Source organism: Streptomyces sp. (assembly GCF_019510245.1).
GTDB lineage: Bacteria > Actinomycetota > Actinomycetes > Streptomycetales > Streptomycetaceae > Streptomyces.
The window spans coordinates 1-42,946 of record NZ_JAEKKT010000171.1 but is presented as its reverse complement, the minus strand read 5'-3'; the positions used below and the strand labels follow the sequence as shown (position 1 = coordinate 42,946).

Annotated in this window: 40 protein-coding genes and 4 pseudogenes; 15 read left to right on the top strand and 29 right to left on the bottom strand. The window is 70.9% G+C overall.

Translation table 11 applies throughout. The features are described from left to right. Positions 1-100: 100 nt before the first annotated feature. Positions 101-454, bottom strand: coding sequence for a hypothetical protein (locus JF597_RS33600; RefSeq protein WP_294003997.1), 354 nt, complete (start codon positions 452-454; stop codon positions 101-103). Positions 455-552: 98 nt separating this feature from the next. On the opposite strand from JF597_RS33600, the pseudogene JF597_RS33595 reads away from it, so the two are divergent. Beyond that, a pseudogene (locus JF597_RS33595) lies at positions 553-903 on the top strand (TetR family transcriptional regulator); the annotation flags it as partial. Positions 904-938: 35 nt separating this feature from the next. Here the strand turns inward: JF597_RS33595 and JF597_RS33590 are convergent. The 3 genes from JF597_RS33590 to JF597_RS33580 all read right to left on the bottom strand — a co-directional run bounded on the left by JF597_RS33590 (position 939) and on the right by JF597_RS33580 (position 5,225). Then, positions 939-2,132, bottom strand: a complete 1,194-nt coding sequence (locus JF597_RS33590) for a cytochrome P450 (RefSeq protein WP_294003988.1) — start codon at positions 2,130-2,132, stop codon at positions 939-941. 26 nt (positions 2,133-2,158) lie between these two features. Next, complete coding sequence (locus tag JF597_RS33585; RefSeq protein WP_294003985.1) at positions 2,159-3,142, bottom strand: DUF1259 domain-containing protein; 984 nt, start codon at positions 3,140-3,142, stop codon at positions 2,159-2,161. Positions 3,143-3,320: 178 nt separating this feature from the next. Next, complete coding sequence (locus JF597_RS33580) at positions 3,321-5,225, bottom strand: long-chain fatty acid--CoA ligase (protein WP_294003994.1); 1,905 nt, start codon at positions 5,223-5,225, stop codon at positions 3,321-3,323. Between the two features lie 487 nt (positions 5,226-5,712). Between JF597_RS33580 and JF597_RS33575 the strand changes: the two genes are divergently transcribed. Next, a complete protein-coding gene (locus JF597_RS33575; RefSeq protein WP_294003982.1) occupies positions 5,713-6,552 on the top strand; it encodes a MaoC/PaaZ C-terminal domain-containing protein in 840 nt (279 codons plus the stop codon). Between the two features lie 9 nt (positions 6,553-6,561). Further along, positions 6,562-7,830 (top strand): DUF6716 putative glycosyltransferase, encoded by a 1,269-nt coding sequence (locus JF597_RS33570; protein ID WP_366916483.1) that lies wholly within the window; start codon positions 6,562-6,564, stop codon positions 7,828-7,830. 13 nt (positions 7,831-7,843) lie between these two features. Here JF597_RS33570 and JF597_RS33565 read toward each other — a convergent pair whose 3' ends face one another. From JF597_RS33565 to JF597_RS33525, 9 genes are all read right to left on the bottom strand, one after another. Then, a complete protein-coding gene (locus JF597_RS33565) occupies positions 7,844-8,482 on the bottom strand; it encodes a TetR/AcrR family transcriptional regulator (protein ID WP_294003976.1) in 639 nt (212 codons plus the stop codon). A 39-nt stretch (positions 8,483-8,521) separates the two neighbouring features. Next, the gene (locus tag JF597_RS33560; protein WP_294003973.1) at positions 8,522-8,821 is read right to left on the bottom strand and encodes a DUF4229 domain-containing protein; all 300 of its coding nucleotides are present in this window, start codon (positions 8,819-8,821) and stop codon (positions 8,522-8,524) included. Between the two features lie 90 nt (positions 8,822-8,911). Next, complete coding sequence (locus JF597_RS33555) at positions 8,912-9,436, bottom strand: GNAT family N-acetyltransferase (protein WP_294003970.1); 525 nt, start codon at positions 9,434-9,436, stop codon at positions 8,912-8,914. Between the two features lie 16 nt (positions 9,437-9,452). Further along, the gene (locus tag JF597_RS33550; RefSeq protein ID WP_294003967.1) at positions 9,453-10,109 is read right to left on the bottom strand and encodes a UdgX family uracil-DNA binding protein; all 657 of its coding nucleotides are present in this window, start codon (positions 10,107-10,109) and stop codon (positions 9,453-9,455) included. Between the two features lie 160 nt (positions 10,110-10,269). Next, complete coding sequence (mqnE, locus tag JF597_RS33545) at positions 10,270-11,433, bottom strand: aminofutalosine synthase MqnE (protein ID WP_294003964.1); 1,164 nt, start codon at positions 11,431-11,433, stop codon at positions 10,270-10,272. 38 nt (positions 11,434-11,471) lie between these two features. Continuing rightward, positions 11,472-11,927, bottom strand: coding sequence for an Lrp/AsnC family transcriptional regulator (locus JF597_RS33540; RefSeq protein ID WP_093499807.1), 456 nt, complete (start codon positions 11,925-11,927; stop codon positions 11,472-11,474). Between the two features lie 83 nt (positions 11,928-12,010). Then, positions 12,011-12,655: a UbiX family flavin prenyltransferase gene (locus JF597_RS33535; RefSeq protein WP_294003991.1), complete on the bottom strand. Its 645-nt coding sequence runs from the start codon at positions 12,653-12,655 to the stop codon at positions 12,011-12,013. Between the two features lie 85 nt (positions 12,656-12,740). After that, the gene (gene mqnP, locus JF597_RS33530; protein WP_294003957.1) at positions 12,741-13,643 is read right to left on the bottom strand and encodes a menaquinone biosynthesis prenyltransferase MqnP; all 903 of its coding nucleotides are present in this window, start codon (positions 13,641-13,643) and stop codon (positions 12,741-12,743) included. Then, the gene (locus JF597_RS33525) at positions 13,640-15,097 is read right to left on the bottom strand and encodes a menaquinone biosynthesis decarboxylase (RefSeq protein WP_294003954.1); all 1,458 of its coding nucleotides are present in this window, start codon (positions 15,095-15,097) and stop codon (positions 13,640-13,642) included. The genes mqnP and JF597_RS33525 overlap by 4 nt, the downstream gene beginning before the upstream one ends. 63 nt (positions 15,098-15,160) lie before the next feature. Between JF597_RS33525 and JF597_RS33520 the strand changes: the two genes are divergently transcribed. After that, a complete protein-coding gene (locus JF597_RS33520) occupies positions 15,161-15,709 on the top strand; it encodes a TlpA disulfide reductase family protein (RefSeq protein WP_294003951.1) in 549 nt (182 codons plus the stop codon). A gap of 9 nt (positions 15,710-15,718) precedes the next feature. On the opposite strand, the gene JF597_RS33515 is transcribed toward JF597_RS33520, so the two are convergent. Further along, positions 15,719-16,183 carry a DUF3515 family protein gene (locus tag JF597_RS33515; protein ID WP_294003947.1) on the bottom strand — a complete coding sequence of 155 codons (465 nt, stop codon included), beginning with the start codon at positions 16,181-16,183 and terminating at the stop codon, positions 15,719-15,721. A 52-nt stretch (positions 16,184-16,235) separates the two neighbouring features. On the opposite strand from JF597_RS33515, the pseudogene JF597_RS33510 reads away from it, so the two are divergent. The 3 genes and pseudogenes from JF597_RS33510 to JF597_RS33500 all read left to right on the top strand — a co-directional run. Continuing rightward, positions 16,236-16,784, top strand: a pseudogene (locus JF597_RS33510) (hypothetical protein); the annotation flags it as partial. Between the two features lie 73 nt (positions 16,785-16,857). Continuing rightward, positions 16,858-17,124, top strand: coding sequence for a PLD nuclease N-terminal domain-containing protein (locus tag JF597_RS33505; protein ID WP_294003944.1), 267 nt, complete (start codon positions 16,858-16,860; stop codon positions 17,122-17,124). Positions 17,125-17,558: 434 nt separating this feature from the next. Further along, positions 17,559-18,242, top strand: coding sequence for a DUF6082 family protein (locus JF597_RS33500; RefSeq protein ID WP_294003941.1), 684 nt, complete (start codon positions 17,559-17,561; stop codon positions 18,240-18,242). Positions 18,243-18,625: 383 nt separating this feature from the next. Here the strand turns inward: JF597_RS33500 and JF597_RS33495 are convergent, their stop codons facing one another. Both JF597_RS33495 and JF597_RS33490 read right to left on the bottom strand, forming a co-directional pair. Next, positions 18,626-20,338: a protein kinase gene (locus JF597_RS33495; protein ID WP_294003939.1), complete on the bottom strand. Its 1,713-nt coding sequence runs from the start codon at positions 20,336-20,338 to the stop codon at positions 18,626-18,628. Positions 20,339-20,504: 166 nt separating this feature from the next. After that, a complete protein-coding gene (locus JF597_RS33490) occupies positions 20,505-20,855 on the bottom strand; it encodes a helix-turn-helix domain-containing protein (RefSeq protein WP_294003936.1) in 351 nt (116 codons plus the stop codon). Positions 20,856-20,983: 128 nt separating this feature from the next. On the opposite strand from JF597_RS33490, the gene JF597_RS33485 reads away from it, so the two are divergent. From JF597_RS33485 to JF597_RS33475, 3 genes and pseudogenes are all read left to right on the top strand, one after another. Continuing rightward, positions 20,984-21,634 (top strand): NAD(P)H-dependent oxidoreductase, encoded by a 651-nt coding sequence (locus tag JF597_RS33485; protein ID WP_294003933.1) that lies wholly within the window; start codon positions 20,984-20,986, stop codon positions 21,632-21,634. A gap of 126 nt (positions 21,635-21,760) precedes the next feature. Continuing rightward, complete coding sequence (locus JF597_RS33480; protein ID WP_294003930.1) at positions 21,761-22,003, top strand: chaplin; 243 nt, start codon at positions 21,761-21,763, stop codon at positions 22,001-22,003. Positions 22,004-22,156: 153 nt separating this feature from the next. Then, positions 22,157-23,544, top strand: a pseudogene (locus JF597_RS33475) (cytosine permease). A 136-nt stretch (positions 23,545-23,680) separates the two neighbouring features. Here the strand turns inward: JF597_RS33475 and JF597_RS33470 are convergent. Together JF597_RS33470 and JF597_RS33465 are read right to left on the bottom strand one after the other, a co-directional pair. Beyond that, positions 23,681-24,658, bottom strand: a complete 978-nt coding sequence (locus JF597_RS33470) for a CorA family divalent cation transporter (RefSeq protein ID WP_294003927.1) — start codon at positions 24,656-24,658, stop codon at positions 23,681-23,683. Positions 24,659-24,811: 153 nt separating this feature from the next. Continuing rightward, on the bottom strand, positions 24,812-26,152 hold the full coding sequence (locus JF597_RS33465; protein ID WP_294003924.1) for a PucR family transcriptional regulator: 1,341 nt from the start codon (positions 26,150-26,152) through the stop codon (positions 24,812-24,814). A 111-nt stretch (positions 26,153-26,263) separates the two neighbouring features. Between JF597_RS33465 and JF597_RS33460 the strand changes: the two genes are divergently transcribed. The 4 genes from JF597_RS33460 to JF597_RS33445 all read left to right on the top strand — a co-directional run bounded on the left by JF597_RS33460 (position 26,264) and on the right by JF597_RS33445 (position 31,418). Next, positions 26,264-26,713: a nucleoside deaminase gene (locus JF597_RS33460; RefSeq protein WP_294003921.1), complete on the top strand. Its 450-nt coding sequence runs from the start codon at positions 26,264-26,266 to the stop codon at positions 26,711-26,713. Beyond that, positions 26,706-27,677: a 2-oxoglutarate and iron-dependent oxygenase domain-containing protein gene (locus JF597_RS33455; protein ID WP_294003918.1), complete on the top strand. Its 972-nt coding sequence runs from the start codon at positions 26,706-26,708 to the stop codon at positions 27,675-27,677. Before JF597_RS33460 ends, JF597_RS33455 begins: the two co-directional genes overlap by 8 nt. A gap of 94 nt (positions 27,678-27,771) precedes the next feature. Further along, on the top strand, positions 27,772-29,871 hold the full coding sequence (locus JF597_RS33450) for a hypothetical protein (RefSeq protein WP_294003916.1): 2,100 nt from the start codon (positions 27,772-27,774) through the stop codon (positions 29,869-29,871). Further along, on the top strand, positions 29,871-31,418 hold the full coding sequence (locus tag JF597_RS33445) for a hypothetical protein (protein ID WP_294003914.1): 1,548 nt from the start codon (positions 29,871-29,873) through the stop codon (positions 31,416-31,418). Before JF597_RS33450 ends, JF597_RS33445 begins: the two co-directional genes overlap by 1 nt. 99 nt (positions 31,419-31,517) lie before the next feature. Here the strand turns inward: JF597_RS33445 and JF597_RS33440 are convergent, their stop codons facing one another. The 9 genes from JF597_RS33440 to hemL all read right to left on the bottom strand — a co-directional run bounded on the left by JF597_RS33440 (position 31,518) and on the right by hemL (position 40,281). Beyond that, on the bottom strand, positions 31,518-31,916 hold the full coding sequence (locus tag JF597_RS33440) for an SRPBCC family protein (RefSeq protein ID WP_294003911.1): 399 nt from the start codon (positions 31,914-31,916) through the stop codon (positions 31,518-31,520). A gap of 25 nt (positions 31,917-31,941) precedes the next feature. After that, positions 31,942-33,051 (bottom strand): c-type cytochrome biogenesis protein CcsB, encoded by a 1,110-nt coding sequence (ccsB, locus tag JF597_RS33435; protein WP_294003909.1) that lies wholly within the window; start codon positions 33,049-33,051, stop codon positions 31,942-31,944. Beyond that, entirely contained in the window at positions 33,048-34,760 is a 1,713-nt protein-coding gene (locus JF597_RS33430; RefSeq protein WP_294003906.1) for a cytochrome c biogenesis protein ResB, read from the bottom strand. Before JF597_RS33430 ends, ccsB begins: the two co-directional genes overlap by 4 nt. 3 nt (positions 34,761-34,763) lie before the next feature. Continuing rightward, on the bottom strand, positions 34,764-35,534 hold the full coding sequence (locus tag JF597_RS33425; protein ID WP_294003903.1) for a cytochrome c biogenesis protein CcdA: 771 nt from the start codon (positions 35,532-35,534) through the stop codon (positions 34,764-34,766). Position 35,535: 1 nt separating this feature from the next. Beyond that, positions 35,536-36,168 carry a TlpA disulfide reductase family protein gene (locus tag JF597_RS33420; protein WP_294003900.1) on the bottom strand — a complete coding sequence of 211 codons (633 nt, stop codon included), beginning with the start codon at positions 36,166-36,168 and terminating at the stop codon, positions 35,536-35,538. Between the two features lie 163 nt (positions 36,169-36,331). Then, positions 36,332-36,766 carry a hypothetical protein gene (locus JF597_RS33415; protein WP_294003897.1) on the bottom strand — a complete coding sequence of 145 codons (435 nt, stop codon included), beginning with the start codon at positions 36,764-36,766 and terminating at the stop codon, positions 36,332-36,334. A 122-nt stretch (positions 36,767-36,888) separates the two neighbouring features. Continuing rightward, positions 36,889-38,121: a hypothetical protein gene (locus tag JF597_RS33410; protein WP_294003894.1), complete on the bottom strand. Its 1,233-nt coding sequence runs from the start codon at positions 38,119-38,121 to the stop codon at positions 36,889-36,891. A 142-nt stretch (positions 38,122-38,263) separates the two neighbouring features. Beyond that, positions 38,264-38,956, bottom strand: a complete 693-nt coding sequence (locus tag JF597_RS33405) for a histidine phosphatase family protein (RefSeq protein ID WP_294003891.1) — start codon at positions 38,954-38,956, stop codon at positions 38,264-38,266. Continuing rightward, positions 38,953-40,281 (bottom strand): glutamate-1-semialdehyde 2,1-aminomutase, encoded by a 1,329-nt coding sequence (gene hemL / locus JF597_RS33400; RefSeq protein WP_294003888.1) that lies wholly within the window; start codon positions 40,279-40,281, stop codon positions 38,953-38,955. Before hemL ends, JF597_RS33405 begins: the two co-directional genes overlap by 4 nt. Positions 40,282-40,583: 302 nt before the next feature. Between hemL and JF597_RS33395 the strand changes: the two genes are divergently transcribed. Then, positions 40,584-41,267 (top strand): hypothetical protein, encoded by a 684-nt coding sequence (locus JF597_RS33395; protein WP_294003885.1) that lies wholly within the window; start codon positions 40,584-40,586, stop codon positions 41,265-41,267. Between the two features lie 66 nt (positions 41,268-41,333). On the opposite strand, the pseudogene JF597_RS33390 reads toward JF597_RS33395, so the two are convergent. Together JF597_RS33390 and JF597_RS33385 are read right to left on the bottom strand one after the other, a co-directional pair. Further along, positions 41,334-42,436: pseudogene (locus JF597_RS33390) on the bottom strand (site-specific integrase). A 1-nt stretch (position 42,437) separates the two neighbouring features. Then, complete coding sequence (locus JF597_RS33385; RefSeq protein ID WP_294003882.1) at positions 42,438-42,755, bottom strand: helix-turn-helix transcriptional regulator; 318 nt, start codon at positions 42,753-42,755, stop codon at positions 42,438-42,440. Positions 42,756-42,946 lie beyond the last annotated feature (191 nt).

Here is a 42,946-nt window from a genome sequence, read left to right as displayed (position 1 = left end):
CCCACCAACCCCCCCCCACCCCCACACCGGGCACAACAAGACCCCACCCCGTACCCCTCCATACCCCCACCCCACCCCACAACCCCTAAACCAGACACCTTCACCAGCCCCCACGGCTGGGGCCCACCAAACCAACACCCCCAGCCGGCCGCGCACATACCGCACCCCGAACACACCCAACGAACCGGTGTTCCTCGTCAGCCAGGATCACCGCCGCCGCCTCCGCCAGGTCGGCGTGCGCCGTCCGGCAGACCGGGCCGTCGACGGGCAGGGCCACCTCGCCGGTGGCCAGGCCCAGAGCGAGGAAGTCGAGCCCGCTGGACGCGTGGAAGCCGTTGCGCAGGGAAGTCCAGGGGACGTCGGAGGCGGCGAGGGCCTCCTCAGTGGCCGCGTGGTCGCGGCAGGCATGGAAGCGGGAGGTGGGGTTCGCGCCCATTTGCGCGGTGTAGACGATCCGCCGGGCGCCAGCCGCGACGGCCGCAGCTATCGCGGTGCGGTGACCCCGCGCTGTACTCGCTGATGTACGGCGACGTCGCGCGCAGCGACTCGCCGGCCTTCCGGACCGGGCTGGAGATCCTCCGGGGCAGGGTGCGGCGACTGGCCGTCGGCGGCCGGCTGCGGGTCGGCGAGGCCCTCGCGGCCAACGTCATCCACGCCACCGCCCGCGGCGCCGTCCTCACCTGGCTGTCCATGCCGGAGACCGACCGCGACCCGGCCCTGCTGACCACCCTGCGCGAGGCGATGGTCACGGCCATCACCACGGAGGAGCCCGCCGTACGCACTGCCGGCCCGGCCGGCGCAGCCCGGGCCCTGCGCGCCGGACTTCCCGACCAGACGGTCCTCAGCCGGGCCGAACAGCACCTCCTGGGCGAGTGGCTGGACCGCCTGGCCGCGGACGCCTGAGACACCGCCGGACGCCCGGCGCCCGGCGGGTCCGGCTACCAGGTCACCGGCAGCTCCAGCGGGAACCGGCGGATGGTCTCGGTGTCCCAGCGGACCTCCTCCGGCCGCACCGCCAGGCGCAGGTCGGGGAAGCGGTCCAGGAGGCGGCCGACGGCGACCTCCAGTTCGGCCATCGCAAGGGGAACCGCGATGCACCGGTGGCCGCCCCAGCCGAAGGTCATGTGGGGAGCGACCGGACGGTCGGGCACGATCTCGTGCGGATCGGGGTAGCGGTCGGGGTCGCGGTTGGCCGTCAGGTACGAGACGTGGACGAAGTCGCCGCGCCGGATGAGAACCCCGTCGAGCTCGACGTCCTCCAGCGCCACCCGGGGAATCCCCACACCCTTCCGGAAGGGGATGTAGCGAAGTAGTTCGTGGAGGAACTCCGTCAGGTCCTTCTGGTGCGCGTAGGCGTACTCCGCCAGCTCCGGGCGGGTCAGCAGCAGGTACATGATGTTGCTGATCTGGCAGGTCGCCGTGTCCTGGCCGCTGAGCGTGAGCGTCAGCAGCAGGACGGCCAGTTCCCTGTCGTCGAGCTGGTCGTCGCCGTCCCGTGCCTCCACGAGCAGGCTGACGAGGTCCGTGCCGAGGGCTTTCCGCCGTTCGGCGACGAGCTGGCCGAAGTAGGCCGTCAGGTCCTGCTTCGCCGCGCGGGCGACGTCGCGGTTGCCCGAGCCCAGCACCAGCAGCCGGTGGACCTGCTCCTGCATCCGGGGCCACTCGGCGCGTTCGATGCCCAGCAGATCCATGATCGTGTGCTGAGGAAGGGGGTCGGACAGGTGCCGGACCAGGTCGGCCGGCGTGCCCTCGGACTCCATCTCGTCCAGCAGCCGGTCCGTGAGGAGGACGATCCGGTCCCGCATGCGGTCCACATGCTGCTGGGTGAAGACCTGGGTGGCCAGATGCCGGATCCGGCTGCTGTGCGGCGGGTCCATCACGTTGATCGACTCCGGGGAGACGATCGGCTCGGCCGTCATGCGCGGATAGTCGTACTCGATGATCGCTGCCCGGCTGAACCGGGGGTCCGTGGTCACCTGCTGCACCGACTCGAATCTGGTGACCAGCCAGGCGTCCGAGTCACCGTACGGCAGCCGGATGGTGCCGAGGGACTCGCGCTCCATGAAGCCGGCCAGGGCCGGATCGAACTCGAGGGCCTCGCTGAAACCGAAGGGACAGTTGATCGCCTGCACGTTCTTCTCCTTCGTCGGTCGGTCGCTCAGTGGAACGGCACGACATTGGTTGCGTGGACGGCGGCGCGCAGGTCCTTCGCGAGCCGCACGGCGTCACCGATCGCCCAGTAGTGGAGGAAGAACAGGCGCGGCTCGTCCGTCAGGTTGTGGTGGTGGAGCTCGACGATGCCGACCCCGCCCTTGCGCAGCAGCTTCAGGACCGGCTGGATCTCGCCCGCGGTCATCACGAAGTCACCGTTGACCGCGGCCCTTCCCCGGCCGACCGGCTGGAAGTTGATGGTGGTCACCGAGCCGAGGCCGGCCGGCAGGATCATGTCGCCGTCCACGATCTGCTCCGCGCGCGCCCAGACGCTCTTGTAGACGCCCTCGTCCTGGGAGCCCTTGCTGCCGAAGGCGTCGTCGATGCCCTTGGTGTCCAGGTCGAGCGTCGGGGTGGCGGGCGTCCGGTCGGGCGGGGTGCCGGTGCGGTCGAAGGCCGCGCGCAGACCCCTGGCGATGGGTACCGGGTCATGACTGTGGGCGTGCAGGTGCAGCCACCACAGGGCGGGCTGGTGGGAGAGCAGATGCTTGTGTACGGCGTTGATGGCGATGCCGTGATCGAGGAGCGCGTCGGTGAAGCCGTCCAGTTCGTGCTCGGTGACCACGGCGTCGCCCATCAGCAGGTGGCTGCCGTCCTTGTACCGGACGAAGGCGGTGTGAGTGCCGAGGGCCAGCGCGGTCTCGATCCGCACGCCCCGGGAGACCACCTTGAGGTCCCGGCGGGGCAGCCCGGTGTGGTACATGTACCGCTTCATGTCGCCCGGCCGCCCCAGGGCCTTGGTCACGTCCGCCCAGTCGGCGAGCTGGGTCAGCTCGGGTTCGACCAGGACGCGTGGGCGTCCGTGGGAGAGGGCTCGTGCGGGCGGGGCCGCCGTGCCCGCGAGGACGGGGGCCACGGCACCCGCAGCGAGGACGCGGCGACGGGTGGTGGCCGGTCTGGGGAGCGTTTCCTGCTGCCGGTCGTCAACCATGGTTGCACCTCCTGGCGCGATGGAATCACGGGTCCCGGGCGGGTCCCGTGATTCGGTCGCGCCGGTGGGGCCAGGTGGACTAACACAAGTCACCGGGCACGGAGGCGGACCACTCCGCGTGGCGGCCGCGGATCACCTTCCGCGACGGCCGCGGGTCACCTTCCGCGACGGCCGCGGATCACTTCGCGTACAGGCCCTCGATCTCCGTCGCGAAGTCCTTCATGACCGCCTCGCGGCGCAGCTTCATCGACGGGGTCAGGTGCCCGGCCTCCTCGGTGAAGTCGACGGGGAGCATGGCGAAGCGCCGGATGGACTCGGGGCGGGAGACGAGTTTGTTGGCCTCGTCGACGGCGCGCTGCAGGACGGCGAGCAGCTCGGTGTCGTCCATGAGGAGCTCGGGCGGCACCGGGTGCTTGCCGTTCATCTGACGCCAGTGGGTGAGGCCGTCCCGGTCGAGGGTGATGAGGGCGCTGACGTACGGCAGCCCGTCGCCGACCAGCATCACCTGGGAGATGAGGGGGTGCGAGCGCAGCCAGTTCTCCAGCGGGGCCGGGGCGACCGACTTGCCGCCGGCCGTGATCAGCATCTCCTTCTTGCGGCCGGTGATGGTGAGGTAGCCCTCGTCGTCGAGTTCGCCGAGGTCGCCGGTGGCCAGCCAGCCGTCCCGGGTCGCCGGGACGACGCCGCCGGCCGCCGGGTCCCAGTAGCCGCGCAGGACGTGGTCGCCGGCGACCAGGATCTCGCCGTCGGCGGCGATCCGGACCTTGGTGCCGGGCATGGGCCAGCCGACGGTGCCGAGCCGGGGCTTGAGGGGCGGGGTGCAGGTGGTGGCCGCCGTGGTCTCGGTCAGGCCGTAGCCCTCGTAGATCTCGATGCCGGCCCCGGCGTAGAACGCGGCGAGACGGCGGCCCAGCGGGGAGCCGCCGCAGATGATGTGCCGGACGCGGCCGCCCATGGCGGTGCGGATACGGCGGTAGACGAGCGGGTCGTAGAAGGTGCGGGCGGTCTTCAGGGCACGGCCGGGCCCGCTGCCGGTGCCGGTCTGTTTCGCCTCCAGCGCCTCGCCGTAGCGCTGCGCGACCCCCGTGGCCCGGTCGAAGACCGCGACCCGCCCGCCCGCCTCCGCCTTCGCCCGCGCGGTGTTGAAGACCTTCTCCAGCATGTACGGGATGGTGAGCAGGCAGGTCGGCCGGAAGCCGGCGAGGTCCGGGAGCAGGTCCTCGGCCTTGAGGCTGGGGGCGTGGCCGAGGCGGACGCCGGCGCGGACGCAGGCGACCGCCACCATGCGGCCGAAGACGTGGGACATGGGCAGGAAGAGGAGGATGGAGACCTCCTCGTCGTTGCGCGCCTTGAAGATCGGGTAGAGGAGTTCGATCGCGTTGTCGACCTCGGCGAAGAAGTTGCCGTGCGAGAGGGCGCAGCCCTTGGGGCGGCCGGTGGTGCCCGAGGTGTAGATCAGGGTGGCGAGGGTGTCGGGGCCGAGCATGCCCCGCCGTACGCCCACCTCGGCGTCCGGCACCTGCGCACCGGCCTCCGCGAGCCGGTCCACGTGCCCCTTCTCCATCACCCACAGGTGCCTGAGGTCGGGCAGCCGGTCGAGTTCGGGGCCGAGCGCGGCGGCCTGCGCGGAGCTCTCCGTGACCAGGGCGACGGCGCCCGAGTCGTGCATGATCCAGCGGGTCTGGAAGACGGAAGAGGTCGGGTAGATCGGCACGGTCACCAGCCCGGCCGCCCAGGCGCCGAAGTCGAGGAGCGTCCACTCGTACGTGGTGCGGGCCATGATCGCGATCCGGTCGCCCGGCAGCAGCCCCTCCGCGATCAGGCCCTTCGCCACCGCCAGCACCTGCGCGGCGAACTGAACGGCCGTCACGTGCTCCCAGCGGCCCTCCCCCGCGGCCGGCTTGCGGCTGAGCACCACGGCGCCCGGCTCCGTCTCCGCGTTCTCGAACGGCAGGTCGGCGAGCGAGCCGTGCCGCACCGGCGGCGCGAACGGCGGTACGTACGCCTCCCGCACCACCCCGTCCAGCCGCTGCACGAGGGGCTCGACCAGGATCGGGTTCCCGTCGTAGTCCGTGGCCTGGATCGACGCGCCCGGGGAGACGGGGGCGGCGTTCGGATAAGAGGACGTGGACACGGGGCGGCTCCTCGGGCGTGCAGCGGTGAACTGCTTGCTGCATGACGTACGTGCCTCGCGCACCGAGGCGTTCACCGGCGCCAGCCCTCGGACAGGGGTTACCGGCGGTTCAGGCTGGAGATCGTACGGGCCCGCTGTGGCGGGCTTGTGGGGTTTCGGGGGTTGTCCGGGGACGGGCCTGTGCAATCCCGGAGGTTACGTGAGGGTCCTTCACGTTCGGCCCGTTTCCCGGTACTTGACAGCTGTGACATAGGCTTACCTACGGTAACCTTACTCTAAAGTCAGGAGTTGGGCGAGATGGGGGGCATGAGCAACGTTTCGAGCTGCGGGTGCGTCGTGGCTCGTCGCGCAGTTCCTCACCCAGCCTTCGGCCGGGGGTACCCCCAGCGCCCCCAAAAGCAGGGCACTTCCGTCACCGGCACTGAAAGGCAACCCTGTGATCGTCCTTGACCGGGCTCCCTCTCTCGGCCCCCTGCTCGCCCTCGGTGCGCTGCGGTCACCCTTCAAGAAGCCGGGTGCCGGTGTCCCGCTCCCCCGCACCCGCCTCGTACTCCCCGGCATCCGCCCCGACCTCGAAAGGCTCGCCGCCTACGAACGCGTCTGCGGGTTCGCCACCGGTGACGACGGGCTGCCGGTCACCTACCCGCACGTGCTCGGGTTTCCGCTGGCGATGCGGCTCATGAGCGCGCGGGAGTTTCCGTTGCCGCTGCTCGGGCTGGTGCACACCTCCATCGAGATCGAGCGGTACGCCGAACTCCCCGGGGACGGGACGTACGACCTGGCCGTCCACGTCGAGGAGTTGCGTCCGCACCGGCGGGGCACCGAGGCCGTCGTCGTGACCGGGGTGCGGGTCGGCGAGGACGTCGTATGGGAGTCGCGGAGCACGTACCTGGCACGGCACCGGACGCGGCACACGGGCGAGACGGTCCGCAACGAGCCCGGCCGTCCGCTGCCCGTCGTCGAGGAGTGGCGGATCGCCGGGGACGTCGGCCGGCGGTACGGGGCCGCCTCCGGGGACCGCAACCCGATCCACCTGCACCCGCTCACCGCCCGCCTCTTCGGCTTCCCCCGGGCCATCGCGCACGGCATGTGGACCGTGGCCCGGTGCCTGGCCGCGCACGGGGTGCCGGCGGCGGCCGACGTGCGGGCGGAGTTCCGGGCGCCGGTGCTGCTGCCGGGCACGGTCGAATACGCCGCCGAGGGCGGCCGCTTCCAATTGCGGAGCGGCGACCGGGTGCACGTGGAGGGCAGCGTGCGCCCACGCGTTGCCCTTTGATCCCCCAAAATCGCCGACTCTGACACCCGTTGGAAATGGGGGGCGTCGGTGGCCCGGCAGCTCGCCCCCGACTGCGCGCTCGACGCGTACTTCCTGCGGGGCCGGTCCACTCCCACCGAACGGCAGCTCGCCGAGGTCGGCATCGAGCCCGACAGCTCGCGCGTGGTGCCCGCCGCCGCACTGGTCGACGACGAGGAGCTGGCGAGGGCCGACATCGTGGTGCTGGCGCTCGTCGGCGGCACGGTCCTGGCGCTCGTGCACAGTCTGGGGCGCGCCTGGGAGGGCCGGCTGCACCGGCCGGTCACGGTCAGCGGGTACGTCGGCGTCGTCTACGAGAAGATGGTCGACGGCCTCATGACCCGGGCCGGCACCGACCTCGTGCTCGCCAACTCCGGCCACGACAGCCGCCGTTTCCGCTCGGTCTTCGCGAGCGTCGGCGTCGACCCCGGCTCGGTGGTCGAGTGCGCGCTGCCCTTCCTGGGCGGCGCACCGTACCTGCCCTCCGCCGACCGGCCGTTCACCGTCACCTTCGCGGCCCAGCCCTCCGTGCCCAGGGACCGCGCGTCCCGGCTCCGGCTCCTGGAGCGCGCCGCCGCCCACGCGCGCCTGTACCCGGAGCGGCTCGTCCTGGTCAAGCTGCGCAGCCTGCCCGGTGAGCAGACCACCCACGTGGAGTCCGACCCGTACCAGGAGCTGGTCGAGACCCTCGCCGAACCCGCGCCCGCGAACCTCCAGCTCGTCTACGGCAACATGGCCGACGTGCTGGACCGCACCGACCTGCTGGTCACGGTGAGTTCGACGGCCGCCCTGGAATCGATGCACCGGCGGATACCCACCGCGATCCTCACCGACTTCGGCGTCCGCGAGGCCCACGGCAACCACTACTTCGTGCACTCCGGCTGCCTCGCGTCCTGGGACGACATCGACGCGGGCGCGCTCCCGCGGCCCGACCCGGAGTGGGCGGCGGCCCACGGTCTCGGCAAGAGCGACCCGTACGCCGCGGCCCGGGCCCGTATCACCGCGCTGCGCGCCGCCGGCCCGTTGCAGCCGCTGCGCCCGTACTACACGCCGCAGACGGCCGGCATCTACCTCGGCGGCATCCTCCGGAACAACGGCTTCGACGAGCAGGGCCGCCCGCTGCCCGCGCCGCCGGGCGCAGGCGGCCGGGGGCGGGTGAAGAAGGCCGTGCGGCGGGTCGCCGGGCGGGGCGCCAAGAAGCTCTACCGCGTGGGCCACCAGCGGCTCGCGCCCGCGCTGCGCCGCTGGGGTGCCGTGTGACGGACCGGGCCGGTCACGGCGGGGACCACGGCCGGCCCTCCATCAGGTTGCCCAGCCCCGCCCAGGCGAAGTTCATCAGGGTGGCGGCCGCCTGACGTGCCGTCACTCCCGGGGTGGCGTTGGCCCAGGTCGCCAAGGACTCGGCGGCGCCCACCAGGGCCTCGGCGAGGCCCGCGACCTCGCCCTCCCCGAGGTCGGGGTCCCGGTGGGCCGCGCGGGCGGCGGCGACGATGAGCTGGGTCACGAACGCGACGATCTCCTCGCGCATCGCCGCGGCCTCGGAGGCGAACCGCTCGCCGTGCGTACGGGCCTGGAGGTGCAGCACCGACCAGCCGTCGGGGTGTTCGGCGGTGTGCGTGAAGAACGCCCGCAGCCCGTCCCACAGCTGCCGGTCGGCGGGCAGTTCGCGGTCCACGCCGGTGCGGACGGCCTCGGTCAGGGCGCCGGCCTCACGGCGGATGCAGGCCGTGAACAGGTCGTCCTTGGAGTTGAGGTACAGGTACACCAACGGCTTGGAGACACCGGCGAGTTCGGCGATCTCGTCCATCGACGCGGCCATGTAGCCGCGCTGTCCGAAGGTCCGCACGGCGGCGTCCAGCATCTGCTGCTCACGTACCGCGCGCGGCATCCGCTTGGTCTTGACGGTCCCCATGGGACAGAGCCTAGTTGGGGCCGGCGACTCGGGAGTCGCTCAGGAGGAGGTCTGGGCCTGGTCGGCCGCGTCGACCGCCGCGTCCTCCTGGCTGCGGTTGGCCTCGATGTTGGCCTTCATCCGCTCGACCCGCTGCGAGACCTTGACCGAGGCACGGTCCCGCTCCTTGCGCAGCACGACGAAGCTGATCGGCGCCGACAGGACGAGGGAGAGCAGCAGGACCCACAGAAGGTTGGAGTCGCCGAAGCCACGCGGGAACGCGCCGGCGTAGACGAGGCCCCAGACGACGAGGAGGCAGCCCGCGAAGATACCGAGGCGCATCAGCGTGTAGCGGAGCATCTCAATCCAGTCTTCCGATGACGAAAAGGGGCACCGTCCAGTGAAGCACGCCGTGGGGCCGATCTTTCACCGGGGTCGGCTCGGTCCGGGTCAGGTCAGCGGGAGCAGCATGGTGATGTCGTCGCGGTCGTCGCCGGGGGCGACGCGGACCGCGGCGGGGACCCGGCCGACCTCCTTGTAGCCGCAGGAGCCGTAGAAGTCCTCCAGTCCGAGGCCGCCGCGGCAGCTGAGCCGTATCGCGTCGATGCCGTCGAAGCCGCGGGCGGCGTCGGCGGCGGCCGCGAGGAGGTCGCGGCCGTGGCCCTGTCCCTGGTGCCTCGGGTGCACCATCACCGTGTACAGCCACACCCAGTGCGTCATCAGCCGGTGCGTGTTGAAGGAGAAGAACGCGGTGGCGGCGACCTCACCGGCCTCGTCGTGCCCGACGAGTAGCCGGTGCCGGCCCTCGGCCATGGCGACGAGGTGCCGGACCAGCTCCGGCCGGATCTCCTCCGCCGTGACCGGCGCGACGAAGCCGACGGCTCCACCGGCGTTGGACACGTCCGTCCACAGGTCGAGAACGCCGTCACGGAGGGCGGGGGTGATGGCGGGGTCCAGGGTGAAGGTAAGGGGCATGCGCGCATCGTATCCATTACGACAGCGCTTGTGCGGCCACTTTCAGATCGGCGACGAGGCCCTGGTACGCCTGCTCCCGGTCGTCCGACCGCAGTACGGAGGAGGGGTGCACGGTGGGCACGAGCCGCTCCGGCCGCCCGTGGATCTCCTCCTCCAGCACGGTCCCGCGCACCTCGCCCACCCGGAACGACGAGCCGAGCAGCGCCTTTCCCGCGGTGGCGCCGAGCACGACGATCAGCTCCGGCTTCACGGCGCTCAGCTCGGCGGCGAGCCAGGGGCCGCAGGCCGACATCTCACGCAGGGTGGGTGGCTTGTGGATGCGGCGCTTGCGGGTTTCGGCCCAGGTGAACTTGAAGTGCTTGACGGCGTTGGTCACGTAGGCGTCGGCCGGGTCGAGGCCGGCGTCCTCGAGGGCCTTGCCGAGCAGCTTCCCGGCCGGACCGACGAAGGGCTCGCCCTGCCGGTCCTCCTGGTCGCCGGGCTGCTCGCCGACGAGCATGAGACGGGCGTGCGCCTTGCCCTTCCCGAAGACGGTCTGGGTGGCGTCGCGGTGCAGGGGGCAGCCGCGGCAGCTGGCGGCGGCCCGGCGCAGCGCGGTGAGGCTCGGCGCCCGGCTGTCGGGGAGGAAGGGGGTTGCGGTGTACGCCTCCTCCGGAGCGCTGAGGGTGGACATGGGGGCCGGGTACCCGCCGTGGGGGATCGGACGCGTGCCGCCCGCGGCCCGGTGGGGGCCGTTCGCGCAGTTCCCCGCGCCCCTGAAGGGGCGCGCACGGCGGCGCCCCTGCTTTCAGGGCGCTGGGGGTACCCCCGGCGACAACGCACCGTCGGCGCCCTCACATCCGCATCGGCTGCGGGGACTCCCGGCGCGCCGGGTCCGGGCCGTCGTACTCGCGGATGATCTCGTAGCGCGTGTTCCGCTCCACCGGGCGGAAGCCCGCGTCGCGGATGAGGTCCAGCAGGTCCTCGCGGGTCAGCTTGTTCGGCGTGCCGTAGTTGTCCGCGTCGTGGGTGATCTTGTACTCGACGACCGAGCCGTCCATGTCGTCGGCCCCGTGCTGCAGCGCCAGCTGCGCCGTCTGCACGCCGTGCATGACCCAGAAGACCTTGACGTGCGGGACGTTGTCGAACAAGAGCCGGGAGACCGCGAAGGTCTTCAGGGCCTCCGCGCCGGTCGCCATCTGGGTCCGGGCCTGGAGCCGGTTCCTGACCTTGCCGTCCTTCATGTCCACGAAGTCGTGCTGGTACCGGAGCGGGATGAAGACCTGGAAGCCGTTCGTCTCGTCCTGCAGCTCGCGCAGGCGCAGCACGTGGTCGACGCGGTGGCGGGGCTCCTCGATGTGGCCGTAGAGCATCGTGCAGGGCGTCTTGAGGCCCTTCTGGTGCGCCAGGCGGTGGATCCGGGACCAGTCCTCCCAGTGGGTGCGGTGGTCCACGATGTGCCGGCGGACCTCCCAGTCGAAGATCTCCGCGCCACCGCCGGTCAGCGACTCCAGACCCGCGTCGATCAGTTCGTCGAGGATCTCGGAGGCCGAAAGCCCGCTGATCGTCTCGAAGTGGTGGATCTCCGTCGCCGTGAAGGCCTTCAGGGAGACGTTCGGGAGGGCCGCCTTCAGTTCGCGCAGCGACCGCGGGTAGTAGCGCCAGGGGAGGTTCGGGTGCAGGCCGTTGACGATGTGCAGCTCGGTGAGGTTCTCGCCCTCCATCGCCTTGGCGAGCTTCACCGCCTCCTCGATGCGCATCGTGTACGCGTCCTTCTCGCCCGGCTTGCGCTGGAACGAGCAGTAGGCGCAGGACGCGGTGCACACGTTCGTCATGTTGAGGTGGCGGTTGACGTTGAAGTGGACGACGTCGCCGTTCTTCCGCGTCCGCACCTCGTGGGCGAGGCCGCCCAGCCAGGCCAGGTCGTCCGACTCGTACAGCGCGATGCCGTCCTCGCGGGTCAGCCGCTCACCGGCCCTGACCTTCTCCTCCAGCTCACGCTTGAGCCCGACGTCCATGCCCACACCTCTCTACGACGACTCCGACTACGGTACGGCTACGCCTCTTCGGGCAGTTCCCCGACCCGGTTCTCCCACTTCGTGGACAGCACGATCGTGGTACGGGTCCGGGAGACGCCCTTCGTCCCGGACAGCCGCCGGATGGTCTTCTCCAGGCCGTCCACGTCCGACGAGCGCACCTTGAGCATGAAGGAGTCGTCGCCGGCGATGAACCAGCAGTCCTCGATCTCCGGCAGGTCCCGCAGCCGCTGCGCGACGTCCTCGTGGTCGGCCGCGTCGGAGAGGGAGATGCCGATGAGGGCGGTGACGCCGAGGCCGAGGGAGGCCGCGTTGACGGTGGCGCGGTAGCCGGTGATGACCCCGGCCGCCTCCAGCCGGTTGATGCGGTCGGTGACGCTGGGTCCCGACAGTCCGACGAGGCGGCCCAGCTCCGCGTACGAGGCCCGGCCGTTCTCCCTCAGGGCCTGGATGAGCTGCCTGTCCACGGCGTCCATGCGATCGAAGCCTTCCGCTGAAGATTCCCGAAGTAGATGAGAGGTGGTGCAGAGGTGGTGCCGGGTTGGTGCCGGGGGTGGTGCTACTTGCTTCCGCCGCCGAGGTCCCCTTCCCAGCGGCGGTACAGCCGGTGCCCGACGCCCGCCGCGTCCAGCACCCGCCCGGCCACGAAGTCGACCAGGTCCTGGATGTGCGTCGCGCCCGCGTAGAAGGCGGGGGAGGTGGGGACGACGGCCGCCCCGAGATCGTCCAGGGTGACCAGGTGGCGCAGGGTCTGGCCGTTCAGCGGGGTCTCGCGGACGGCGACCACGAGCGGCCGGCGCTCCTTCAGGGTGACACTGGCCGCCCGCTGGAGCAGGTCCTTGGAGAGGCCGAGCGCGACCCCGGCGACGGCGGCGGTGGACGCCGGCACGATCAGCATGCCCTTCGTGGGATACGAGCCGGAGGACGGCCCCGCGGCCAGGTCCCCGGCGCTCCAGTACCGCACCCGGGCCAGGTCGGCCGTGAAGGTGTCCGGCTTGCCGTCGGCGCCCCGCGCCAGCCATTCCCCCAGGTCGTCCTGCCAGTGCGCGTCCCGGAAGGAGATCCCGGTCTCGTCCAGCAGAGTGAGCCGCGAGGCCCGGCTGACCACCAGGTCGACGCTCTCCCCCGCGTCCAGCAGGGCACGCAGCACAGCAGCGGCATACGGCGTACCGGACGCCCCGGACACCCCCACGATCCAAGGCACGCGCTGCTTTTCTCCTGCGTTCACATCTTGAGCGTACCGGCGCGACCCGGCGAGTTCAGGACGGGTCCGCGCTGACCGACGGTACTCAGACGCTCAGGCCCCGGACCAGCAGGTCCAGCAGCGCGCACCCGAAGAGGGCAATGCCGATGAACCCGTTGACGCTGAAGAAGGCGCGGTTGAGGCGGGAGAGGTCGTGCGGGCGGACGATGTTGTGCTCGTACACGAACGCGCCCGCCACGATCACCAGGCCCAGCCAGAAGAACACGCCCGCGTGGGTGGCCACGGCGTACCAGACGAACAGCGCCGTCGTCACCGCGTGGCAGACCCGGGCGCCCCAGATGGCCGCCGGGATGCCGAAGCGGGCCGGGACCGACATGACGCCGATCTCGCGGTCGGTCTCGACGTCCTGGCAGGCGTAGATCAGGTCGAAGCCGCCGATCCAGATGCCGACGGCGAGGCCGAGGATCACCGCGTCCCAGGACCACTCGCCGGTGATCGCCAGCCAGCCGCCGATCGGGCCCATGGCCTGGGCGAGACCGAGGATGGCCTGCGGGAAGTTCGTGAACCGCTTGCCGTAGGGGTAGACCACCATCGGGATCACGGCGACCGGGGCCAGGGCCAGGCAGAGGGGGTTCAGGAGGGCCGCCGAGCCCAGGAAGACCGCGACCGCGATCAGCGCGCCCGTCCAGGCGTGCTTCACGCTCATCGCGCCGGTGACCAGCTCGCGGTGGGCGGTGCGCGGGTTCCGGGCATCGATCTCGCGGTCGATGATCCGGTTCACGGCCATGGCGAAGGTACGCAGGCCGATCATGCAGATCGTGACCAGGAGCAGTCGGCCCCAGTGGATGTTCCGGTCCAGCTCGAACATCGCGGTCAGCGCGGCGATGTAGGCGAAGGGCAGGGCGAAGACCGAGTGCTCGATCATCACCAGGCGCAGGAAGGCTTTCGTCCGTCCCGGCTGCGGGAGGGCTGCGGAGGCGGAGCTCACAGGCCGTACTCCTTCCATCGGCGGTCCACGAGAGCCGCCGTATCCGGGTCCGACAGGACCATGTCCGGCCAGCCCCCGTCCCTGGTGTAGCCCTCCTCGGGCCACTTCTTCGTGGCGTCGATACCCGCCTTGCCGCCCCAGAACTGCTGGTAGGAGGCGTGGTCGAGGTGGTCGACGGGGCCTTCGACGACCGTGAGGTCACGGGCGTAGTCGGTGTTGCCGAGGGCCCGCCAGGCGACCTCGTGCAGGTCGTGGACGTCGCAGTCGGAGTCGACGACCACGATCAGCTTGGTGAGCGACATCATGTGCGCCCCCCAGATCGCGTGCATGACCTTCTGCGCGTGCTTCGGGTACTTCTTGTCGATCGAGACGATCGCACAGTTGTGGAAACCGCCGGCCTCGGGGAGGTGGTAGTCCACGATGTCCGGGACGATGATCTTCAGGAGGGGGAGGAAGAAGCGCTCCGTGGCCCGGCCCAGCGGACCGTCCTCCGTCGGGGGGCGGCCGACGACGATCGACTGGAGCAGCGGGCGCTTGCGCATCGTCACGCAGTCGATGGTCAGCGCCGGGAACGGCTCCTGCGGGGTGTAGAAGCCGGTGTGGTCGCCGAAGGGGCCCTCGGGCAGCATCTCGCCGGGCTCCAGCCACCCCTCCAGGACGACCTCGGCATTGGCGGGCACCTGGAGCGGGACGGTCTTGCAGTCGACCATCTCGATCCGCCGGCCCGCGATGAACCCGGCGAAGAGGTACTCGTCGATGTCACCGGGGAGCGGGGCCGTGGAGGCGTAGGTGACGGCCGGGGGGCAGCCGAAGGCGATGGCGACCGGGAGCCGCTCTCCCCTGCGTGCCGCCACCTGGTAGTGGTTGCGGCTGTCCTTGTGGATCTGCCAGTGCATGCCGATGGTGCGCCGGTCGTGGCGCTGCAGGCGGTACAGGCCGAGGTTGCGGATGCCGGTCGCGGGGTCCTTGGTGTGGGTGAGCCCCAGGTTGAAGAAGGAGCCACCGTCCTGCGGCCAGGTGAAGAGCGCCGGGAGCCGGTCGAGGTCGACGTCGTCGCCGGTCAGGACCACCTCCTGCACCGGGGCGTCCCCGGACTTCACCTTCTTCGGCGGCACGTGCGTCATCGCGCCGAGCTTCCCGAACGCCTCGCGGACACCGACGAAGCCGTGCGGCAGCTCGGGGCGCAGCAGCCCGCCGATCCTCTCGGAGATCTCGCCGTACGACTTCAGGCCGAGGGCCTTGAGCAGCCGCCGGTCGGTGCCGAACACGTTCATCGCGAGGGGCATGCTCGACCCCTTCACGTTCTCGAAGAGCAGCGCCGGTCCGCCGGACTTCTGCACCCGGTCGACGATCTCCCCGACCTCCAGATACGGGTCGACCTCGGCCTTGACACGCTTGAGGTCTCCCTCGCGCTCCAGTGCCCGGAGCAGGGAGCGAAGATCGTCGTAAGCCATGTGTCCCAGTATCGGCCACCCGGGGTCGGGGGCCGGTCACCGCCCCCTGCATACTCGTCGGCCGTGACAGGACACCGCCGGTTACTGCTGCTCGTCCCGCTGCTCGTGCTCGTCGCGGCCTGTGCGCCGGTGCGGGAGGCCGCCTCCTCGCCCGTCTCGCCGCTGACCCGGATACCGGTCGCCGACCGGAAGGCGGCACCCGACCTCACCGGCAGCAGCCTGGACGGCAAGGCGGTCAGGCTCGCCGACTACCGGGGCAAGGTCGTCGTGCTGAACGTCTGGGCGTCCTGGTGCGGGCCCTGCCGGGCGGAGGCGCCCGAACTGTCCAGGGCGCAGCAGGCGCTGGGAGCGAAGGGGGTCCAGGTGCTCGGGGTGGACACGGACGCCCGGCAGGACAAGGGGCGGGCGTTCCAGGACGAGCACGACCTGGTGTACCCGAGCCTGCACGACCCGGGCAGCCGCAAGCTCGTCCGGCTGCCCAAGGGGTACATGCCGCAGGCGCTGCCGTACACCCTCTTCGTCGACCGGCACGGGAAGATCGCCGCGAAGTACCTGGTCCCCCTGACGGAGGCCGACGTCCGCACCATCACCCGGCCGCTGCTGGCGGAGTAGCGGGCCCGGTCAACCTCCGCTGCTCGCGAGACACTTGCCGCCCTCCCGGATCGGCGCCACGAGGTGGCTCAGGTCCACCAGCACCGCGTCCGGTCCCGCCGCGGAGCCGGCGATCGAGACCTCCACGGCGGGGCTGCGGCCGTAGGTGACCAGCTTCTTGCGGCCGTCCCCCGCCGTCTTTCGCCACACCCAGTCGACACCGTCCACGCTGACGCACGCGTCCGTGGAGGGGCCCGGCGGGTTCACACCGCACCGCAGTTCCACCGTCCCGTGGCCCCATACGGCGAGCCCCTCGAAGGTCGCCCGGTCCCGGGCGGCGCCCCCGAGCCGGTCCGGGTAGCGGTCTGCGAGCCGCGCACACGCCGGGTCCTGCGCGTACGGCCCCTGTGTCAGCCCGAACACCGGCGAGTCCAGCTCACCGGCCACCAGCCCGCCCCCGACACCCAGCCCCACCACGGCCACCCCGACCGCCACCCGCCTCCTGCGAGCCCACCCACGCACCCCGTCACTCCCCTCCCGTCCGTGGAGAACCATGATGCAGTGGGTCGAGCTGCACGCCGACGACAGCCCTGCTTCGCTCGTCGACGCCCTGGCAGCGGCAGGCGCCCGGCTCGCCCGACGGTTCGCCGCAGCCGACCTCGGCGCGGTCGCAGACCTGGGTGTGTCGTGGGCCGGCGCCGACCCCGCACCGGCATGGCTGGACATCGCCCGGGAGTTCACCGAGCGCTGGACCCACCGGCAGCAGATCCGCCACGCCGTCGGCCGCGGCACCGACCCGGAGCCCCGTGCCCTGGCCGTGGTCCTCGACACCTTCATGCGGGCCCTGCCCCACACACTCCGCCGCACGCCGGCGCCGACCGGGGCGCAGGTCCGGGTGACCGCCGTGGCGGACCGGTGGTCGCCGGCCGAGGCGCCGACCGGGCGGCCGACCGCAGCCGTCCTGCTGGACACGGAGACCCTCTGGCGACTGTGCACGCGCGGCATCGATCCGGCGGACGCCCTGTCCCGCGCCCAGGTACGTGGAGACCGGCGGCTCGCCCAAGCCGCGTGCCAGATCGTGTCCGTCATCTACTGACGTCTACTGACGAGCCCGACTCGGCGGCTTCCCGCACCGGCATCACGCCGTCGACTTCAGTAGTCTGGCCGCCATGCTCAGGTACCTGCCCTACTTGCTGGTCCTCGCCCTGTGGATCTACGCCTTCGTGGACTGCCTGAACACCCCCGAGGACGAGATGCGCGCCCTGCCGAAGCTGGCGTGGGTGTTCGTCATCCTGCTCTTCGGCGAGGTCCTGGTAGGCCCGGTGGCCTGGCTGGTGGCCGGCAAGACCCGGCAGCCGCGCGAGCGGTGGGTCGCCCCGGACGACAACCCGGAGTTCCTGAAGTCCCTGAAGCCGGACGATCCGCGCACCGACTGATTGTCAGAACGTCAGCACCTGCCGTTGAATAGGCCGACGTTCCGATATCGACTGCCGGGAATGGAAGAGTAGTTTCCGGTTCCGAAGGCACGAAACCATCCTCGGTGTTTACGCAACGGCGTACGGCAGGCGCGCCGATGCATGCTCGTCGGCCACCGGTGGTCACACGGACTGCGGCTGACCGGCTTTTCGGGCCAAGGCCTCCACGAGCGCGCCGACCGTCAACGACGGAGTGATGCTCGTGGTTTGCATGACGCCGCTGATGCCTGCCGAGGAGTCATTCGGAGGTCATCACGGCCTGTCCGATCTTCCGCACATGGCATGCCCCCTCGTGCGCCCTTCACGTGCTTCACGACGGCGGTTTTTGCCATATGACCCGGGGAAAATCCATTCCGAGAGGCGTCGGGCACGCTTCGGGGGAAGCGGAGGGCACCATGGCCATGTCGAGCCATATGCGAGAAGCATGCATACTCGGAATCACCACCCTGGCCGCATGCGCCGGCTCGGCCGGACTCACCATGTTGCTGACGAGTCTCCCCGCCATCCAGTCCCCGGCCACCAGCAACGCCGGCCAGGCATACGGTGCCGCCGCTGCCGCCACCTCCGTCGTGGTCCTCATCTACATAGCCAGGACGTTCCGGCACCAGAACGACGAGGCTCGAATGCACCGAGAGGTACTGGAGGCCCAGACTGCCGAACTGTGTCTGCAACGCGAGAGTGCACAGGGCCAGCACAAGACGGTACAACGCTCGGCGGAGGCGGCCGTGCGCGCTCTTCACGTGAAGCTTCTGGAAATGGCCATCGATGACCCTGCATTAATGAAATGCTGGCCAATATACGCCACGGCGGACACGGAAGAAGTCAGGAAACAGTATCTCTACTGCAACCTGATCATATCCCACCACTGCATGTGCTACGAGCTCGGATACTTCACCGACGAAGAAGTGGAGCAGTCGCTCTACCACGCCTTCGGCAACGAGATAATACGGAACTTCTGGGAAACGTCGCGGCCCGCCAGGACCCATACCGCTCCGCATGGGGGGATCATGCGCAAGTTCTATGACCTGGCCGAGCTCGCATATACGCATCAAATGAATGATCAGGGCGTGGCTCGATAAGGGATCGCCTGCACGGCCACGCCGCCGGAGTCACGCGCCGGGAGGGTTCCATCCGGCACTGATGAGAATCTCACGCGGGACGACGACGAGTTCCTCTCCGTCGCCCACTCGCGAACCCGCGGGCAACGTCTCTCGCATCTCGGGCGATGCCGTCCGCCCGATGAAAGCGACGTCACCCGTCGATGTCGAGAACACTGCTGGACAGTTCTGGTCTCCGAGACAGCCGCGTCCCTGAATGTCCAGCCGTCTTGTGATTCGCATGTAGGTACCCACTCCAGGTTCGATCGAGGGTATTTCTCTACAAGAAATCGCGGCTTGCTGTCAAGCAAGCTCTGGAATCCTGAAACCACTCCGATTGACGGCATTCGATTCGAACAGGACTGCTATAGCAGCGCCTTCACCTGGGCCGCCGTCAGGGCCCGTTGGAAGACCTGGACCTGTCTGATCGAGCCGGGGAACCAGTCGGCGGGCGCGCCGCCGGTGGTGGCGCGGCCGATCAGCAGGGGGCCGTGGGCGGCGACGGGGTTGCTGTCGTTGATGCCGGCCTCCTGAACGCCGTCGACGTAGAGGAGAAGCTGGTTGCGCAGGCCCTCGTAGACGCCGACCAGGTGGGTCCAGACGTCCGCCTTCGGGACGGTGAAGGACAGGGCGCGCAGGTCGGGGCGGGCGAAGGCCCAGCGGTTCTCGGCGGCCGAGTACTGGAGGTAGAAGCCGCTGACGTCACCGGCGTCCTGGCTGACGGCGGTGGCGAAGAACGACGGCACCCTGCTCAGGGCCACCCATGCGGAGACGGTGAAGCTGCGGCCCCTGGCGGTCCTGAGTACCGGCCCGGTGGTCGCGATCTGGCTGGTGCCGCCGTCGAAGAGTGCGGACCCGTCCTTGCCCCGTCCCCAGCCGACCGCGGTGGCCGTGCCGTCGTACCGGCCGGTGTCGTCGGCGGCGACCGCGCCCGAGGTCTCCTCCAGCGGCCAGGCGTCGAGCGGTGCGGGGACGGAGACGGAGACGGGACCGCCGGAGTGCTGGGAGGACTTTCCGACCCGGCCCCGGTTGACGAGGTGTGCGAGCGGTACGGCCGCGATCACGGCGGCGGCGAGCGCTCCCCCGGAGACGAGCAGGGTACGGCGGCTGGTGCCGGGGGGCCGCCGGTAGGGCACCGGCGCCGGGGCCGGCCGCGGCTGGGGCACCGGGTCGAGCAGGGTGGCCGGGCGGGTCGCGGCGGGCTGCGGGGCCGGGGGCGTGAGGCCGGTCCGGGGGTCGGCGGCGGGTCTCGCGAGGAAGGCGGTGGCGTCGGCCGTCGGCCCGATCCGGGCCAGGATCTCGCGCGGGGTGGGCCGTCCGGCCGGGTCCTTGGCGAGGCAGTCGGCGATGAGGGAGGCGAGGGCCGGGTCGGTGACGGCGGCGATGTCGGGGGCGTCGTGGACGACGCGGTAGAGCAGGGCCGGGGTGGGCCCGTCACCGAAGGGGTTGCCGCCCGTGGCCGCGAACGCCAGCACCGCACCGAGCGAGAACACGTCGCTCGCCCCGGTCACCTCGCCGCCCGCGACCTGCTCCGGCGACATGAAGCCGGGCGAGCCGACCATGAGCCCCGCCTGTGTGATGGTCGCGGACTCCACGCTCCGGGCGATACCGAAGTCGATGACCCGCGGCCCGTCCTCGGCGAGCAGCACGTTCGACGGCTTGAGGTCCCGGTGTACGAGCCGGGCCGCGTGGACGGAGGTGAGCGCCTCGGCCAGCCCGGCGGCGAGATCGAGAACGGTGGCGGCGGGCAGCGGCCCCCGCTCGGCGACCGCGTCCTGGAGCGAGGGCCCGGCGATGTAGCTGGTGACCAGCCAGGGCAGCGGGGCGTCCGGATCGGCGTCCACGACCGGCGCGGTGAAGGCACCGCTCACCTTGCGGGCGGCCTCCACCTCGCGCCGGAACCGTGACCTGAACTCCGGCTGTCCCGCGACCAGTTCGGCGTGGACCACTTTCACGGCAACGGGCCGGCCGCCCGGGGAACGGCCGAGGAAGACCCGGCCCATACCGCCCGCGCCGAGCCGCCCGAGCAGCTGGTAGTCCCCGACGGAGCGTGGATCGCCGGGCTCCAGAGCTGCCACGACCCCTCCCGCACCGCTGACTCCCGAAGACCCGGTCAGCATAGGACCGCCGGCACCGGTGGTTGGCCGATTCCGGTTGCCTCAGGGCAAGTTGCCCCCGGGTCTGCCCTTGCGGACAAGTCGGGGACCGGGCGCCCGCGACCCGGCGGACGACGGAAGAGGGCACTCAGCAGGGCGAGTCGGGAAGGTGCTCCCGCGCCCACTCTCCCAGCGTCGTCAGCGACGGCTCCAGCGCGGCGCCCGCCGCGGTGAGCCGGTACGAGACCCGCAGCGGCGGCCCCTCGTCGACCTCGCGGACCACGAGTCCCGCCGTGGCGAGTTCGGCGAGCCGGTCGGAGAGCATGCGCTCGCTGATGCCGGGGATGGCGCGGCGCAGGCTGGCGAAGTGGGTGGGCCGATCCATCAGGACGGACAGGATCGGGCCGTTCCAGCGCTTGCCGAGCACTTGGAAGACGCGCGTGATGCCGATATCGACACCTTTGCACGCTTCCGGGTCATGGACCTGCTCCACCGCCATGACATCAGGGTACAGCCCCACCCGAAGGAAGGAGCTGAAAAAAAGTAAGCACCTGTGTTATCTATAGCTGAGTACGAATTCTCAGTCCCTGCGGCTCTGCCCTGGGCCCGTGTATCCGGAGACCTCTCATGGCCACGCTTCTCCACATCGACTCGTCCCTCCTCCCGGGCGGGGCCTCCTCCTCCCGTGCCGTCACCGACGCCTTCCGCACGGCGTGGCTGGCGCAGCACCCCGACGGCGAGGTGATCTACCGCGACCTGGCGGCGGAGCCCGTACCGCATCTGACCGCGGCCGCCCACACCGCCGGTTTCGCCGACCCCGCCACCCACAGCCCGGAGCAGGCGGACGCCTTCGCGGCCCGGGTGCAGCTGATCGAGGAGCTGGAGCAGGCGGACGCGGTGCTCATAGGCGCCCCGATGTACAACTTCACGATCCCGTCGACGCTGAAGGCGTGGCTGGACAACGTGGTGCTGTTCGGCCGCACGATGGGCGAGACGCCGTCCGCCAAGGGCACGCCGGTCACCGTCGTCGCCAGCCGCGGCGGCTCGTACGCGCCGGGCACCCCGCGGGAGCCGTTCGAGTACGTCCAGAACTACCTGACCGCGCTGCTCTCCGACGGCCTCGGCCTGGAGGTCGACTTCATCGTGCCGGAGCTGACGATGGCCCCGCAGAACCCGGCGATGGCCGAGCTCGTGCCGCTCTACGAGGCCTCCCGCGACCGCGCTCTCCAGGACGCGGCCAGCAAGGCGAAGGAACTGGCGGACCGCCTCGCCGCGTGACCCGGGCACCCGCATCCGGCCCCTGCTCAGGGGCCGGTTGCGCCGATCGGCCCAGCTGCACGTGCGGGTCCGGTGGCGGGCGGTTGTGATGAACGCGTTCCGACCCCCGACGCCCAGGAGGCAGTCATGCGCATCCGTTCCCTCGCCGTCACCGGTGCCGTCGCCGCGGCCCTCGCCCTCGGCGGCACCACCGCCGCGTTCGCCGACAACGGCGCCGACGCCACCGGTACCGCGTCCAAAAGCCCGGGGGTGCTGTCGGGCAACGTCATCGAGGTCCCGGTCGACGTCCCGGTGAACGTGTGCGGCGACAGCATCGACGTCATCGGTCTGCTGAACCCGGCGGCCGCCAACGCCTGCAAGAACGGCTGACCCGGGCCGCTCCACGGGTATCGTCCGAGGACTACCGGAGGCACCGCGCCTCCGGAAGTCCTCGCATGCGTGCAGGTTGTACGCCGGTGAGCCGCCCGAAGCGGACAGTGCGCCTCTGGGCCGCACCGGGAGCGATCCCGACACTTACCTCGTATGACGACTGCTCCCGCCGGTTCCACCACCGGCATCGCGCCCGAGTACGGCGACCGGGTCATCGCCGTGGAGGCGGCGGGCTCGGAACCGATCCCCGACGCCGAACGCCACGGCAGCCCGCTCCAGTTGCTCTGGACCTGGGCGTCCCCCAACATCGAGTTCGCGACCGTCTACATCGGCGTGATCGCGGTCCTCTTCTTCGGCCTGGACTTCTGGACCGCCACCGCCGCGATCCTGCTGGGCACCGCGCTCGGCGCGGTCACCCAGGGTGTGCTGTCGCTGGACGGGCCCCGGTTCGGCGTCCCGCAGATGGTGATCGGCCGCTTCTCCTTCGGCTTCCTCGGCAACATCCTGCCCTCCGCCGCCAACGGCCTGCTCGCGGGCGTCGGCTGGTTCGCGGTGAACAGCGTGAGCGCCGCCTTCGCCCTCAACACCCTGACCGGACTGCGCCCGCTCCCCTCCCTCCTCCTCGTCGTGGTCGCCGAGATCCTGATCGGCTTCATCGGCCACAACTTCGTGCACACCTTCGAGAAGTACGCGTTCCCTGCGCTCGCGGTGATCTTCCTGCTGGCCGGCGTGTGGACCTTCAAGGACGCGGACCTCGGCGGGGGCGGCTCGGGCGGCGGCGTCGGCGGCTTCCTGCTCGCGTTCAGCGCGGCCTGGGGCTACGCGGCCGGCTGGAACCCGTACGCCACCGACTACTCCCGCTACCTGCCGCGCACCGCGGACAAGGTGAGGACGGTCCTGTGGCCGGCCGTCGGCCTGTTCGTGTCGGTCTCGATCGTCGCCGTCATCGGCGCGGCCTCGGCCACGATCGTCGCCCCCAAGGACGCCACCCCGACGGCCGCCTTCACCGGCCACCTCCCCGGCTGGCTCGGCGACCTCGTGCTGCTCGCCATCATGCTCGGCGGGATCTCCGCGAACGCCCTCAACGTGTACTCCGGCGCGATCTCCATCGCCTCCTTCGGCCTCAAGCTCCCCACCTGGCTGAGTCGCAGCGCCCTGGTCGTGGTGTCGGGCATCGCCGGTACGGCGGCCGCCTGGGCCTCGCTGGACGACGCGGGCGCGGCCTACGAGGCGTTCCTGCTGGTCATCGCGTACTGGGTGGCGCCCTGGCTGGGGGTCGTACTCGTGGACGCCGGCTCCAGCGCCGTGCCGCCACGGACGCGGACCTGTCCGCCCGCCTCACCGACCGCTCCTTCACCAACTGGCCCGGCCTCGCCGCGCTGCTGATCGGCGTCGCGGTCTCCGTCCCGCTCTTCTCCAACCAGGAGGACTACGTGGGATACGTCCCCAAGCACTGGCCGTCCTTCGGCGACATCACGCCGGTCGTCGGGTTCGCGGTGAGCGCCCTGCTCTACACGGCCCTGCGCAAGCGCACTCGCTGACAGCACCCTCGCCGGACAGCGCCCCTTCGGGGCGCTGGGGGTACCCCCAGCCTTCGGCTGGGGGTAGGAACTGCGCGCCCAGCCCCCATCCGCCCGCACCCGACGGACAACCCCCGTCGGCCCACCCACCACCGCGCTACTCGTCGTCCCGCAACCGCCGCCAGATCCGGCTCCGGTGCAGCAGGAACAGCGAGCCCACCACGGCGACCAGCTGGAGCCCCACCGCGAGCAGCCAGAACTCGTCCTTGGTCTCCAGCCGGTTCGTCAGGAACTCGAAGTTCATACCGAAGAACCCGGTCAGGAACGACAGCGGAAGGAAGATCACCGACACGATGGCCAGCCGGTTGATCACCCCGTTCTGCTCGCCCGCGACCAGCGAGCCGTAACTGGCGAAGGCCCGGCGCGTGGCGTCCTGGAGCGACTCGATGTCCGCGAGGACCAGGCGCGCCGCCCGCTGGAACTCCTGGGCGAGCCGCTGCCGTCCCACCGGGAAGTCCGGGCTCATCATCCTGCGGGTGATCACCTCGTCGACCCCCTGGAGGTAGGGCAGCAGGGCGTGGTGCAGGACGGCGGAATGGCGGCGCAGCTGGGAGAGCCGGTAGATCTGCTCGGGGCGCCGCTCCTCGAACATGTCGTCCTCCAGCTCCTCCACCTGGAGCAGCGCCCCCACCGCGGCCCTGCGGAACGTCGAGAGCGCCTCCTGGAGCAGCAGGAACAGCGCGGCCACCGCATCGCGCGGCCGCTCCCGCCGGACCAGTGCCCTGATGTCCCCCGCCAGGCCGGCCCGGCGGCCCCAGTGGACGACCACCAGGAAGCGCGCGGAGGCCAGGGCGTGCACCTGGTGGACGTGGCCGCCACGGATCACCGGCACCACGAACCCGGCGGTGTCGCCCAGGAACTCGGCGCGCGGGGAGGCGTCCTGCCGGCCGAACCACTCCAGGTCCCCGTCGTCCAGCCCGAGCTGCCGGACCACCGGCTCCTCGGCCGGGTCCTCCGCCTCGGGCAGTTCGACGCCGAGGAGCAGGAACGGATCCGTGGCGAGCCGCCGTCGCGCCTCCGGCACGGAGACCGTCGTCGTGCCCCCGTCCAGCACCGACACCACCGTCACGATCATTGATCGCCCTCACCGCTGATCCCGTCACCCAGGCTCCCAGCCTGTGCGCGCCCTGCGGTACGCGCACCCGCTGCCGCCCCGACCAGGTGCGGGCCGTCCGGGCGAGGCGGCGGCACCGCCCGGCACGGTGCCCGGAGCCGCGGCGCCCCGCGCCTAGGCGCTCCGCCGGAAGTGCCGCGCCATGCCGTCTGCCGACGGCTGCGCCGTCGTGGCTGGTCGCGCGCACGCGGCGGTAGCCGCAGATCGGGCAGGGCCCCACGCCCCTTCAGGGCGCGTCCCCCGCACCACCCGGTGCGCGCAGGCCGCCGTCAGGAGTTCGCCCAGCAGGTCCGGGTCGTCGATCTCCAGGCCGAGGAGGGACTCGATGCGTTCCAGGCGCTGGTAGAGGGACTGGCGGCCGATGTGCAGGAGGGCGGCCGTGCGGGTCGGGGAGCAGCCGTGCCGCAGGTGCACCTCGAGGGTGCGGACCAGGTCGCTGGGGTGGGCGGCCTCCCAGGCGAGCAGCGGGCCGAGGGTGTGCTGGACGAGGGCGGCGAGGCGGTCGCGGTTGGCGGCGACCCCGCCCCGGGTCAGCTCCCGCTCCAGGGCGAGGGCGCGGGCCGAGGTCACCGAGGGGCCGTCGGGCACGGCCGGTTCGGCGGGCGGCACGGTCAGCGCGAGTTCGAGGGTGGCGCGGGCCGCGCGCAGCGTCTCGCTCCAGTGCAGCCAGCCGCCGGGGCCGACCGCGTGGCCGACGGCGACCGTGGCCCCCGCCTCGGCGGCGCCCCGGAACGCCTCCTGCACCGCCCGCACGGGATCGCCGGGAACCGCGGCCGGCACCGCGAGCAGCGCCAGCACGTCCCCTGGGAAGGCGGCCCGCAGCACCCCGGCCCCGCCCAGTGCCCGGACCGCCCGGTCCACCGCGCCCACGCCCCGGCTGCCGTGCAGCGAGACGCCGAGCAGCCGGGCGCCGGGGCCGGGGTGGAAACCGGCGAGGGCGGCCCGCGCCTCCACCTCGGGCTGGTTGAGGGCCTGCCCGTCGGCCAGGTCGGCCAGCAGCGCCGCCGCGTGGTCGTCGCCCCAGGGCCGGACGACCGTACGGCGGCCGGACAGGCCCCGGGCCACGATCGCCCGGTTGGCGGCCTCGGCGATCCGCACGAACGGGACCACCCGGTGCAGGGCGAGCAGCGGCAGGCCGAGGCGGCGGGCCTCGTCGGTCACCTCGGGCGGCATGCCGGGCAGGGCGCGCCCCACCTCCACCGCGAGCCCGGCCGCACCGCGCGCCGCCAGCTCCCGCACGTACCGGCGGCGGACCTCGTCGCCGGCGTCGGTCAGCCCGAAGCCGTTGGTGAGGAGGAGCTCACCGCCGTCGAGGAAGTTGGCGCCCTCGTAGACCTCGCTGGAGTGCACCCAGCGCACGGGACGGTCGAGGGCGCCCTCGCCCGCGAGCAGTTCGGGGCGGGTCGCCCGCACCGGGTCGAGAGTGAGTACTTCGCGGAGGGTGAGTGCGGGCACGGCGACCTCCAGGGGACGGGCACGGCCGCTGACATTTCGTCCGGCCGGGGGTTGCCCGGAGGGTACTTTCCGCACGTTGCCCTCGTGTTTCGGCCACAGGAGAGTGAAGTCATGGATCAACTGCAAGCCCGCACCTGGCTGAGCACCGCCGTCGCCGAGGCCCGCGCCGGGCTCGCCGAAGGGGGCATCCCGATCGGTGCCGCGCTCTACGGCGCTGACGGCGCGCTGCTCGGCCGCGGCCACAACCGGCGCGTCCAGGACGACGACCCCTCCATGCACGCGGAGACCGCAGCCTTCCGCGCGGCGGGCCGCCAGCGGTCGTACCGGGGCACCACCATGGTGACGACCCTGTCGCCGTGCTGGTACTGCTCCGGCCTGGTCCGCCAGTTCGGCATCTCCCGGGTCGTGATCGGCGAGGCGGCCACCTTCCACGGCGGCCACGACTGGCTCGCCGAGCACGGCGTGGAGATCGTCCTGCTGGACGACGAGGAGTGCACCGCGCTGATGCGGGACTTCATCAACGACAACCCGGCCCTGTGGAATGAGGACATCGGTGAATGAGCTCCGGCCCCGTATCCCCACCATCGATCTGCGTCCCTGGCTGGCCGGCGACCCGGCAGCCCGCGAGGACATCGCCCGGACCGTCGACTCCGCCCTCCGGACCGCCGGCTTCCTGCTCGTCACCGGGCACGGCGTGGACGCGGAGCTGCGGACCGCCGTACGGGAGGCCGCGCGCCGTTTCTTCGCCCTCCCCACCGAGGTCAAGCAGGCGTACGAGGCGAAGGTCGGCGGGCGCGGCTGGCTCGGGCCCGGTGCGGAGGCCAACGGCTACTCGGAGGGCACCGAGACCCCGCCCGACCTGAAGGAGTCGCTGACCTTCGCGACCCACGAGCCCTTCGACGACCCGGTCGTCAACGCGGAGTGGTACGCGCCCAACGTGTGGCCGGCGGAGGTGCCGGAGCTGCGCACGCGCTGCGAGGAGTACCTGGACCGGATGGCCGGGCTGGAGAAGGAGCTGCTGTCCCTCCTCGGGTACGCGCTCGGGCTCGAACGGGACTTCTTCTCCCGGCACATGGACCACCCGACGTACGGCTTCAACATCAACTGGTATCCGGGGACGGACGTCGTCGGCGAGCCCGAGCCGGGGCAGTTCCGGATCGGGCCGCACACCGACTTCGGGACGGTGACCATCCTGGACCGGCAGGCCGGCAAGGGCGGGTTGCAGGTGTACACCGACGACGGCGGGTGGGAGGACGCGCCCTTCGATCCGGCCGCCTTCACCATCAACATCGGTGACCTGATGGCCCGTTGGACCGGTGACCGGTGGCGGTCGGGACGGCACCGGGTGCTGCCGCCACCCACCGACGCGCCCGCCGAGGAGCTGATGTCCCTCGTCTACTTCGGCGAGTGCACCCCGGGCACCACCGTCGAGTCCGTCCCGGCGCCGGTCGGCCGGGTCGCGTACCCGCCGGTCGACTCGCACGTCTATCTGCGGGAGAAGCTGGACTCCATCACCGTCGCCTGATCCCACAGTGTCAGGATTCGTGACCCAACAGTCATCACGCGATCTGGCCCGAAGCAACTCCCCCTTCCTACACTTGTGTTGAGGGGGGACTGCCTTGCACAGACGGTTGCACGGGCGCGGGGCGCTGTTCGACGTCGAGCCGGCCGGGCTCGTGCCGAGGATCGTCGGGTTACGGCCGTACCAACATCGTGCCCTTCCCCTCGAACACCCCGGTGAGCTGCCGTTCGTCGTGCTGACCGGGGCCCGGGGACTGGGCAAGAGCGCGGTGCTCGGCGAGTTGCGGGACGCGTACAAGGGGCACACCCCGGTCGCGCTCGTCGACTGTGCGGAGCCGCAGTTCGCGGGCCCGCCGCCGGAGCGGCCCGCCGCGTCCTGGTCGCCGGTCGCGCAGGCGCTGCTGGTCGTCGCCGAGCAGCTCGCCGAGCCGGTGACCGGCGCCGGGCGGATCACGTTCCCGCGGCTGATGTCCGGCCTGGTCGCGGTGGCCGCCGGCGGCTGGGGCGACGCGGACTCGGAGCGGATCCGGCGCGAGGTGGAGCGGATCCTGCTGCTGAACGAGAGCGGCTCGTGGATCAGCGGGTTCGCCGGGCGGTGGGCCGGGAAGGTGGCGGCGAAGGTGGTCGCCGCCGCGACCGGGACCGGGCCGCTGGTCTCCGGGGCCATCGAGGCCACCCTGGAGTCGGTCGCCGAGGGTTTCACCAGCCGCCGCCACCAGAAGGCGTCGGTCTGGTACCGGACGTACCCGAACGCGGGCGGGCACGCCCAGCGCGGGCTGATCCTGCTCTCCGGGCACTTCCGGGCCGGCGGCACCTCCCGCGAGCACGCCGAGCGGTATCTCGTACGGGCCCTGCTCGCCGACCTGACCGAGGCGTACGCGGGCGTGCTGCCGCGGATGCAGCGGCTCGGCAGGCCGCTGGTGCTCGTCGACAACCTCCAGACCGGGCCCGGGCCGGGTCTGCTGGAGTCGGTGCTCAGGGACCGCGCCGAGGGCATCGCCGACCAGGTGGCCTTCGTCGCCGGCCTGCGCGGCGACGGCCGGGAGCTGCTGCGCGGCGGGACCCGGCGGGAGCTGGCCGGGGTCGCCCGGCGCAGCGGGTGGGCGCCGGACCCGGCCGTACCCTCCTCGCGGGCGCTGCTGGTAGCGCTCCCGCCGCTGACCCCCGACGACACCCTGCACCTGGTCGGCGCCCCGGCCGCGCCCCAGCTCCCGCACGCCGTGCACCGGCTGACCGGCGGCAACCCGCTGGGCATCGCCCTGCTCGCCGAGTCCGCGGCGCAGCATCCGGAGCGGGCGGGATCGCTGGGCGACCTGCTCACCGCCGACGTGCGGCCCGTCGAGGACGGCCCCGCCGCCCCCGCCTACCTCCAGCTCCTCGACCGGCTGGTCCCCGCCGACCGGCTCGACGAACTGACCGTCCTCGCCGCCGCCCACGACCACGACTCGGCGTGCGCGCTGGCCGCCGCCCTGCTCCCGGACGACTTCGGCCCGGCCGACGTACGCGCGCTGCAGAACCGGCTCGCCCGGGAAGGGCTGCCCGCCCTGCCCGGCCAGTTCGTCGGGGACCCCTTCGTACGGACCCTGCTGCTGCTCCGGCTGCACCTGCGGGACGCCGACCACAGTGGCTGGCGCACCGCCCACGAGACGCTGATCGCCTACTACACCGAGGAACGGCCGGACGGGCAGGACCGCTTCCGGCTCCACCACCAACTGGCCCTGGGACAGACTGGACCGGCCGTCGCCCACCTGCGGGACAGCTTTCCGGTCCTGGACACCCGCGGCTGGCTGCACACCCTGCGGTTCATCGCCGCCGCGCCCTACTTCCACGCCCATGACACCGAGGGCCGCGACTTCACCGGCCACGGCGACCGGCGGGCGGCGGTGGCGCTCGGCCGCACCGACGCCCAGCAGCGCGTGCCGGACGGCGTGGACGGCGTACTGCACCTGCGGATACGGCGGTTGCTGCACGCGGTGTGGCTGCTGACCGACCCTCTGGTGCTGCCCGACCCGAAGGTCGGCGACCGGCTGCGCTTCGAACTGGAGCAACTGTCCAACCTGCGGCCGGCCGGCAACGCACTGCTGTGGCGGGCCTCCCGGGAGTGGCCGGCGGCCGCGCTGGCGGGACGGCCGCCGGCGGAGGACGGGGACGACGACGAGGGTGACGCGGGCGACGACGAGCGGAGCGGGGTGGCGTGATGGCGGGGCGGGGCGTGGGCACGTGGTTGCGTGAGGGCGTCTGGGAGATTCCGCTCCGCCGCTATCTGGCCCTGCTGGTCACGGCCGCGGTGATCGCCGGGCTGGTCGTCGGGGTGCGGGCGGTCGTCCACGACGACCGGTCCTGCGCGCCGGGGGTGGCCCGCCCCGAGAACAGCGACGAGTGCGTGGGCGTGGCGACGGCCGCGTACGACTTCGGGCATCCGCAGCTGCACGACACCGTGCAGGCGATCGCCCGGGAGAACGCCCGCCTGAAGCCCGGGAGGTATGTGACGGTCGCGGTGATGCTGCCGTACACCGCGACGGCGGCGGCCAGCCTCGCCGACATCCAGCACGAGCTCCAGGGGGCCTACCTCGCCCAGTACCAGGCGAACCACGACTCCAACGGCCAGTCCCCGGCGATCCGGCTGGTGCTGGCCAACCCCGGGGCGACCAGCCGGTACTGGCAGCGGATGGTCACGCGGCTGGCGGGCATGACCGGCGGCACGGACCGGCTGCGGGCGGTCGCCGGGGTCGGCCAGAGCACCGACGACAACAAGAAGGCCGTCAAGGAGCTGACCCGGCTGGGCATCCCGGTGGTCGGCTCGTCGATCACCGCCGACGACCTCGCCAACGGGCAGGGCGGCAAGGACCCCTACCCCGGCCTTGCCCGGGTCTCCCCCACCAACACCGACGAGGCCCGCGCCCTCGCCTCCTTCGCGAAGGTGAGCGCGGGCCGGGCGCTGCTCGTCTACGACAAGCCCGGCGACCCGTACACGCGGACGCTCCAGACGTCGTTCGCGGCGCTGATCAAGGGCTCACCGTACGAGCCGCAGCCGTTCACCCCGCCCGCCGACCGCAGCAAGGAGGGGACGACCGCGAACACCTTCCGGCAGATCACCAACCTGGTCTGCGACACCTCGCGGTCGACCGACACGATCCTCTTCGCCGGCCGCCACACCCAGCTGCGGCAGTTCATCAACGCGCTGGGCGGACGGGGCTGCCAGGACCGGAAGTTCACGGTGCTGACCGGAGACGAGGGGTCGTACCTGACCGGCGAGCCGAAGCTGGACCGCGGCGCGCTGCGGCACAACCTCTCCGTCCGCTACACCGCCCTCGCCCATCCGGACGCGTGGGCGAAGGGCAGCCCGAGGACGGGCGGTTCGGCGGCGGACACGGCGGCGCTGACCGCACTGCTGAAGAGCGCGGAGAAGGCACCGGTGGGGCCGATCGGGCCGGTCGCCCTGGAGGACGGCCAGCTGATCATCGCCTACGACGCGGTACGGCTCGCGGTGCACGGGATTCGCGAGGCGGTGCCGGCGGGGAGGTCCGTGCCGGCGCTGGCCGACGTGGGGTTGCAGTGGCCGCAGGTGAAGGGGTCGCTGCGGGTGGACGGGGCGAGTGGGTGGATCTGCCTGGACGCGCACGGGAATCCGTACGACAAGGCGGTGCCGATCGTGGAGTTGCGGCCGGAGGGTGGGTCCAGGTTCGTGACCATTGCGTGGCCGGAGGGGAAGCCGCCCAGTGGGGAGTGTCTGCCGCCGTCGTAGGCGGGTGCGGCTGGGTGGGGGCTGGGCGCGCCGTTCCTCCCCCAGCCTTCGGCTGGGGGTACCCCCAGCGCCCCTTTCGGGGCGCTCAGCCGAGGCGCCTCAAGAACTCAGGGAGCCGATCAGACGCTCGAATCTTGCGCGCCATGCCGGTTCTGTCTCGCCCTCGCCCTTGAACTCGTGCGTGAAGCGCAGGGCGCTGCCCGTGGTCCCGTCGCGTTCCAGGTGGAAGCGGAGGCGGCCGCCGCCCTCCACCGTGTACTCCGCGACGCGGTCGACGTCCCAGGCGGTCACCGTGCCCGTGCCCAGGTCACCGAGGGTGACCGTGCCGCCCAGTCTCGGTTGCAGGACGTCGACCGGGGTGAACCAGCCGGCCAGGCCCTGGGGGGTGGAGAGGCTCGGCCAGACCTGGTCCGTCGGCTTCGGCAGTCGTACCAGGAAGTGGAGGATGTGCGTCCTGCCGTGGGTCTGACTGGTGCCCTGTTCTATGGAACCGGTCATGGCACCAGTGTCGCCCCTTGCCGGTTCAGACGCCCGCGTAGGAGTGCTTGCCGGTGACGAAGATGTTGACGCCGTAGTAGTTGAAGAGCCAGCAGCCGAAGGCGATCATCGCCAGGTAGGCGGCCTTGCGGCCCTTCCAGCCGGCGGTGGCGCGGGCGTGCAGGTAGCAGGCGTAGGCGACCCAGGTGATGAAGGACCAGGTCTCCTTGGGGTCCCAGTTCCAGTAGCGGCCCCAGGCGCTGCCCGCCCAGATCGCGCCCGCGATGATCGTGAAGGTCCACAGGGGGAAGACGGCCGCGTTGACGCGGTAGGCGAACTTGTCGAGGGAGGCCGAGGCGGGCAGGCGCTCCAGGACCGAGGTGGCGAAGCTGCCGGGCTTGCCGCCGTTCTCCAGCTTGCTCTCGTAGGCGTCCTTGAAGAGGTAGAGGATGGTCGCCACCGCGCCGACGTAGAAGACCGCGCCGCAGAAGATCGCCGTCGAGACGTGGATGTACAGCCAGTACGAGTGCAGGGCCGGGACCAGCGGCTCGCTCGCCGTGTAGAGGACGGTGACCGCGAGGCCGAGGTCGAGCAGGACCGTGGTGATCAGGAAGAGGCCGAGCCAGCGGACGTTCTTCTTCAGGGCCAGCAGGGTCAGGTAGACGGCGACCGCGACGGTGGAGAACGTGATGTTGAACTCGTACATGTTGCCCCACGGCGCCCGCTGCACGGAGGCCGCGCGGGTGACCACGCCCGCCAGCTCCACGAGGAAGGCGAGGACCGTGAGGGAGATCGCGATCCGCCCGTAGAGGTCGCCCTGCTCGTCGCCGCCGTGCGCGCCGGGCCCGTCCGGCACGTCCCGCGAACCCGCCGCGGAGCGGACCACGACCTGGGGGCGCTCCAGTACGGCGGTGCCGCCGGCCTTCTTGACCGTCACGGCGGGCGCCTTCCTCGCCGCGGCGTTCGTGGTGAGCGCGTTGGCGGTGCGCGCCACCCGGCTGCGGCTGCCGAGCAGCCACTCGAAGATGTAGGCGAAGAACGCCAGCGTGTAGACGGCCATCGAGGAGTAGATGAGCGTGTTGCTCATGCTCGCCAGATGCTCGTTGGTCGCGGCGAGGGTGGTTGCGTCGAGCGCGGTTGCGGCGGCGGAAGTCATCGCTTCTCAGCCCCTTCGGCAGGTACGACTTCGGGGTCGGGGGATTCTGCGGGGTCGTCGTCAGTGGTGTCGGCGGGGCCGGGGGCGCCCGGCGCCTGGTCGTAGAGGATTCCGGCGAGGTCGCCCAGTTCCTCGGGCACCTTCGCGGACTCGCTGCGGCCCAGCCCGGCCATCTCGACCACCGTGACGCCGTCGGGGCCCTGCACCGCGCGCACCCACACACGGCGGCGCTGGATGAACAGCGAGGCGGCCAGGCCGAAGATCGCGGCGAGCGCGCCGCCCAGCGCCCAGCCGCTGCCGGGCTCCTGGACGATCTCGAAGCCGGCCCATTCCTTGACGCCCTTCTCGAACGTCACGGTCCCGGCGCCGTTCGGCAGCTGCATGGTCTGCCCGGGCTTGAGGTTGTCCCGGAACTGCGCTCCCTTGGAGTCCTTGAACTCCTTCATGTGGGTCTTGTCCAGCTGGTACACGCTCTGCGGGATGCCCGAGTCGACGCCCAGGTCACCGTGGTACGGCGTCAGGTTCAGTACCGGGTTCTCCAGCGCCGGGAAGCTGGAGAGCACCGAGGACCCGCCGCCGTACGTCGGCAGGAAGAACAGCGAGATGCCGAGCTGCTCGCTGACGCCCTTGGCGCTCTTGTAGCCGTCCATCACCTTCACCACGCCCTGGGAGGTGACGTTGCTGTCGAGCGGGAGCAGCGGGACGGCGTCCTGGTAGACGATCTTGCCAGTGGAGTCGCGCACCGTGATGACGGGCGCGTAGCCGTGGCTGACCAGGTAGACCTTGGCGTCGTCGATCTTCAGCGGCTCGTTCACCTTGATGGTGGTCCGCTTCGGCTTGCCGTAGGCCCCCTCGCTGTAGTCGATGTCCGCGGCGAAGGTGACCGGGGTGCCCCTGCTGGGGCCGCTGGTCTGGTAGGTGGCGTGGAAGTTCTTCAGGTCGAAGCTGAACGGCACCAGGTCGTCGGTGCTGAACATGGAGCCGGACTTGAAGTCGTCGTACTGGAGGATCGAGTTGGCGAACCCGTCGCCCTCGACGACCAGTTTGGTGCCGTCCGACTTGTACATCTGGCCGCTGGCGAAGGCGATCAGCAGCACGATCAGCGCGACGTGGAAGACCAGGTTGCCGAACTCGCGGACGTAGCCCTTCTCCGCGGCGACGGCGTCCCCGGCGGGGTGTGCGCGGAAGCGCCGCTTCTTCAGCAGCTTCAGCGCCGCCGCACGGACCTCCTCGGGCTCGGCCGTGGTCCGCCAGGTCGTGTACGCGGGGAGCCGGTCCAGCCGCTTCGGGGCGCCCGGCGGGCGACCGCGCAGCTGGCCCACGAACTGCCAGGCGCGCGGGATGATGCAGCCGACGAGCGAGACGAACAGCAGGATGTAGATCGCCGAGAACCACACCGAGCTGTAGACGTGGAACAGGCCGAGCTTGTCGTAGATCGGCGACAGCGTCTGGTGGGACTTCTGGAAGTCGGCGACCTTGTTGATGTCGGCGCCGGACTGCGGGATCAGCGAGCCGGGGATCGCGCCCAGCGACAGCAGCAGGAGCAGGAGCAGCGCGACCCGCATGGAGGTGAGCTGCCGCCAGAACCAGCGGGCCCAGCCGATCACGCCGAGCCCGGGGGCGATCGGCGGTTCGGCGGGGGCGGTGGAGAGCTGCGAGCCCGCCGCGCCGAGGTCCTGCTCGGTGTTCTCGGTTTCGGTCTTGCTCATTGATCAGATCCCCACAGTGAAGCCGGCGGACCAGGACTGCATGTCCTGCACGAGACGGTCCCAGGCGCCCGTCAGCAGCAGCAGACCGGTCACGATCATCATCGTGCCGCCGATCCGCATCACCCAGACGTAGTGGCGCTTGACCCAGCCGAACGCGCCGAGCGCCTTGCGGAAGGCGACCGCCGCGAGCACGAAGGGCACGCCGAGACCCAGGCAGTAGGCGACGGTCAGTATGGCACCGCGGCCGGCGCTGGCCTGGTTGTAGGAGAGCGCGATCACGGAGGTCAGGGTCGGTCCGATGCACGGGGTCCAGCCGATGCCGAACAACGCGCCGAGAATCGGGGCGCCGACCAGCCCGGTCACGGGCCGCTTGTGGAAGCGGAACTCTCGCTGGGTCATCCAGGGCATCAGGCCCATGTAGAAGACGCCCATGAGGACCATGAGCACGCCGAGCACCTTGGAGAGGGTGTCCTTGTGGTCCTGCAGGTTGTCCCCGAAGTAGCCGAACAGGGCTCCGCTGGAGACGAACACGGCGGTGAAGCCGAGCACGAACAAGGAGGCTCCAGCGACCATCCGGCCCCGTCGGGCCTCCGCCAGGTCGGTGCCGGTGACCCCGGTGACGTACGACAGGTAGCCGGGAACGAGCGGCAGGACGCACGGGGAGAAGAAGGAGACGAGTCCACCGAGCAGAGCGATGGGAAGCGCGACCAGCAGGGCGCCGTTGAGTACCGTGCCGTTGTAGGTGGTCGCGGCGAGGGTGGTGACTGAGGTCACGTCACTTCTCCGCGAGGACCGGGGCGATCATGCTGCGCAGTACGTCGTCGCTGAGCGCCGCCAGCGAGCGGGCGGCGATCCTGCCCTCGCGGTCCAGGACGAGCGTGGAGGGCACCGCCTGCGGGTTGAGGGTGCCCTTCTTGAAGCGGAGCATCAGCTTGCCGGTCGGGTCGTACAGATTGGGGTAGGTGATCCCGTACTGCTTCTCGAACGCCACGGCGTTCTGGATGCTGGTGTCACGGGTGTTGATGCCGACGAACTGGACGCCCTTGTCCTTGAGTTCCTCGGAGACCTTCGCGAAGCCTGCCGCCTCGGCACGGCACGGAGGGCACCAGGAGCCCCAGACGTTCAGGACGACGACCTTGCCCTTGTAGGAGGCGACGTCCGCCTGTCCGCCGTCGACGGTCTCGCCGGACAGGTCCGGCGCCGCGGCCCGCTCGCCCCGCTTCGCGGTGGAGACGCCGTCCTTGCCCATGACGAAGTTGGTGTTGCCGCCCCCGCCGGATGTCCCTCCGGAGGAGCAGGCGGCCATCAGTAGCGCCGCGGTCGCGGCACCGGCGCTGGTCAGGACAGCACGGCGGCGGGCGCTGCGGGCTCGGTTCGAGCGCATGGGGACACTGCTGGCGGCACTCATGTGAAAAGTTTCGCATGTCCGTTCCGGGGATCTTGCGCACCCCCCTCAAAGCCGGGACACGGGCCCGCACCAGCGAAAGCGGGGCGCCCGGATCCATCGATCCGGACGCCCCGCTCTCTGGCGATCGGCGCTCAGTTCTCGCGCCCGGGCGAAATTCCCCGCCTCACGAGGTGACGTTGTAGACGTCGGAGCAGACCTGCCCGGCGCTGCCGCCGACGCAGACCCAGAACGTGTACTTCTTGTCCTCGGGCAGGTTTCCCGTCTTCGTGGCCGTGTACGGCGAGCTGTGACCGTAGGTGCTGGCCTCACGGACCGGGCTGGTACCCAGGTAGGCGGCGATACCGAAGCCGTCCGCCGCGGTGTCGACCGCCTGAAGCTGGTCCCCGTTGGCCGTCCAGTACCCCGCGCCGGCCCACTTGCCGTTGACCTCGACACCGATGCTGCGGGAGCCGTCGCTATCCATGTCGCTAACCCAGAACTTGACGTTCGTCGGGACAGCGGCGGACGCGCTGCCCGCGCCGACCAGCACTCCCCCGCCCGCCAGGACGGCGGCGGTCGCGAAGACAGTGGCGGCACGCATGCGCAGAGAAGTGCGCATTTCCCCCCCCATTTGAGTATGTTAATCAGTGGTCATCGATGATCTTAACCAGGCATTCACCCCAGCGCGACCGAGAATTTACCTGCCCAAATCGGATGGAAACCGGGCCTCAAGCCCTTGTTCTACAGGGCCTTCCAGCCGCCCGCCGGCCGCTGCCCCACGTCCAGGGTGCGCAGCTTCGCGAGCACCTCCGGCTTCTGTACGTCCATCCAGTCCGCGAACTGCCGGAAGGAGACCAGCCGGACGTCGGCGCCCTTCTCCTTCTCCCGGGCGATGTGCTTAAAGGCCTGCTCGACGGCGTCCATGTAGATGCCGCCGTTCCACTGCTCGAAGTGGTTGCCTATGAAGAACGGTGCGCGGTTTGTGGTGTATGCCCGCTGGAATCCCGCTATGTACGCCTGCGCCGACTGGGTCCGCCAGCCCGGGTAGTTGTAGGCGGGGGCCTTGGTCGAGTTCACCGACTGGTTGGCGAGCATGTTGTAGTCCATGGAGAGGACCTCGAAGGAGCGGCCCGGGAACGGTATCTGCTGCAACGGCAGGTCCCAGATGCCCAGCTTCTTCTCCGGCCAGACCTGGCGGCCGCCGGGCGAGGAGGCGTCGTAGCGCCAGCCGAGCTCGCGGGCGGTGGGCAGCAGGTTGTTCTGGCCGAGGAGGCAGGGGGTACGGCCGCCGACCAGCTCCTTGTCGTAGTCGAAGGGGAGTGAGGGCAGCTCGGTCCAGCCGGAGTTGGTCCGCCACTCCTTCACGAACGCCTTGGCCTGGTCGATCTCACTGCGCCACTGCTTGGGCGTCCAGTTGCCGACGGTGCCGTAGCCGCCGCAGAAGTGGCCGTTGAAGTGGGTGCCTATCTCGTGCCCTTCGAGCCAGGCCCGGCGGACGTTGGTGAGCGTCGCCTTGATGTGCTCGTCGGTGAGGTAGCCGATGTCGGAGGCGCCGCGGGGGTTGTTCGGGGGGTTGTAGAGCCGCTTCTTGGACTCGGGGAGGAGGTACAGCCCCGAGAGGAAGAAGGTCATCGACGCGCCGTGCTCCTTGGCCAGGTCCAGGAAGCGCGGGAAGAGGCCGGTGCCGACCTCGCCGGCGCCGTCCCAGGAGAAGATCACGAACTGCGGCGGGGTCTGGCCCGGCTCCAGCGGCACGGGGGCGGCGGGCTGGTGGGGCTGCTTGCCGGTGCGGGAGGTGGAGCCGTCACCGAGGGGGCGGGCGCTCGCCGTCGGCTTCTTCGCCGGCTGCCGGGCGGAACCGCCGGCGTGGTTCGCACCGTCCGACGGTGTGTGCGTGCCGCAGCCGGTGAGGCCGAGTCCCGCCGCGGCGCCCGCGCCGGCGCCGAGTAGTCCCCTTCGGGTGAAGGTCCGCATGGTTCCCCGATTCGTCACGTCCTCTGGTGGTCACCCACTCAGAGGGCGGGACGAACGGGCAGGTTCCGCAAGGAACCACATATTTTCAGACTAATTTCATGAAGCGGGGTTTAAGCGGTGCCGCGCAGGCGCTGCCGGCGGCTCACGCCCCGAAGGCCTTCTCCTGCCCCTTCACCGGCTTGGCGCCCGCCCGGAGGTGGGCCGGGACGAGGTCGATGGCGGGCTCGGAGTAGCCGACGGAAACTATTCTGTCGCCCTCGTATGTGAAAGTCGTCAGGGAGGCGAGGGTGCACTGCCGCTTGCGCGGGTCGTGCCAGAGCCGGCGGTTCTCGACGTACGACCGCAGGATCCAGATCGGCAGCTGATGACTGACCAGCACGGCCTCATGCCCGCGCGCGCGGTCCCTGGCCGTGTCCAGCGCGCTCTTCATCCGCACGACCTGGTCGACGTACGGCTCGCCCCAGGACGGCCGGAACGGGTTGACGAGGTACTTCCAGTTGGCGGGCTTCTTCAGCGCTCCGTCGCCGACGCCGAAGGTCTTGCCCTGGAAGATGTTCTCGGCCTCGATGAGCCGCTCGTCGGTGGCGAGGTCGAGCCCGTGCGCCTTGGCGATCGGGGTGGCGGTCTCCTGCGCGCGCTCCAGCGGGGAGGCGACGACGTGGGTCACGTCCCGCGAGGCGAGGTGCTCGGCGACCCGGTCGGCCATCTGCCGGCCCAGCTCGGACAGGTGGTAGCCGGGAAGCCTCCCGTACAGCACCCCCTGCGGGTTGGCCACTTCCCCGTGCCGCATCACGTGCACGACGGTGACGTCCCGCTGTTCGCTCTGCTCGCTCATGCTGCCGTGGCCTCCGCGGCCGCTCGGGCCGCCGCCGGAAGGGCGTCGGCGATCTTCTGGATGGCCCGCTCGTCGTGGGCCGTGGAGACGAACCAGGACTCGAAGGACGACGGCGGCAGGTAGACGCCGTCGGAGAGGAGGGAGTGGAAGAAGGCGGTGAACCGGAAGGACTCCTGGCCTCGCGCGTCCTCGTAGTTGCGCACCGGACGGTTGGTGAAGAAGACGGAGAACATGTTGGAGGCGGTCTGCACCTGGTGCGCGACGCCCTCCTTGTTCAGCGCCTCACTGACCAGCCCCCGGATCTGCTCCGACACGGCGTTTACCTTGTCGTAGGCCGCGTCGTCGAGCAGCCGCAGCTGGGCGAGCCCGGCGGCGGTGGCGACGGGGTTCCCCGAGAGGGTGCCGGCCTGGTACACGGGCCCGGCCGGGGCGAGGTGCGCCATGACGTCCGCCCGCCCGCCGAAGGCCGCGGCGGGGAAGCCGCCCCCCATCACCTTCCCGAAGGTCATCAGGTCGGGCGCCACCCCGTCGATGCCGAACCATCCGGCCCGGCTGGTCCGGAACCCGGTCATGACCTCGTCGGAGATGTACAGGGCGCCGTTCCTGGCGCAGGTGTCCTTGAGCCCCTGGTTGAACCCGGGCAGCGGCGGTACGACGCCCATGTTGCCCGGCGACGCCTCGGTGATCACGCAGGCGATCTCCCCGGGGTGCCGGTGGAAGGCCTCCTGCACCGCCTCCAGGTCGTTGTACGGCAGCACGATCGTGTCCCCGGCCTGGGCGCCGGTGACACCGGGGGTGTCGGGCAGCGCGAAGGTGGCGACGCCGGACCCGGCGGCGGCCAGGAGGCTGTCAACGTGCCCGTGATAACACCCGGCGAACTTGATCACCTTGGTGCGCCGGGTGAACCCGCGGGCGAGCCGGATGGCGGACATGGTCGCCTCCGTCCCGCTGCTGACCAGCCGGACCTGCTCCAGGGGCGCGATCCGGGCGACCATCTCCTCCGCGAGGGCGACCTCGCCCTCACCGGGGGTACCGAAGGAGGTACCGCGGGAGACGGCCTCCTGGACGGCGGCGATGACCTCGGGGTGCGAGTGCCCGAGAATCATCGGCCCCCACGAGCACACGAGGTCGACGTACTCACGCCCGTCGGCGTCCGTCAGGTAGGCCCCCTTGCCGGAGACCATGAAACGGGGGGTGCCGCCGACGGCGCGGAAGGCGCGCACCGGGGAGTTCACGCCGCCGGGCGTGACGGCGGAGGCGCGGTCGAAGAGCGCCTGTGAGGCGGGCGCTTCGTAGGGATAGGGCGTTTCGCTCTGGGCACTCATGACGTGCGACTTCTCCGACTTCTCGGACTCCGGATGCTTGGTGACCTCCTCAGGGTAGGCGGAAGGCGCCGGTCTCCTCGCAGCGGAGGACCGCGGTCCCCGCACAGCGCCCGGGGCATCTGCGAGACTGTGACCCGATACACCCAGCTCATCCGGTACGCAGGCGGCCGGAGGCTGTAAAGATCCTGCGGACTGATGTTTCGACGCACGTTTCGGCGGGCGGCCGTGGGGGAGGTCACTGACACGATGATCGGGTTGCGCGGCGGGGGCCTCGCGTCCTAGAAAAGCAATCGGGTGGAGATATGCATCGCGGTGGCGGAGTGGGCGAGGGGACCGATGACCTGGGTCCTCGACGTGCCCAACGGGGAAGGCACCGGCGCGACGCGGAGGAATCGACCGAAGCAGCACGTCAGGAACAGGGCGTACCGAGTGAGTCGGAGCGGCGCGACCGACGTATCGATCAGCGGGACCGCGATCAGAGGGATCGGGGCCAGCGGAGCGAGCGGCGGATCGACCGTCTGCAGACCGGTAGCAGGAATGGTGGTCGGGTGGGGGTGACGTACAAATACTTCGGCGCACCGGACGGCGCGACCGCGGCCAGGGTCCCGATCTCGATGCGCCCCGAGGAACTCGGCGGCGACGAGCTCGGCATGAACGGCATGTTCACGAAGATCAAGCCGGAGACGATGGCCGCGATGGTGCTGACGGGCATCGAAGGCGTGCCCCTGCACAAGGTGCCGCCGCTCGAGCTGGTCGTCCTGCACCCCGACTACGCGGTGGTGAAACTCCCCATGACGGTGGTCGACCCGCTGCGCGGCATAGGGGAGGAAGCTGTCGGTGCGGCGGCCTTCATCTGGTCGACGGTCCCGGACCGGGGCGGCCCGCGGGACGCGTTCAACGTGTACCAGCTGCTGCACGAGTGGCAGGACTTCAGCCATCGGTTGCATGAGGCGGGGCATCAGCCTTATTGCCTTGTGTGGCCCTGACCTGGGGTTTCGTGGGTTTCGGGCGGGGTTTCTGACCCCGCCCTCGTCATGTGCGGAGAGAGGCCGTCAGGCGGCCAGGGCACATTGAGGGCACATTGGTTTCGCTGGGGGCACTGATGTGCCCTGGGTGCCGGGCCGGTCGTCCTCGGCTTCTGCCTCGGCTTCTGCCTCGGCTTCTGTGAAGACGTCGTCGATCGCCTTGCGGGTGCGGGTCTCGCTGGACGGCAGCAGATGCGTGTACGTCCGCAGCGTGAAGCCCGGGTCCGAGTGGCCGAGGTACTCGGAGAGCGCCTTGATGCTCTCCCCCGCGTCCATCAGCACGGAGGCGTACGCGTGCCTGAGGGCGTGCATGCCGTCTTCCGGAGCCGCCTGGAGGTAGCGCGCCCCGCGCTCTCGGGGAGGGATCACGCCGGCGGCGGCCAGGGCTCGCTTCCAGTCGCCCATGTTGAAGACGCTGCGGTTGTAGGCCCGCCCCTTCTTGTCGACGAAGAGGAGGCGGAAGGTTTTCGGCTCGCCGTCCGGCTTGCCCCACGGCAGGGCGACGTCGACCGGCGGGAACTCCTTCATGTGCGCCTTGAGGGCTGCGGCGAGCTGAGCCGACAGGGGCACTGACCGGATCCTGTTGCCCTTGGGCAGGGCGAAGACGGGCTTCGTACCGACCAGCCGCACCTGGCGGTTGACGTGGATCCAGCCGCCCTTGAAGTCGATGTCCTCGACGGCGAAGCCGAACAACTCGCCCTGCCGCAGACCGCAGCCGAAGGCGAGCTTGCCGCCGGCCTGGAAGCGCTTCGGCAGTTCGGTGATGACCGCGCGGACGCGCTCCAGCGACCATGGGCCGTCGCCTCGTAGCGGAGCGCGGTCGTCGGGCCGACGGAGTTCGCGTCGAGCCACTTCTGCGCGTAGGCGCCGAGTGTTTGCTTCGTCTCGGCCGGGACGACGTAGGAACCGCGCCGGATCTCGACGTCGACCTCGGCGGCGCGGTTGTCCGCCTCGGCCTTCGTGTGGAAGTTCTCCTTGCGCTGGTGGCCGTCCAGGTCTCGGTAGCGAACCTGCCAACGCTTGCCGATGCCGTGGTCGGCGGTGGGGACCATCCGCTTCGTACGGCTCTTGTGCTCGCCGCACTCGGCCTCGGTGGGCTTGGGGTGGGACTTGTGCCAGCGGTCGTACACGTCAGCCAAGAAGGGCCTCCTGGGTGGGGATGAGGGAGTGGGCGGTGGCCGGGGACACCGGGGAGTGCGTCGGCCACGGGAGCAGCAAGGCTGCGGGAGGGGCGCCGAGCGCGGTGGCGATCGTGACGAGGTCGTCTACGTCGCAGCGGCGGCGGGCGCGTTCGGTGCGGCTGAGGGCGGTGTTGGCCATCGGACGGCCCAGCACGGTGCAGCGGGCGGCGAGCTGGTGCTGGGTCAGGCCGCGCACGAGACGTAGGTGCTCGATGGCGCGGGCGGTGTGGAGGCCGGCGGGGCCTATTTCGACAGGTCGGTTGGGCATGACAGATAGCTGTAACTTGCAGCCGGTCCCCATGGCAAGAGTTAGCTCTTAAACTCTCCAATAGTCGTTCGGGGGCGAAGTGGCGTTCGCCTCGTCGAATTCCGGTACATCGCGAAGCGTTTCGACCGAGGCGCCGTGTTACCTTCCCTCGCCGTTTTCAAGTTGGGCGATTTGAACACACATCAGCCATG

Coding starts and splice junctions, on each gene's coding strand:
- JF597_RS33395 (WP_294003885.1), top strand. CDS start 40,584: ATGCATCGCGGTGGCGGAGTGGGCGAGGGGACCGATGACCTGGGTCCT.
- JF597_RS33525 (WP_294003954.1), bottom strand. CDS start 15,097: ATGGCTTACGACGATCTTCGCTCCCTGCTCCGGGCACTGGAGCGCGAG.
- JF597_RS33500 (WP_294003941.1), top strand. CDS start 17,559: ATGGCCATGTCGAGCCATATGCGAGAAGCATGCATACTCGGAATCACC.
- JF597_RS33440 (WP_294003911.1), bottom strand. CDS start 31,916: ATGACCGGTTCCATAGAACAGGGCACCAGTCAGACCCACGGCAGGACG.
- JF597_RS33405 (WP_294003891.1), bottom strand. CDS start 38,956: ATGAGCGAGCAGAGCGAACAGCGGGACGTCACCGTCGTGCACGTGATG.
- JF597_RS33420 (WP_294003900.1), bottom strand. CDS start 36,168: ATGAGTGCCGCCAGCAGTGTCCCCATGCGCTCGAACCGAGCCCGCAGC.
- JF597_RS33460 (WP_294003921.1), top strand. CDS start 26,264: ATGGATCAACTGCAAGCCCGCACCTGGCTGAGCACCGCCGTCGCCGAG.
- JF597_RS33445 (WP_294003914.1), top strand. CDS start 29,871: ATGGCGGGGCGGGGCGTGGGCACGTGGTTGCGTGAGGGCGTCTGGGAG.
- JF597_RS33430 (WP_294003906.1), bottom strand. CDS start 34,760: ATGAGCAAGACCGAAACCGAGAACACCGAGCAGGACCTCGGCGCGGCG.
- JF597_RS33565 (WP_294003976.1), bottom strand. CDS start 8,482: ATGGGGACCGTCAAGACCAAGCGGATGCCGCGCGCGGTACGTGAGCAG.
- JF597_RS33385 (WP_294003882.1), bottom strand. CDS start 42,755: ATGCCCAACCGACCTGTCGAAATAGGCCCCGCCGGCCTCCACACCGCC.
- mqnE (WP_294003964.1), bottom strand. CDS start 11,433: ATGGACGTCGGGCTCAAGCGTGAGCTGGAGGAGAAGGTCAGGGCCGGT.
- JF597_RS33410 (WP_294003894.1), bottom strand. CDS start 38,121: ATGCGGACCTTCACCCGAAGGGGACTACTCGGCGCCGGCGCGGGCGCC.
- JF597_RS33555 (WP_294003970.1), bottom strand. CDS start 9,436: ATGCCCCTTACCTTCACCCTGGACCCCGCCATCACCCCCGCCCTCCGT.
- JF597_RS33585 (WP_294003985.1), bottom strand. CDS start 3,142: ATGGTTGACGACCGGCAGCAGGAAACGCTCCCCAGACCGGCCACCACC.
- JF597_RS33560 (WP_294003973.1), bottom strand. CDS start 8,821: ATGCTCCGCTACACGCTGATGCGCCTCGGTATCTTCGCGGGCTGCCTC.
- ccsB (WP_294003909.1), bottom strand. CDS start 33,051: ATGACTTCCGCCGCCGCAACCGCGCTCGACGCAACCACCCTCGCCGCG.
- JF597_RS33470 (WP_294003927.1), bottom strand. CDS start 24,658: ATGATCGTGACGGTGGTGTCGGTGCTGGACGGGGGCACGACGACGGTC.
- JF597_RS33485 (WP_294003933.1), top strand. CDS start 20,984: ATGGCCACGCTTCTCCACATCGACTCGTCCCTCCTCCCGGGCGGGGCC.
- JF597_RS33490 (WP_294003936.1), bottom strand. CDS start 20,855: ATGGCGGTGGAGCAGGTCCATGACCCGGAAGCGTGCAAAGGTGTCGAT.
- JF597_RS33505 (WP_294003944.1), top strand. CDS start 16,858: ATGCTCAGGTACCTGCCCTACTTGCTGGTCCTCGCCCTGTGGATCTAC.
- JF597_RS33480 (WP_294003930.1), top strand. CDS start 21,761: ATGCGCATCCGTTCCCTCGCCGTCACCGGTGCCGTCGCCGCGGCCCTC.
- hemL (WP_294003888.1), bottom strand. CDS start 40,281: ATGAGTGCCCAGAGCGAAACGCCCTATCCCTACGAAGCGCCCGCCTCA.
- JF597_RS33415 (WP_294003897.1), bottom strand. CDS start 36,766: ATGCGCACTTCTCTGCGCATGCGTGCCGCCACTGTCTTCGCGACCGCC.
- JF597_RS33550 (WP_294003967.1), bottom strand. CDS start 10,109: ATGTCCACCCTCAGCGCTCCGGAGGAGGCGTACACCGCAACCCCCTTC.
- JF597_RS33540 (WP_093499807.1), bottom strand. CDS start 11,927: ATGGACGCCGTGGACAGGCAGCTCATCCAGGCCCTGAGGGAGAACGGC.